The organism is Roseburia sp. AM51-8, from assembly GCF_003478275.1.
GTDB classification, from domain to species: domain Bacteria; phylum Bacillota; class Clostridia; order Lachnospirales; family Lachnospiraceae; genus Pararoseburia; species Pararoseburia lenta.
Window position 1 is genome coordinate 519,043 of the sequence record NZ_QUEY01000002.1, and the last position, 57,671, is coordinate 576,713.

A 57,671-nucleotide genomic window follows, 5' to 3' on the forward strand; every position below is an offset into this window, starting at 1 on the left:
TCAGTGGACGGACCCTTATGGATGAGGGGGATGTCCCTTACCGCAGTGAGAAACTATATCAGAAAAGTCTGGATGCTAAAGCAGACATTTATCTGCTCATGCTGGGTACCAATGATGCCAAGGATTACCAGTGGGATGAGGATGCTTATGCCAAAGAGATCAAGGATTTTGTGGAGGCATATCAGACCGCGGCACCGCAGGCAAAGATCTATCTCATGCAACCACCGCAGGCATTTTCTACGCAAAAAGACGGCAGTATCAAGTATGGCATACAGGATGCGGTCATCGGTGGGCAGATGTATGAGATCATCGCGGACACGGCAGAGCAGATGGGCGTCGGCTATATTGATCTTTATCAGTTGACCAAAGACCACAGCGAATGGCTGCCGGATGGGATCCACCCCAATGCCGAGGGCAATAAAGCCATTGCAGATTATATTTATGAGTGTATAGAAAAGCAGTAAAAGAGGCAAACAAATGAAACAGGGAATTATATTCGATATGGATGGAACACTCTGGGATTCTGCCGAACAGGTGGCAGCGTCCTGGACACTGGCTTTGCACCAGTGCGGCTATGCGGATGTCATTGTGACAAAAGAGGATATGTACCGCACCATGGGACGGACCATGGATAAGATCGCTGAGATGCTCTTTCCTTTTACCCAGGGAAAAGAGCGGGAAGACCTGCTTGCGACCTGTTGTGCCGTGGAAAATGATTATCTGCGTGAACACGGTGGAAAACTTTATCCGGGCTTGCGTCAGACTATGGAAACTTTGCAGAAAGCAGGCTATCATCTTTATATTGTAAGCAACTGTCAATCCGGTTATATCGAGGCATTTTTGGATTACTTTTCTTTTCATGACCTCTTTGAGGATATCTTGTGCTTTGGCGATAATGGCAAGCCAAAGGGAGAAAATATCCGTTTATTATATGAAAAAAATCATCTGGATACTGCGGTTTATGTGGGAGACATCCAGGGAGACTATGATGCGACCATGCAGGCGGGACTGCCTTTTATCCATGCAGCCTATGGATTTGGACAGATCGATCATCCGGTAGAAAAGATCGACGCATTGATGGATCTGCCGGAAGTTATGAAAAAGATAGGATAGGAGCAAATATGGAATTACAGGACAAATATAAAACATTACAGGACTATCTGCGGGACTTGGGAAGCGTTGCTGTGGCATTTTCCAGCGGTGTGGATTCGACCTTTTTACTTGCCGCAGCCGTCGATACTTTAGGAAAAGAAAATGTCATGGCAGTGACTGCATCCTCCTGCTCTTTCCCGAAGAGAGAGTTAAAAGAAGCGCAGGCATTTTGTAAGGAGAGAGGCATTCGCCATGTGATCACAGCATCTGAGGAATTAGACATTGACGGCTTCCGCCACAACCCAAAGAACCGCTGTTATCTTTGCAAGCATGAATTGTTTGAAAAGATCCTTGCTATTGCCGGGGAAAACCATCTGGCAGCCGTTGTGGAAGGCTCCAATATGGACGATAACGGAGACTATCGTCCGGGATTGCTTGCCGTGGCAGAACTGGGGATCAAGAGCCCACTTCGGGCAGCAGAACTGGATAAAGAGGATATCCGTGCCTTATCCAAGCAGATGGGTCTGCCGACCTGGGACAAGCAGTCATTTGCCTGCTTATCTTCCCGCTTTGTCTATGGGGAGACCATTAGTGAGGAGCGTCTTGGTATGGTAGATAAGGCGGAGCAGTTACTTCTTGATATGGGCTTTCATCAGGTGCGCGTGCGTATCCACGGAGAGGGGCAGGAGACCATGGCACGAATCGAGGTTCTGCCACAGGAGATCGCACTTCTGGTAGAAGATGCCAAGCGTGAAAAAATCTATTCCTATTTCAAGGAGGTCGGATTTGCCTACGTGACACTGGATCTGGGCGGCTACCATATGGGCAGCATGAATGTAGGCATTACAGAAAAAGAGAAGCAGATATAATTGTACAATATGCATAAAAATAAAAAATGTAATTTGTGATACATGTATAAAAGAGAGAAAAATATTTTGGGTATTACGAAGACAAAAAATTTATGCTACACTAAGCGCAATTAATGGTAGTTGCAGTGGGAACACGAGACGAAAGTTTCATGTTCCCATTTTTTTATGCACTATTATGCACTTATTAGAAAAGAGAAAAAGGAGAATTATTATGCCAAAGAATAAGTTTCAAGATGTAGTATTTACCGCCATTATGGCGACGATCATGGTCTACGGTATGGTTGTTTACAACGTAGCCCTCAATACCGGAGATGTCAGCGGGACAACCTTTGTTGCTGCTTTACATGAACTGCCGATCATGGTACCGATCGCTTTTATTTTAGAGTTTTTTGTTGTCGGAAAGATTGCCAGAGGTCTGGCATTTTCTGTGATGACACCACAGGATCGCCCACAGTTCATCACCTATGCGATCTCCATCTGCATCTGCTGTATCATGTGTCCGACCATGAGTCTGATCGCAACCTTCCTGTTCAAGGAGCCAAGTTTTGGTACCTGGATCAAGACATGGGCAATGAACTTTCCAATGGCGATCTGCTGGCAGATGTTCTACTGTGGACCATTGGTGCGTCTGATCTTCCGTCTGATCTTCGAGCGCAAGCAGGTTGAGGAAAAAGTAGAAGAAGTTATGGTAGAAGGGAATTAGAAAGAATTTCTAAAAAATTGATGTAAAAATAATACAAAAATCGTAGGAATTATACTTTTATCCATGAAAAAAATCGGTTATGATACAAATGGTTGTATATAGCCGATTTTTTGACTTTAAAATACATTAAGGGATAGATTATGGAAGCATTGGAAAAGACATGGCAGGAAGTCCTGTCTATGGAAAAAGATACTTATACTTTGGTTGATACCAGGGACGAACTGTCCTTTGCCTATGGCAATATACCGGGCAGTATCAATCTCTTGGAGGAAGCCCTTTTAGCAGAGGCTGATCAGTGGAAGGACAAGACGCTGGTCTTGTATTGTAAAAAGGGAGAACACAGTTTAGAGGTAGCAGGACATCTGCGCGAGGCGGGATGGCAGGAGGTCTATAGCCTAAAGGGAGGTTATCTTGGCTGGCTCATGCAGCGGATGCAGACGGAGGATGAGACAAGCCAGCCGGAGATCACGACCTTTGACATCGAGCAGAGTCTGCGTAAAAAGTTTAAAAAGACCATCTGGAGCAAGTTTACCAAGGCAGTCCGTGAGTATGAATTGGTGCAGGAGGGCGATAAGATCGCTGTCTGTATTTCCGGCGGTAAGGATTCCATGCTCATGGCAAAGTTGTTTCAGGAATTGCAGCGCCATCACAAGGTAAACTTTGATCTGGTATTTCTGGTCATGGATCCGGGATATAGCAAGGAAAACCGTGCTATTATCGAGAATAATGCCAAGAAACTGGGCATTCCGATCACGGTCTTTGGGTCAGATATTTTTGATGCGGTCTTTGAGATCGAGAAATCGCCATGTTATCTGTGCGCGCGTATGCGCAGAGGGCATCTCTACCACAAGGCACAGGAACTGGGCTGCAACAAGATCGCTCTGGGACATCATTATGATGATGTGATCGAGACTATCCTTATGGGAATGCTTTACGGGGCACAGATGCAGACCATGATGCCAAAACTGCACAGCACGAATTTTGAGGGTATGCAGTTGATACGTCCGCTTTATCTGGTGCGTGAGGATGACATCAAGAAATGGCGTGACTACAACCATCTGTATTTCCTGCAATGTGCCTGCAAATTTACAGAGACATGTTCTTCCTGTCAGGATAACGGACAGAACAATTCCAAGCGTCTGGAAGTCAAAAATCTGATCCGCGAGATGAAAAAGACCAATCCTTATGTGGAGGGTAATATCTTTAAGAGTGTGGAAAATGTAAACTTGAGCACGGTCATCGCCTACAAAAAAGACGGTGTAAAGCATCATTTTCTGGAAACTTATGATGATGCGCCAGTTGTAAAGAGGGAAGATAATGAAAGCGAATAAAAAAGAAGTTGATATGATCCATGGACCGCTTCTTGGCAAGATGATCGCCTTTACGATTCCTGTGATCTTATCGGGTGTGCTGCAGCTCCTATTTAATGCAGCGGATATTATTGTTGTCGGGCGTTTTGCTGGGAATGAGTCACTGGCAGCCGTAGGTTCGACCTCCTCTTTGATCAATCTTTTAGTCAATCTTTTTATGGGGCTGTCTGTCGGTGCCAATGTGACGGTCGCCTTTTACTTTGGCTGTGATCACAGGGAAAAGGTGCGGGATACCATCCATACGAGTATTACACTTAGTCTTGTGTGCGGCGTATTTTTAAGTATCTTTGGTATGCTGACATCCCATCAACTCCTGGTCTGGATGGGATCGCCGGATGATGTTATCGGTCTGGCAACGACCTATCTGCAGATTTATTTCTTAGGTATGCCGGCGCTGCTTACCTACAACTTTGGCGCTGCCATCCTGCGTGCGATCGGCAATACCAGGACGCCGCTGTATTTTTTGATGGCATCCGGCATTGTGAATGTGGTATTAAATCTGGTGCTTGTTATTGGATTTTCCATGGACGTTGCAGGCGTTGCAATCGCGACGGTCGTTTCCGAATACATTTCTGCGGCACTGGTGCTTTACTATCTGCATAAGCAGAGCGATGTCATGCATTTTTCTTTCAAATGTCTGGGGATCAAGACGGATGTTTTGGGACGAATCATCCGGATCGGACTTCCGGCGGGAATCCAGGGAACGGTATTTTCCCTGTCAAATGTTGTAATCCAGTCTGCCATCAATTCCTTTGGCAGTACGGTCATTGCGGGAAATTCCGCAGCCAGCAACATCGAGGGTTTTGTCTATATGGCAATGAATGCGGTATCGCAGACGGCAGTTACCTTTACCAGTCAGAACTTTGGCGCGGGCGACAAGGGACGTATCAAAAAGGTCATGTTCCTCTGTCTTGGTATCGTGGTTGCCGTAGGGCTTATCACTGGGGAGAGTGCTTATCTTTTCGGCAGACAACTTTTACATATTTATACCGATAGTCAGCCGGTCGTAGAGGCGGGACTGGTGCGTATGTCTTATATCTGTACCACTTATTTTTTGTGTGGTATGATGGATACCATGGTGGGATGTTTACGAGGCATCGGCAAATCCATTTTGCCTATGATCATGTCCATCGTTGGGGCTTGCGGGTTGCGTCTGGTCTGGATCGCAACGATCTTTCAGATACACCATACAGAGGGGATTTTATATATGGCGTATCCGATCACCTGGGCGATCACGCTCAGCGCACATATCATTACTTATGTGATCTGTTTTAAGCGGATACGGTATAAGAATTTCTAGGGGAAGACAGGCAGATAAGAGATAATTGGGAACGGTTTACAATGAAAAATAAAGCACAAAAGAATGGGTATAAACACACACTGCAAAAGCGGTTTCTGACACTTTTACTGGTCAGCATTATCTTGGCATCCGGCATGATCGGCGGTGCCGGGATCGCCAGTGCGCAGCGGGTCATCAATGAGGATTCTTCACAGATCATGAATCTGCTCTGCGAACAGAAGGCGAGCGAGATCAATCTGATGTTAAAAGAGATCGCCAGTTCGGTCGACATGGATTATTCTTATGTTTCCAGAAGGCTTTCACAGGATAGGTCTATGTGGAACGATACGGAATACATGGAAGATTATATGCAGCATGTGCATGACGAACTGGATAATACGGCACGCAACACCTCTGCCGCAGTTTCTATTTATATGCGACTGAATCCGGATATTTTCCAGACGACGCAGGGTGTATTTCTGGTAAAGAATGCCATCGGAAAGTTTACGGAACGGGCACCGACCGACATCCAGGCATACGATCCGACCGACCGTGAGCATGTGGGCTGGTACTATGAGCCGATCGAGCAGGGACAGGCGATCTGGATGGAGCCGTACTACAACCAGAATACCCGTGTCTATATGACATCCTATGTTATCCCTATTTACCGGGATGATACGCTGATCGGTGTGATCGGTATGGATATCAGCATGGAAAAATTACAGGATTCGGTCAAAAATCTTTCGGCTTATGATACCGGGTATGCCTTTTTGGTTTCCGATGACGGAGATTTGGTCTATCACAAGGACTATGAAAACGGGATCACGGTCGATCAGTTTGACGATAATCTGACGCAGGTTCACGACATCTTAGATACAGAGCGCATAGAGGGAAAGATCTATTCCTACACCTGGAAGGGAGCATCCAAGCGCCTGGTTTACAAAAAACTGACCAATAACATGTATCTGGTCTTATGTGCACCGGCATCGGAGATTGATGTTTCGCGCAATAGCCTTGCCATGCAGTGTCTGGTGATCCTCTTTGTCGTGCTTTTGATCGCGTCGATCGCGGGCATACATATGGTGCACCGCATCACAAAGCCTTTGCGTGGTCTGACAGAGGCTGCCAAACAGGTGGCAGGCGGCGATTGGAATGCCAAGATCGAGGCGGGCGGTCAGGATGAGGTCGGCGTGCTGGCAACGACCTTGCAGAATACTCTGGAGCAGTTGCGTCACAATGTGGAGGTTGCCAATTATATGGCAGATCGTGATACTTTGACGGGACTTTATAACCGCTATTATATGACGCAGTTCTGCGGCAAACATATGATGGAAGGAGAAAAAGAGGCAGGGGTCCTCTACTGTGACCTGAATGGGCTCAAATATATGAATGACCACTACGGACATGCAAGGGGCGATCAGATGATCATGGAGGCGGCAGATCAGATCCGCCAGTGTTTCCCGATCGACATGTGCTGTCGTATGGGCGGGGATGAGTTTGTAGTCTGTGTATTCGGACGCAGTGAAAAGGATTTTCGCAAGCAGGTGGAAGAATTGCGCAGCAAGATGTGCTTGGGTCAACTGGCATCAGCATCTATCGGCTGGTGCTGGTGTGAGGAGATAGAGGATTTTGATGCCATGATGACAGAGGCTGAAAATGCCATGTATCAGGAAAAACAAAAGTTTTATGAGCAGCATCCAAAGCAGAAGCGATAGGAGGAAAAGGAAATGGAAAAATTTGATCTGTTGACATTGGGAGAGGTCTTGCTTCGCCTTTCACCAAAGGAAAATAAAAGAATCGTAAGAAGCACAGAATTTGAAAGTCACGTGGGCGGCGCGGAATTAAATGTCGCATCCGGGGTTTCCCTCTTGGGACTGCATACCGGTATTATTTCTAAACTGCCGGCAAATGCGATCGGGGAACTGGCAAGAAGTAAGGTGCGTTCCATGAATGTCAGCGATGACTATCTGGTATGGGATCACACGGAGGATGCAAGACTTGGTGCTTATTTTTATGAGAGTGCTACCTTCCCTAGAAAACCGCAGGTGGTCTATGACCGAAAGCACAGTTCCATCACCAGGATCTCGATCGACGAGTTCCCGGAGGATATGTATAAGTCTACCCGGTGTTTCCATGTATCCGGCATCACCTTAGCACTTTGTCCGGAAGCAAGGACTTGTGCCATCGAAATGATCAAGCGTTTCAAGGAGGCAGGGGCCCTGATCTCCTTTGATGTCAACTTCCGACTCAACTTATGGACAGGAGCCGAGGCAAAGGCATGTATTGAGCAGATCCTGCCATATGTGGATATCTTTTTCTGCTCTGAGGATACGGCGCGCCTGACCTTTTTAAAGGAAGGATCCCTAGAAGACATCATGCGCTCCTTTACCGCTGAGTATCCGATCCAGATCGTGGCATCCACCAGCGTGTGGTACACAGTCCAAAGCAGCACAGTTTTGGCTCTGTGATCTACGAGGCAAAGAGTGATACCTTCTATACCGAGCAGCCTTATGAGAAGATCGATGTAGTTGACCGCATCGGCAGTGGGGATGCTTATTGTGGCGGTATGCTATATGGCCTGCTTTCTTCCGATATGGATTGCAGGAAGGCACTTGCTTTTGGTAATGCCTGCAGTGCTATCAAAAATACCATTCCGGGAGATCTGCCGTCATCTGATCTGCATGAGGTGGAATATGTCATTGCAGACCACAACGCAAAAGGTCCTGTTTCGGAAATGAACAGATAAGAATATTTGAACAGACAAGGCTTTCGTACATGGGTGCGGAAGCCTTTTTCTTTCGCAAAAAATAAATAGTGTCCTCTTGACATATACCCCATAGGGGTATATAATCCAGACCGTAGGGACGTTCCTTTTGCCACATGGAGTGTCCCTACGGTCTGCTACAATCCGAAGAAAGGAGAAAGAGATGGAAGAAAAGATGGAAAATACCTGTCCGCACTGCAGTTCTTGTAATAAAAAAGTGCGCGATGAGAAAGAATATAAAGATATGATGAACCGTTTGAGCCGTATTGAAGGTCAGGTGCGAGGGGTCAAAGGCATGGTGGAAAACGATGCCTATTGCGTGGATATTTTGACCCAGGTCAGCGCGATCACATCTGCTCTCAATAGTTTTAATAAAGTTTTGCTTGCCAACCATATCAAGACCTGTGTGGCAAATGATATCCGGGAAGGCAAGAATGAAAAGGTGGACGAACTGGTCGTTACCTTACAGAAATTGATGAAATAAGGAGGACAGACATGCAAAAATATGACGTAACGGGAATGTCCTGCGCGGCATGTTCGGCGCGCGTAGAAAAGGTCGTGCGAAATGTGGACGGCGTGACGGATGTAGCGGTCAACCTGTTGACCAATTCCATGAATGTGGAAGGACATGCGGATAGCGGAGCCATTATCGCAGCAGTCATAGAAGCCGGTTATGGTGCATCCTTAAAAGAAGATGGACAGGGAGGACAGGCGCAGGCTAAGAGTGGAGCAAGTGAAGCCGACCAGTTGGCGAGCACACAAAAGAAAGCCTTTCGTACTTTGCGCAACCGCCTGATCGCATCCCTTTGCTTTTTATTGCCGCTCATGTATGTTTCTATGGGACATATGATGTGGGGCTGGCCTTTGCCATCCTTTATGGCAGGCAATCATGTGGCAATGGGCTTGTATCAGTTGCTTTTGACGGTGGCGGTCATGGTCATCAATCAAAAGTTCTTCATCAGCGGCTTTACCAGCGCATGGCACAAGTCTCCCAATATGGATACCCTGGTAGCCATGGGAGCGGGCGCATCTTTTGGCTATAGTGTCTACGCCCTTTTCGCTATGACTGGGGCACAGATGGCAGGCGATATGGACGGCGTTATGAAGTATCTGGATTCTTTCTATTTTGAATCTGCAGCCATGATCCTGACCTTGATCACGGTCGGAAAGATGCTGGAGGCATATTCCAAGGGAAGGACGACCGATGCTCTGCGTGGGCTGATGGAACTGGCACCAAAACAGGCAACGATCCTTGTGGATGGTGCAGAGAAAAAGGTGCCGATCGATCAGGTCAAGGTGGATGATGTCTTTGTGGTACGTCCGGGCGAGAGCATTCCGGTGGATGGCGTGATCCTTTCGGGACAAAGCGCCATTGATGAATCCGCGATCTCCGGTGAGAGTATCCCGGTAGACAAAGAGGTAGGCGATGAAGTGACGGCTGCGACCATCAATGCTTCCGGTTTTATTACCGCAAAGGCTACGCGTGTCGGCTCGGATACCACACTTGCCAAGATCATTCACATGGTCAGTGATGCATCGGCAACCAAGGCACCGATCGCCAAGGTGGCAGACAAGATATCCGGTATTTTTGTCCCGGCAGTCTTAGGTATCGCTCTGGTGGCATTTTTGATCTGGCTTGCTGTCGGACAGACCTTTGGTTTTGCACTTTCCCGTGCCATTGCCGTACTGGTGATCTCCTGCCCGTGTGCGCTTGGACTGGCAACGCCGGTAGCGATCATGGTCGGCAACGGTGTCGGTGCCAAGAAGGGCATCCTCTTTAAGAATGCAACTTCTCTGGAACAGGCAGGTAAGACGACAACAGTTGTCTTAGATAAGACAGGTACGATCACTAAGGGTCAACCAAAGGTGACTGATATCGTACCGCAGGAAGGCATTTCGGCAGAGGAATTACTGCACTGGCGGCATCCTTGGAAAGCAAGAGCGAACATCCGCTTGCCAAAGCAGTGATCGCCTACGGAGAGGCACAAAACATTGTCTCGGATCCGGTAGAGGGATTTGAGAGCATGGCAGGCAATGGTCTGTCGGGGCTGTGGCGTGGCAAACGCATTTACGGTGGCAAGGAAGAATTTATCGCACCGCTTGCCAAGGACTCTTTTTCTGCTTTTGCAAAGAGCCATGAGATCGAACTTTTGGCAAAGCAGGGAAAGACACCGCTCTTTTTCTCCAGCCAGGATCAATTTTACGGTATGATCTGTGTGGCAGATGAGATGAAAGAGGACAGTCCGCAGGCGATCGCAGAACTGAAAAATATGGGTGTGCATGTCGTCATGCTGACGGGCGACAGGGTAGAGACAGCCCAGGCGATCGGAGCGCGTGCAGGAGTAGACGAGGTCATCGCGGGGGTTCTGCCGGATGGCAAAGAAGAAGTGGTCCGCCGCTTCTCTCAAGATGGTCACGTCATGATGGTAGGCGATGGTATCAATGATGCCCCTGCTCTGACGCGAGCGGATGTTGGTGTTGCCATTGGCGCAGGTACGGATATTGCCATAGATGCCGCTGATGTGGTGCTGGTCAACAGCCGTCTTACGGATGTGGCAGCCGCCATCCGCTTGAGCCGTAGAACGCTTCGGAATATCCACGAAAACCTCTTTTGGGCATTTTTCTACAATGCCATTGGTATTCCGCTGGCAGCCGGACTCTGGTATCCGTTTACCGGATGGGAGTTAAACCCGATGTTTGGTGCGGCGGCAATGAGCCTTTCCAGTTTCTGCGTCGTGACCAACGCCCTGCGTTTGAATTTTGTCGATATTTACAGTACCAAGCGGGATAAAAAAGTCAAAGGACAAAAAGCAAAATCGCACGTTACAGAAGCGCAAGATACTGTTATAATAGAAGACAAGACAAAGGCGGATCAAAAAGAAAAGATAGATAAGGAGAATTCTGACATGGAAGAAACATTAAAAGTTAAGGGAATGATGTGTGCACATTGCGAGGCACACGTAAAGGAAGCACTGGAGAAGATCGACGGTGTGACCGAGGCAAAGGCAGATCATGAGGCATGCGAGGTCGTGGTCAAGATGAGCGCACCGGTAGCCGAGGATGTGCTTGCTGCCGCAGTAAAAGATGCCGGATATGAATTTGAAGGAATAAAATAAAAAAATGCCGCAGTCTTTGATCGGACTGCGGTTTTTTCATAAATTTTTACCGGAAAATATAGAAAGGAAAGATGTAAAAGATGATAAACGAAACTTACAAGGCGATGTTGGGCGGCAAATCCATCATCCGTGAATTGAGTGAATACGCGACAAAAAGGGGAGAGAAGATCGGGTATGACAATGTTTTTGACTACAGTCTGGGCAATCCCAGCGTGCCTTGTGCCGAGGATTATACCAAGGCGATCATTGACATGCATGAGACCATGAATCCCATGGAACTGCACGGTTACAGCCCGTCTACCACCATTCCTTCGGTGCGCAAAGCGGTCGCAGAGAGCCTGAACCGGCGCTTTGGCATGCAGTACGGCATGGAACATATCTTTATGACGAGTGGTGCAGCAGGCGCATTGGCGCATGCCCTGCGTGCGGTTACCAAACCGGGCGACACGGTGCTGACCTTTGCACCATTTTTCCCGGAATATACACCTTATGTTGAAGGAACCGGGGCAAAGTTAGAGGTTGTGCCGGCACATACCAAGGATTTCCAGATCAATTTTGAGGCTTTTGAGGAAATGCTGACAGGGGACGTGATGGCGGTGCTCATCAATACACCAAACAATCCGTCCGGTATCGTCTATTCGGAGGAGACCATAGAGCATTTGGCAGATCTTTTGCGTCAAAAGGAAAAGGCATTCGGACATGAGATCTTTTTGGTCAGCGATGAACCATACCGCGAGATTGCCTTTGATGGAAAAAGCGTGCCGTATCCGAGCCGCTATTATGACAACACGCTCTCCTGCTATTCTTTTTCCAAGAGTCTGAGTCTTCCGGGCGAGCGTATTGGCTATGTGGCAGTCAATCCAAAGTCGGTGGATGCAGATCTTTTAGTGCCGATCATGGCGCAGATCAGCCGTGGAACCGGACACAACTGTCCGTCATCTTCGGTGCAACTGGCTGTGGCACGCGTGTTGGATGAGACAAGTGATCTTTCCGTTTATGAGACCAATATGAATCTTTTGTATGATACCTTGGTAGACCTGGGCTTTACGGTGGTGCGTCCGGGAGGTACCTTTTATATTTTCCCAAAGGCACTCGAGGAAGATGCTAATGTCTTTTGCCAGAAGGCAAAGGAATACGATCTGATCCTGGTGCCGTCTGATAATTTTGGTGTGCCGGGGTATTTCCGTATGGCTTACTGCATTGATACGGAAAAGGTCAAGAGGAGCATTCCGGTATTGCGCAGATTTGTAGAGGAGCAATATCCGGATCGTTAGAAGGAATTTTGCAATTATATGGTTTATGGTGGATAGACAAAAGATAGGAGCAGGCAGATGCAGGATACGACAATCAGTTTGTGCATGATCGTAAAAAATGAAGAAAAGGTGCTGGCAAGGTGTCTGGATTCCGTCGCAGATCTTGTGGATGAGATCATTATTGTAGACACAGGATCGACGGATGCGACAAAGGAGATCGCCGCACGCTATACCGAGCAGATCTACGATTTTGTCTGGCAGGATGATTTTGCGGCAGCCCGTAATTTTTCCTTTTCTAGGGCAAGCATGGATTACATCTATGCGCCGGATGCGGACGAGGTCTTAGACGAGGAAAACCGGCAGGCTTTTCTGAAACTGAAAGCGGCACTCCTGCCGGAAGTTGAGATCGTGCAGATGAAGTATCATACGGTGACGGACTATAATACAGTCTTGAATGCCAAGATGGAATACCGTCCGAAACTCTTCAAACGCCTGCGGACATTTACATGGATCGATCCGGTGCATGAGACGGTGCGTCTGGATCCGGTCGTTTTTGACAGTGATATCGTGATCAGTCATATGCCGGAAAATCTACACAGTAAGCGGGATTTTTCTATTTTTACCAAGGCAATCGCAGGGGATGGCGGGCTGTCGGATAAGTTGCAGCGGATGTATGCCATGGAGTTGTATAAGACCGGGGATATTCTTGATCTTATGGATGCATGTCCTTATTTTTTAAGGATCTATGAGACAGAGAGTCAGGCAGATAAACGCTCGCGCGCTGCTGTTATCCTGCTTCGGACATATCGCAGGCTGGGAGGGGAGCGGGACTTTTTCAAGATCGCCATCAAAGAGATGACAGATAAGCCATCCAGTGAGATCTGCGCAGAATTGGGTGATTACTATAGCGATGCCGGTGATGCGAAAGAGGCGGCTCTCTGGTACTACAATGCAGCCTATGAATCCGAGGCAATCCTGGATGTGCATGCGGGCAGTGACCGTGCACTGGAGGGACTGGTAGCGTCATACGAGGAAGTGCTTGCGCAGGAACTTTCCGAGGAGGAGCGGGACTATTTCATGGAAGCCCTCTTGCAGGCGAAGCGGGCGCTGGAAGAAATAGAGGAATAAATGGACACCGGAGATGATCCGGTGTCTTTTCTTATACAAAAATATTGTAATTCGTGACATAAGGTGGTAGTATAAAAGTATGGTAAATTTTTAACAATCTTGTGAGGAGGTTACGGAAATGGATTTTTCGCAGGAATATCAGAGCAAACTAAAAACGGCAGATGAGGCTGTTAAAGTTGTGCAGTCGGGGGACTGGGTAGATTATGGTTGGTGTACGGGAACACCGGATGCCCTGGATCGGGCATTGGCAAGACGTACGGATGAATTGCGTGATGTCAAGGTGCGCGGTGGTATCTTATTAAAGCCACTGGCTATCTTTGAACGAGAGGATGCAGGGGAGCATTTTTGCTGGAACTCATGGCATATGGGAGGTTTGGAGAGAAACTCATTGCCAGAGGCTGCGCATACTATAGCCCGCTTCGCTATTCTGACTGCCACGTTATTATAGAGAGAACATTCAGCCGGATGACGTTGCTATGTTTGTTGTTGCACCAATGGATAAGCATGGTTACTTCAATTTCGGACCGAATGCATCCCATTTGATGGCGATTTGCGAAACGGCAAAACATATCATCGTTGAGGTCAATGAGAACATGCCTCGTTGTCTTGGCGGCATGGAAGAAGGCATACATATTTCCCAGGTGGATGCGATCGTGGAAGGAGAAAACCCTGCAATCGGTGAACTCGGCGGTGGTGGTCCTGCAACCGATATTGATAAGGCAGTGGCAAAATTGATCGTGGATGAGATCCCGAACGGCGCTTGTCTACAACTTGGTATCGGTGGTATGCCGAACGCGGTTGGATCCCTGATCGCCGAATCGGATCTGAAGGATCTGGGCGTGCATACAGAAATGTATGTGGATGCTTTTGTCGATATTGCGCGTGCGGGCAAGATCAATGGATCCAAGAAGAATATTGACCGCTTCCGTCAGACATACGCATTTGGTGCCGGCACGAAAAAAATGTATGATTATCTGGACGAAAATCCGGAATTGATGAGCGCACCGGTAGATTATACGAACGATGTGAGAAACATTGCTAAACTGGATAATTTTATTTCAATCAACAATGCAGTTGATTTTGATCTGTTCGGACAGATCAACGCAGAGTCTGCGGGAACCAAGCATATCAGCGGTGCAGGCGGACAACTGGACTCGTTATGGGTGCATATATGTCACATGGCGGTAAGAGTATCGTATGCTGTTCTTCCACCTTTACCAGAAAGGACGGCACCGTGGAATCCCGTATTCAGCCGACATTGGCACCGGGATCCATCGTTACAGATACCAGAGCCAACACGCACTATCTGGTAACCGAATATGGCAAGGTCTGCCTCAAGGGATTGTCGACATGGGAACGAACGGAGAAGATCATTTCCATTGCACATCCGGATTTCAGAGACTGGTTGATCGAAGAAGCCGACAAGATGCATATCTGGAGAAGAAGTAACAAGTAGAGACAATAATGGGACACCTCTTTTGCTAAGATGGAATCACAGGAAATGGATGACATCTGGTGAAAGGGGTGTTTTTTATGCAGAAAAATTTTATGATCGGCATATCCAGCCGTGCCTTGTTCGATTTGGAAGAGGAAAATGCGATCTTTGAAAGTCAGGGGGTGGAGGCTTATGTGGATTATCAGATCGCACATGAAAAAGAAGTTTTAGCACCGGGAGCGGCTTTTTCCTTAATTCAGGCTTTTCTTGCCTTGAACCGGGAGAGGGACAGCCGGCAGATCGAAGTAGTCATTATGTCTAAAAATAGTGCGGACGCGGCACTCCGCATTTTTCACTCGATCGAATATTATGGGCTGGATATCACGCGGGCAGCCTTGACCGGTGGGGGTGCCATTGCGCCCTATCTGCGTGCCTATGGCGTGGATTTGTATTTATCCTTTAATGCAGAGGAGGTCAAGAATGCCCTGCAATCAGGGATAGCCGCCGGTGTCTTACTGCCCAGAGGAGCGATGGAAAATGGGGGGCATGCTGTTTCGACAAGGACTTTCCCGGGAACCTATCGGCAAGCCTATATGCGGGGGCAGATCAGGCAGCCCTTGGAAATCCGCATAGCCTTTGATGGGGATGCAGTCTTATTTTCCGGGGAAGCAGAGCGTACGTTTCAAGAACAGGGAGTGGAGGCTTTTTGTGCACAGGAAAGAGAACTGGCAGATGTCCCGCTGCGTCCGGGACCTTTTGCCCATGTTTTGCAGTTGATCTCAGAATTGCAGCAGAGGACAGAAGAAATGCGGGAAGGCTGGAAAGAGGATGCCGGAATACCGCGGATCTGCACAGCCCTTGTCACGGCGCGGAGTGCTCCGGCACATGAACGTGTGATCCGTACCTTACGGGCATGGGGGATTCGGATCGACCAGGCCTTTTTTCTGGGAGGAATGGATAAGAGCCGGGTCTTGGAGGCATTTGGGGCACACATCTTTTTTGATGATAATGAGGAGAATGTGGAGAATGCTTCCGCGGTCGTGCTTTCCGCCAGAGTTCCCTGGGTGGAGGAGACGATGGAGCAGCAGGTAGGATAAAAGATGTGAAAGAAAAACAGCAGATCGACCCCGGCATATGCTATACTGTTAGGGTATGAGATCTTGGAATGAGAGAAGAGGGAGAGATATGATCTGGAATTGTTTTATGGTTGGTCTTGGAGGATTTGTAGGAAGTATTTTGCGCTATCTGGTTGGTCTGCTGCCGCTGGATACAGGAAATGGCTTTCCGATAAAGACATTTTTGATCAATCTTATCGGTGCTTTTCTGCTGGGCTTTCTTTCGGTATGCTTGGGAAAGCGTGTCGATCTGCCACCCCAGGTAGCATTGTTTTTAAAGGTAGGTTTGTGTGGTGGATTTACGACGTTTTCCACCTTTGCTTATGAGTCATCCTCTTTGGTACAGGATGGGCATATGGGCGTGGCGCTTATTTATATGATAGGTAGTTTAGTATTAGGAGTTTTGGCTGCATTGCTGGGACAGTGGATCGCGGGGTAAAAAGATGACAGAGAAAAAACAGGCAGGCTACAACAAGAAAATGCAAAAGAATGATACGAGAGAGAGACAGGAGTGCCCTTATCATAAGAAATGTGGCGGTTGTGAGTATAGCGGCATACCATATGAGGAACAATTACAAAAAAAGGAAAAACGCGTAGCAAAGTTACTGCGGGAATTTGGTAAGGTCGAACCGATCGTCGGTATGTCTTATCCATATTATTATCGCAATAAAGTGCATGCGGTGTATGCGCAAAAGAAAAATGGCGAGGTTATCTGTGGTACATATGAAAAAGATAGTCATCGCGTTGTAGATATCGAATCCTGTTTGTTAGAGAATAAGGGATCAACTGCTATTATTCGTGATATTCGAGGACTTTTGCGGTCGTTTAAGATAAAGCCATATAACGAAGATACGGGTTATGGCTTATTGCGTCACGTACTGGTACGTCATGCACATGCGACCGGGGAAGTGATGGTGGTTTTAGTATTGGCATCACCAGTTATGCCATCAAAGAACAACTTTGTTAAGGCTTTACGAAAAATGCATCCGGAAATTACGACCGTTGTTTTAAATATCAATGGGCGTAATACAAGTATGGTGCTTGGCGAACAGGAGAAGGTGCTTTATGGTAAGGGGTATATTGTAGATGAACTTTTGGGCATGCGTTTCCGTATTTCTGCAAAGTCCTTTTATCAGGTAAATCCAATACAGACCAAGCATCTGTATCAGGGTGCAATTTCTATGGCTGGTCTCAGGGGAAAAGAACGTGTGCTAGATGCCTATTGCGGAACGGGAACCATTGGAATGATTGCATCACGTGATGCGAAAGAAGTGATTGGTGTGGAGTTGAACCGGGATGCCGTGCGTGATGCCATTACCAATGCCAAGACCAATCAGGTAAAGAATATCTGCTTTGTCTGTCAGGATGCCACGGAATATATCTGTAAGGCGGCTGAAAAAAAGGAGAACTTTGATGTGGTTCTGATGGATCCGCCGCGTGCAGGAAGTACAAAAGAATTTGTAGATGCCGTGATTTCTCTGGCACCAGAGCGTGTGGTTTACGTTTCATGCAACCCAGAGACGTTGGCAAGAGACTTGAAATGGTTTTGTAGAGCATATCGGGTGGAGACGATACGCCCATATGACATGTTCCCGTTGACTGGACATGTTGAAACAGTCTGCCTTCTGTCGAGAAAAGCCCAATAAATCAAAGGTTTCTGCGATTCTGGAAGAAAAATAGATGTGTGTTTCTGTTTCCGCAGAGTGAGGATATAAGCCGAGGTTTACCTCAGGGGATAGGCTTTGGGGAACGGGAGATATACATTTTGGCGAAAGGATACTTTTTGGCAAAAGAAATGAAGAGCAGATTAATAAAATTATTTGGTAATATAGCATAGGAGGAAATAGAGTGACTACTGAGTTATTGGAGATAATGAAAGCAGATATAAAACGATGCGAAGATGCTCAAGAATCAAGCAATGGTACGCATAGCTTATATCAGGCACTAATTGCAAAATACGACGGTATATTTGAAGATTTTGGGAAGGATATACCGACATCAGGGAAAGCATGTGCTGTTGGTAGTGCGCTGAATTACAGACCAGAATTAAATGCTATCAAAGAAAAATTGGAATTGATTATTGCGACAGATAAAGAAAAAGATCCTTTATTTGATTTTAAATCTATGTATGAAGAAGATTTGGAATCTTTAAAACAAGCTATATCTGATTCTGCAAATGAGGTGACACCTGAAATCGCTAAACAGCAATTGTATAAAGATGTAACTGCAAAGTATGAAGCATATGTACCAAAGCTTAATGTAGGATTATATGGATATGAGGAAGCGATTGGAATTTACGATGAAGTGGCCGGACAAGAACTGTTTTATGACTTAAGACAAATTTATAATAAAATGCTGACTTTTAAAGCATTGGGATATCCGGCACTTATAGAAACAATTCCTCAGAGTGTCCCAATGGTGCAGATAACAAATACAAATGAAAACAAAGTTGACATCAATATTACCTTTAGTGATGTAAGAAAAGAAATTGAGAATATGTCGGCGTTGCCGGATGCTGAAATAGAGGAAATCTTGAATAAAATTAACCAATTAGAAAAAATCGTTAAATCTTCAGACCGCAAATCAAAAAAGTGGGAAAATGCAAAAGGAATTGTTAAATGGATTGCTGATAAAGGCGTTGATGTAGGAATTGCGTTGTTGCCACTGTTATTGCAGATTAAGTAGGAATACATAGGAACATAGTGTGAGGAATGTTGTAAACGGGGATAAAACCATTACCCAACCTTGAAAATCTATTGCATACTTTCGCTATGCAGTATAAAATCAAGGTTCAGAGGAATATTGAAACCGTTTGTCTGTTTTCAAAGAAACCTTGATTTTCTGCGGTTTGTGGGATATTAAGGAGCGAAAATGGATGTGTATTTTGTAGCCTTATGAATGAACCATTTGAATATCGTAGCAGAGGGGTGCTTTGAGACTCTGCTGAATAATAGGCTTTTGCTAAAAGGTATCACTTTTGTGAAAATGTATGATACCTCCCGGCAGGAGCCTTTTTGTATAAAGATAACTTGACTTATAAATCTTACCGATGTAATATTTACACAAGTGCAGCAGGATTGCGGACGAAATTTTTTTGTTGCGAAATCTTACGCATGTAATAAAAAGAGAGGAGGAATGTATAGTACGATATACCCATCAAAGAGAAATTTTTTTATTTCAAAATCTTACGAATGTAATATTTTGAAGATGTAGTGTACATTGAAAATAGAATATGACCATATCAGCAAAGCAAAATGAATGGAGGTCAATATGAAGAAAGGAAAAAGCAGAAACAGGCGAAAGAAAACAAGAAGCAGGCTCCTATGGATTGCAATTGCTGTTATAGGAATAGCTGCGGTAATTTCTGCAGTATGCGTGGCAGGAATGTTGGCAATAAAGGAAAGTGCCTGGAGGACACCGGAAGAACTTCTGGTGGAGTACATGGATCATATTCCAAAAAAGGAGTATGAAGAAATGTATGCGATGCTACATATTGAGGCATCGGGAAATGTCAGTCAGGAGGATTTTGTAACTCGAAATTCAGCTATTTATGAAAGTATAGAAGTCCAGAATATGGCTGTCAAGATTATTGCATATGATGAGGAGCAAATGACGGTAACCTACCAGACTTCTTTTGATACAGTTGCAGGAACTATCAGCTTTGAGAATGAAGCACTCTTCCTAAAGGACGAAGAAGGATATAAGTTGGTTTGGGATGATTCCATGATTTTTCCAAATCTGACTTCTACAGATAAAGTAAGAGTTTCCACTACACAGGCAGAACGGGGAGAAATTCTGGATAGGAACGGACGTGTTCTTGCAGGAAAAGGTACAGCATCTTCGGTTGGAATTGTTCCAGGCAAGTTGGAAAACAAAGAGGAAGCAATCGCACAGATTGCAGAACTGTTGGAAACGACACCGGAAGCGATAGAAAAGAAGCTGTCGGCACAGTGGGTAAAGGATGATTCCTTTGTACCGATGAAAACCATTCCGAGGGTTGAAGAAATCGAGTTGATGAAGATTGAACCGGACGAAGAGGTGCTGAAAGAAAAGGAAAGACATGAAAAGTTGCTGGAAATTTCTGGAGTGATAATATCTGATGTTGAAGTGCGCGAATACCCATTAGGGGAAGCCGCTTCACATTTGGTCGGGTATGTTCAAAGCGTTACTGCGGAAGATTTAGAGAAACATGCAGGAGAAGGCTATACAGCCAATAGTGTAATCGGCAGAAGCGGAATGGAGGGATTATTTGAGAGTGAACTGAAAGGCCAGAACGGTTGCAGGATTTACATTGTAAATTCGGAAGGCAAAGAGAAGGAGGAACTGGCTTGGATGCTGGTGCAACATGGGCAGGACATTCAGCTTACGATAGATGCTGATTTGCAGGTTTCCTTGTATGAACAGTTTAAGGAAGATAAAAGCTGCTCGGTAGCCATGAATCCTTATACCGGAGAGGTATTGGCCTTGGTCAGCACACCGTCCTATGACAATAACGATTTTATTATGGGATTGTCCAGTGAACAGTGGACTGCGCTTAACGAGGATGAGAATAAGCCAATGTATAATCGGTTCCGGCAAGTGTGGTGTCCGGGGTCTACATTCAAGCCAATTACCGCTGCGGTCGGCTTGGAATCAGGAGCAATCGATCCAATGGAAGATTACGGGAATGTAGGCTTAAGCTGGCAAAAGGATGCATCGTGGGGTTCTTATTATGTAACAACACTCCATGCATATGAACCAGTCATTTTAGAGAATGCTTTGATTTATTCCGATAATATTTATTTCGCAAAGGCAGCATTAAAGATTGGCTCAGAAGAAATGGAGAGTTCTTTGACTGGACTTGGTTTTAATGAGGAACTGCCATTTGAGATTAAGATGGCAGAGTCGCAGTATTCCAATACAGAGGGAATTGAAACTGAAATACAGTTAGCTGACAGCGGTTACGGACAAGGACAGGTTTTAGTGAATCCGTTACATATGGCTTGTATCTATTCGGCTTTCTGTAATGAGGGAAATGTCATAAAACCGTATTTGGTATATCAGAAAGACGCAGTAGCTGAGTATTGGATTCCAGGAGCCTTTTCTAATGAGACAGCAAGTCGTGTATTGGAAGGAATAAAGAAGGTTGTGAATGATTCTAATGGAACTGGATATGCGGCCCATCGGGATGACATTCTTTTAGCAGGAAAAACAGGTACGGCAGAAATCAAGGCATTGAAGGATGATACTTCGGGTACGGAATTAGGATGGTTTGCAATTTTTACAGCAGAAGATACGGTAGAACATCCTATATTGATTATTAGCATGGTAGAAGATGTGAAAGGAAGAGGAGGAAGTGGACATGTTGTTAAGAAAGACAAGCTGGTTCTGGAAGAGTGGTTTGGCAGCAATTAGTTTTGTATTAATACTTAGTATTTCGGGGTGCAGTGATGCACCTCCGGAAGAAAATACAGTTTTGGAAACGGTAATAGATGTTCAGGATATTCAGGAAAAATCGGAGGAGGATGCAGATGAAATTATAAGCGTCTGCATTGATCTTTATGAGAAAGCAGAAGAAGAAAATAAATTAGCGGATTTGGAAACAATCCGTAGTATTGTAAATCGTCTTGGAGAAAATGGTTATACGGCAGTTGACAATAAGAATCAAATTGATATGACACATGCAGAACAGGTAAAACGATTCTGCAAAATGGTGGATGCAAAGGAAAAGGCAGAAATAACAATTATAGATATTGATGATTTGGGTGGTTTTATCAAATACGATTTGCAAACTAAGGATGGAAATGTAGATGTAATCAGAAGTTATTATGAGTATAAGGATGGGGCAATACAAAGAAATCATATAGGAACTTACCAAGCGGAAGATTGGAATTACACGGAAGAAGGGTATTTGATGTTTTCTGGAATTTATTTTTCGGAAGAACTGTATGCACTTACTTTGAGTGGAATGGAAGAGCACACAGCATTGCGAGTGGAGCCTTTAGATGAGAGATGCAGGGAACTGTCTCGGAAATATCTTCTTCCAATAAGCTTTGAACGGAATAATATGTTTATTGTTGATTGGAGCGAAGATGATTTTGGAGAATTAAATTTTTATGATATGTATGACATTCTTTATCGAAAAGAAAATGGCGAATATGTTCCTTGTGCTGCAGATGACAACCTAGGAGTCGGCGCAGTTTATCGGATTCCAAAGGATGAATTTGAAAGTGTTATTATGAAATATTTTAATATTGATAGTGAAACGTTACAATCAAAAACAGTTTATTATTCTAAAGATTCGACTTATGAATATAAGCCGAGAGGGTTTGAAGAGGTGGAGTACCCGGAATATCCATATTCAGAAGTAGTCGGGTTCACGGAGAACAGTGATGGAACAATTACACTTACTGCCAATGTGGTATTTCCTTATTCAGGCAATTCAAAGGTATATGTTCACGAGGTTGTGGTCCGTGCTTTAGAGGATGGAGGGGTACAATATGTATCCAATCGAATCATACCCTCTGAAGAAAATTGTGAAGAAACATGGCACATGCCTCGCTTGACAGCGGAGGAATGGGAAGAACTGTATGGAGGCGAATGATGGAAGATGTAAAATGGTTGTCGGAAAAATGGGGACTCCCGATTTTGATATTGCTAGTTACAGTAATAGCAGGAATAATCTGTTTGGGAAAGCTGCATACGGAAGAAAAGAAAGTGGCAGAGGAAGTATGGGAGCCTCCGGTGGAAATCGAGGACAGTGAAACGGTAACTTCCGTAGATTCAGCATATTGGTTTATTTCACAATCCAGTGATTGTCTTATCTCGGAAGAGGAAAAGGAGCAGCAGAATATGGTTTTGTCGGCAGCAGAATCGGTCAAGAAACTGGGACAGCAGTAATGTAGAGGATATTCTGATGCCTTGTATGTATGAAGATATTTTTCGGATTTCTACGGGCGAAAATCTGAAAACTGGGGATTGGAAGAATCTGGCAGAGGAATATGAAAGGATAATGACCACTTACTTTCCGGTATCGGTAGAACAGTTGAGAGAGTATTGTGGGTATGATGAGGGCAGCAACAGCTATGAATATGACATGATTTCTGCCAGCCCATATCCACCGTTTGGAGAAGTGGTTGATTATACGGAAAACTCTGATGGAACGATTACTCTGATTGTAGATGGAGTATGGGCAGATTATAATTCCGACTGCGCATTTACAAATCGATTGTGGTTCAGCCATTTGAAGATGGAACTTTTAGATATTTAGCCAATTCTATTGAACAAAAAGAATTGGAATTGCCAGTCATAGCAAGAATGAATCCTTAATGTGGCTGGAAGAAAAGGACGATATTTATGAAAAAGCGTATTTGGTTCATTGTACTGATCAGTTGCCTGTTATGTGTATGCATAAGGAAAGATATGACATCAGATAGTCAGTTGATGGATAGTAGAGATGTTGATTCTACGGAAGAAAACGAGAATGCAAAAGAAGATGTTGCAGAACAGTGGGAAAAAGGTTATGACCTTCCAATAGATGAGCCGGAAAGAAAAGAAGCAGAGGATGAGTGTAAAATGATTCTGGAGCTTATTTCTGATATTTATACTCAGGCAGATAAAGGGGAGGCAGTTAATACGGTTCTGGATGATAAGACAATCTATAAAATGCAGGATCGGATAAAAGAAAAAGGGTATCTGGTTACAACGATGAAAGCATATGCAGCAATGGAAAATTATAAAAAAGTCGAAGATTTTCTTAAAAACTGTCAGGAAGAGAAAGCTGGTTCGGTTGTGCTTTACGAGTTGCATTCAGATGGTGGCATTGGCAGAGATAAATTTATTTTTGATGGAAAGGACATGTATTTAATAGGTGCGTGTGCTACATGGAACACCAATGATACATATGGATTGTCCTATATTTCTTATGCAAGGATAAAGGAGTGGAAATATACGGATAAAGGATGGTTTTGTTATGAATTATGTGTTCCGGAACCGCCGGAGGTTACAGAGATTGTTGACGGAAGCTGTCTGGTAAGAATAAAGCCATTATCTAAGGAACAACGGGAAATGTCAGAACGATGCGTACAAGGTCTGGGGTATCAGGGAAATAATCTTTTATGCTCGAATTGGGATGCTGACCATATGGAAAAACTGGATTATAACGGGATATATGAATATCTGTATGCAATGAAATACCAGGAAAAGTTTAATTCTGAGAATTATCCAAATGGAATACCAAAAGAGGAATTTGAAAATTTAATTATGGAGTATCTTCCGGTGACGTCAGAGCAGATACGGGAATATGCAGTATTTGATGAGGAAAACCAAACGTATTATTGGGCGCGACTTGGATGCTTTAATTATGCACCGACTTTCTTTGGAACTTCTCTGCCGGAGGTTATCGACATCAAAGAAAATGAAGATGGGACAATCACATTAACAGTTGAGGCGGTTTGCGACATGGTCATTTGTGATGATGCAGTCATAACCCATGAACTTACGGTAAAGTTTGCAGAGGACGGCAGCTTTCAGTATTTAGGGAATGAAATTCTGAATGACGGAATTATGCACATACCAGACTACCAATACCGAATTAAAGAATGATTTGATAATAGTTGTGTTTTGTGGTAATCTTACAGATGTAAGAAAAGGAAGGAGGACACATGAAGAAATTAAAACTAGTTGGAATATTGGCAGCAGTTGTATTAATAGGCGGTGTGATTTCAATTCCGCTTATAAATAACCACACTGCTTATAAAGTGGAAAAGGAATTATGTGAAACACCACTGCCAGAGAAAACGGAATTGATAGAGTCAATATCACGGGCAGGGAAGCTGACAGGTAACGGAAATGGAATGCAGTATTTCGGAGCAATTTTAATTCGAAGTGATTTGTCTTTGGAAGAATTGGATGCTTACTATTCAGGGTACAGAAGTAATGAGTGGGAATATCTTGTAGATATCCAAGAAGGACAAGAGATTGAAGTGGTCGATCATAGTACATTGCAATTTGCGGAGCAGATAGAGAGTAAAGGATATTACATTGTGTATTCGTGGGGAGATGGGAATTCTTTGCTGAAAGAGATAGATATTCGTGGACACTAAAAAGGAGCAAGATGAATTATGAAATATATTTCCAAAATCAGTAAAATCAGTAGCTTCATATTTTACATATTTCTATTGTGCCAATTATGGCATTTATGCCAATATGGAAGGATGGTGTAAAAATGATTATAAAGTCTATTATGACCGATGAAGATAGAAAAGCATTAGAGTATATGCTTTCGTTAGAATATGCTATGCCATATCAATTACTTAAGACAAAAAATAATAGAAGGAAAATTATTTATATAATGACACCAGTATTATTTTTGTTATCAATCGGCTGCTATTTTGTAAAGAGTTATCCGATGTTTTATGTGGACATGGGGATTTCTATTATTGCATTGATTTGGATTATTTGGTTTCAATCTAAGGGAAAAAAATTTGAAAATAATGTCCATGAATTTGTATGGAATAAATCAAGATATAACAAAGTGGAAATTGATGTTCAGGGAATAAAATTAGAAGATAAAAAGATCTGTGAACTTAAAGAAATAGATAGAGTCTTTTTATACAAAGATTTTTTCTTACTCATAACGAATGAAAAGAAGTTACTTGTACTAAAAACAGTAGGTGTAGAGACAGAAGAACTTATTAAGATTATTAAAGAAGCTGATATCTTATTTGAAAAAAGAGAAGAACCATTTAATATTTATGAATATTGCAAAAAGCAGTAATTAAAAAAAAGAAAAAACGAGTAAAAGTTAATTCTACAGTTAACCTTTACTCGTTTTTGTTATTTCTGTGATACCCAGATATTCATGTCTGACAAGATAGACATGGTTATTTCAGTTGCTTTGCCTCCGGTAGCATCGCTGTTTGCACCAATGTTGGTAGCAAAAAAGTATGTATTATCTGCGGTTTCTACAAAACCAACAAACCATCCATTCACATCCTGGCCATCCACACGGCCAGTTCCTGTCTTTCCATAGAGTGTTCCGGCATCAGAAGAGGAAAGGAGGATGGCGTCTTTTACAGCATTGATGTTTTCAGGAGAGAACTCAAAGCTGTTGTTATGTAGTTTCGTTAAAAGTTCGACCTGCTCTATTGGAGAAATTTTTAAGGATGATTCCATCCAATAAGTGGAGAAATCACCATTCATGTTTTCATTTCCATATCCAATTTCCTGAATATAGTTATAGACGGAAGAACTCCCAAGCTGTTCATCCACTGTCTGGAAGTACCAGTTAACGGAGGAGTTCATCGCAGACTGTAAGGTCTGATCCGCATTCCATGCTTCAAATGGATAGCTTTCTCCATTCCATGCAATAAATGAGTTTTCTGGTGTAATGACACCTTCTTCCAAGCCGAACAAGGCATCATATATTTTGTAGGTGGAGTTTGGTGCTACTCGCAGGGTAGCATGCTCTTTGTCATATATGCTCCATGCATCATTTCCCAAATCGTATAAAACAAAACTGCCTTCGTATTCTCCGAAGTATGTGGAGCGGTCTACATAGGAAACATTCTCAGAAGAGGAGTCCCATTGGTAGTAGTTTTCGTCGGCTGCGTATGTAGAAATAAAAGGAGCAAAACCTAACAGGAGAACAGCAGTCAGTACAAATGCCGTCATACCTTTTAGCCTTTTTGTAAATGTTGGCTTCTCATAAGATGCAATATTGATGATTCTTCGTTTCATCTGTTTCATGTTTCCACCAAGGCCGGCAGCAAATGGAAAAGGAGTAAGCGATACTTTTTCCGCAAAGTTAATCAGTGTATTGCCATATTCCTCGTAAGCATCCTCTTCAAGCATCTTTAAAACAGAGGTGTCACAGGCAACCTCTTTGTCATTACGCATTTCTTTCAAAGCGTACCAAACGAGAGGATTGAACCAATATACCACTCCAGCAAGGTTCATCAGATAACTGGCAATAGCATCATGGTGCTTGTAATGCTGCAGTTCATGTAACAGCATATACCGCATATCGGATTCGTTATAATCAGAGATCAGATGAACCGGAAGATAAATACACGGTTTCAAAAGTCCAACAATAATCGGAGATTTCAAAAATGCGGTACTGTAGACAGGAATATCTCTGTGAATCCCCATCTCTTCTAAGCAGTGATGATATAGTATGCGGACTTCCTTGTTCTGAAGGGGAAGTGCAGATTTCTCCAAGTTGCGTAAACGGAGAGAGGATTTGATTACCAAAATAATCATTGCAAGAATACCTACAATCCATATCCCTAATAATATGTATCCGGCAATGGATGGTGTCTCGCTATTTACAGAAAGTGCGAAATCATTCATCCAGTCTGTATTTCCGGTCGGATGAATTCCCACAGCTTCTCCCATAGCGGTTGAGGTACCAGAAGCAGGAGAGCTTCTTAAGCTACCAAGCCACGAGAAGATTTGTGGAAATCCGATGGGACGGAACGGTATAAAGGGAACTGCCAGCAACCCAAGAAGCAGGAACCACAGATTATACTGCATCCGGCTGGACAGGTTGTTTTTGAATATCCGCTTGGCTATCAAAAGAATTCCGATGATACCGCTGATAAATACATTGCATATTAAAAAGCGTATCATAAAATTAGCCACGTTAATTTCCTCCTTTTTTTGACCTCTTGGAAAGAAGGGAACGTAGGGTGTCTATTTCTGTTTCAGACAGTCTGTCATTCTCGATGTATGCAGACAGCATGGCAGTGATATCTCCATCATAGTAGCGTTCCAGAAAAGAATTGCTTTCCTGGCCGATGTATTCGCTTTCTTTCACGACTGGGGTGTAAACAAACACTCGGCTCTGTTTTTCATAAGTCAGAGCGCCTTTGGTCACAAGGCGTTTGATTAAAGTCTGTATCGTTTTCGGACTCCAGCTTGTGGTCTGTAATAATTTATCTGTTATTTCATTTGTACTGATCGGCGCATGTTTCCATACGATTTTCATAACTTCAAATTCAGCTTCAGAAATCTGTGGTAAATCACTCATTTCAAATCCCTCCTTAAATCTTACAGATGTAATAAATACATTATAGACGTTATTTATGTGGTTGTCAATTTAAGAAAAAGATTTGAAAATGGCATTGAAAGAAAAGTTGCAGCATGATACTATAACCGTATAGACGGATGGGTAAATTTATAAATACGGATATGTACGGAATGTTGATGGAGGAAAAAGTCATGATTATCAGTGAAAGAATTTTTTGTGTGATGGAGCAGAAGAACATAACGCAGTTGGAACTCTCAAGAAGAACCGGGATTGCAACGAGCAACATCAGTGACTGGAAGAAGAAAAAGACAAATCCCAAAGCAGACTGTCTGTTGTCTATATGTGATGCATTGGAGATTACTCCCGAACAGCTTTTGACAGGAAAAGGCATTGATCCGGAATATAAGGATGAAGATGCGAATTATGAAGTAACCAGGTCGGATATTAAGATTTTAAAGCAGATTCACAGCCTTGGAGATGAGCAATATAAAAGACTTATGGCGTATATGAAAGCCTTGCAGAAGTTGGAACAGATGGAGAACATGGTGGAGGAATAGAGATGGCAAATAAAATAGTTAGGGAAATTATTCACGCAAAAGGAATTGATATTGGGATTTACACGAAAGATTTTGAAAATGAATATATTTCGTTGACAGATATTGCGAAATATAGAAATGATAATGATCCCAGATTTGTCATTCAGAACTGGATGCGAAACAGAAATACAGTTGAGTTTTTGGCTATTTGGGAAGAACTTCATAATCCAGATTTTAACCGTGTGCAATTCGAGGCGGTTAGAAGTGAGGCAGGATTAAACAGGTTTGTTATGACGCCAACCAAATGGATTGAACAGACCAATGCTATTGGAATAGTGTCAAAAGCAGGCAGATATGGTGGAGGAACTTATGCACATAGCGATATTGCTATGGCATTTGCTACATGGATTTCTCCGGAATTTCAACTGTATATTATGAAAGATTACCGCAGGTAAAACAAGATGAAAATAGTCGACTTTCATTGGACTGGAACTTGAACAGGGCTTTATCAAAGGTGAACTACCGTATTCACACGGATGCGGTGAAGGAAAATTTGATTCCACCAGAGTTGACACCAGAACAGATTGCTTATACATATGCCAGTGAAGCAGATCTTTTAAATGTTGCTTTATTTGGTCAGACTGCAAAGCAATGGAAAAATAATAATCCGGGTAAAAAAGGGAATGTGCGTGATGATGCAAATTTAAATCAGTTATTGGTATTGGCAAATATGGAAAGTTATAATGCTATTTTAATTGAGCAAGGGAAACCTCAATCAGAAAGACTTATATTGCTTAGAAATTTGGCAATCAGGCAGATGGATACATTAGCCAGTATCAATCTGTCGGCAGTTTCGACACTTCCTGGAGGTGATATGTAAATTGAAGAAAGAGAAAATCAAAGTATATTTATACACCCGTGTCTCGACAACCATGCAGATAGATGGCTAGAGGTCATAAGTGTGATTACAGAAGACAAGTGCATGAAGAGATGTTGGACGCTGCTGTTGCAGAGGTAATCAGCAAGTTGGTTAGTAATCCTAAGTTCTCAGATTTGATTCGTAGCAAGATAAATATGGAAGTAGATACCAGTACACTGGATCAGGAGATAGCAAATTATGAGAAGCAATTAAGACAACTATATCATAACAAAGAATCTATCTTGTCTGATATTGATTCTCTTGATTATGAGGATAAACATTATCAGCGAAGAAAAACAGATTTGGAGAACCGTTTGTACATAACCTATGATAAAATAGAGGAAGCAGAGGAACTGCTTGTATCCGCAAAAGCCAAGAGACGTTCTCTGCTGGCAGATAAGATTACCGGGGATAATATCTACAAGGCACTTATTTTTTTCGATAAGTTGTATGCTCAAATGAACGAAGCAGAGAAGAGAGAGTTCCTGTCGCAGTTAGTGGATAATCTACAGATTTATGAAGAACGGAAAGAAAATGGTCAGTGGCTAAAATCCATAGAGTTTAAGTTGCCGATTATAGAAAATGAGTTTACACTAAGTTTGGACAACGATACACAAAATGAGACGGTCTGCCTTCTGTCAAGAAGAGCCCAATAAATCAAAGGTTTCTGCGATTTTGGAAAAAGGGATGTGTGTTCCTGTTTTCGCAGAGTGATGATATAAGTGGAGGTTTACCTCAGAGGATAGGCTTTGGGGAAGGGGAGATATAAAAGTATACTTTTAAGAATAAGCAATTTGGTACATTATGAGGAGTGCTACAAGATGAAGGAGGGATACATATATTCGATTTAAGAAAAAATCCAGGATTAAAAGCTAATGTAATTTCAATGTATAAAAGTCATTTTCGAAGCGAAGGTTTTTATAGACCTAGGATTGCAGAGGATGTGACAATCTCTGGAAAATTAAAAGAACATACAGTTGATATTTATTTTGAATTCATTCAGATGAATAATTTAGAGCGTACAGTGATTAAAGTAATAGAAGGTACAAAAGTAACAGAGAATGATATGTGGGAATTTGCAAATGTCTTGAAAGATTTACATTTTTTTGCAAAAGGTATTATTTACTATGATGATAGAGTATCTAGTGGGGCAAAGAAAGTGGCTGAATTGACACACATTGATTTAAAGAAATTTGATTTATTAGATGAAGTAAGAAAATCTGCTTTAAGTGCTATAAAAGTAATGCTGCCAGATGAAGAGGTAATAGGGGATCCATTTTGGGTCGTTATGGAAACAGAGCAAGATAGTGATAAGAATACAGGAAATTACGAGATGGTCAATGATAGTATTTTATTGTTTTTATCAAAGAAGCAGGCTATTAATTATTGCAGTAAAATACAAAATAGTGCTAAGGTTTTTGGTATTTCTCAAAACCATCTCAAAGTGTTAGTTTCTCTTCAAGAAAAAGGGATGTGTCCAGGTTTTAGTATAGTTTTTCCTGAATTTGAGCAAGTCCAGGAAAAGTCTATCTTATATTATCAAATTCCATATAAAAGATTTAAAAAAATTTATTTGAGGGGAAACAATAATGAATAATGTATCAAAAGAGAAAGGAGAGAAGTTTGAGTCTATTGTTGAAAAAATTTATATTCAAATTTCTAATAATGAGCGAATAAAAACTAAAGTTGAGAAACATGTTCCAATAATAGGAGCTGATGGTGCAAGCCATGAGATAGACATACTCTATTCATACGAACATTTTGGAGTGAACTACAAGGTGGCAATTGAGTGTAAAAACTGGAAAAATCCAATAAATGTTGGTGAACTAAGAAATTTTTCTTATAAATTAGAGCATATAGGGAACATAAATGGAATTTTTATTTCGGCAGAAAGTGAGTTTCAGGATGGAGCAAAAAAAGTATCTAGTTATAATGGAATCAAACTTATAAAATATGATGAACTTTATAAGTTTATTAATGGTGAAAATAGTAAATACTTGGTTCCCGACTATAAAACTATCGGTGATCCATTTTGGATGTTTATGAATTTGGACGGAAAAAATTCCATAGAGCAAAATTTGTTTCTTAAAGAGGGAATTTTACTTTTTGAAAGCAAATATTTTGCCGAGCAATTCCAAAATCTTTACTTATTGAATTGCGATAATAATGTAAAACTAGTAGGAGTATCACAACAGCATTTAAAAGAAATCGTATATTTAAAAGATCAGTATAAGGTTCCTGTGAGATTATTTAACCAGTTTACAAGTGATTTAAATAAGTGGCCATATCATTTTTGGGATTTAGATGCTGCAGATATTGAAATGTATATTAGGTAATGTAATGGTTATAATGCTCGCCATAATCGTGCGGATCAAAAAGAGTGATTATAGCAAGGAAATATGGCACGATCGTATGATGCAATATTATACCAGCATAATAATTGTATTTTGCAAGTTGAAAAATAAGCTTACCGATAATGAATTTTAAATGGTGGGGTAAACTCTATCCCCTCTAAGTGGAGGATAAAACTTTTCGCAAAAGGTGACGGTTTCACTATTTAGTACAGAAAGTAACTTTCAGTGCACTGCGAGGTGGCGGTATTGCTGTCGAGAAAAGATATATAAGGGGATAAAAGAAACGCGTTTCGAGATTTTTTCGGTAGAAGGAAAAAGTTTGACTGTTAGAGAGGTAGAGGGGAACGTTGACGTGAGATTGAATGTGAGGAGAGCAAGATGAATTTATCGGACGTAATTAGGAGTGCACAGCAGTTTGCACCACAATTTGCATCTACATATTGCATTGTTAATGGTGAATTTATGACGTTGGAAGCATTAGAAAAGATGGGATGCGATGAATTCTTGTATAGATCTAAAATAAACATGCCAGCGAAATTGTATAAATATTTTCCAAACAAAGAAATTATCGATAAAGATGGAAATAACGTAAATTATTCATTACTCGCATTAAAGAATAATACAGTGTATATGCAATCTCCAAGTCTTTTTGATGATGTTTATGATTCAGAAATTAATATTGACTATTATGAATATCAAAAGTATCGTCTTATGGAATATTGTAGAAGATGTGGAGTAATGGTTGATGAGCGTGAAACAGTAGAAGAAATAGGAAATGAATTATTAACAGCAATCATAAAATCAATAGAAAACAACAAGAATTGCAATCATATTTTTATGGTGTCTCCGACTTCTGACATAGAATCATTGTCTAATGAGATTTTTATAAATAAACTTAGGCTAGGATTAGCAGCAAATCAAGATTTAGGACAAATTGTTTCGAAAATTATAACAGAAGAATATCAAAAGTATAGTGAGGAATTGAAGAATACATTTAGAATCTCATGTTTTACAACGACACCATACTCACAACTAATGTGGGGAGGTGCATATGCAGATGGTCATAAAGGATTCTGTGTTGAATATTCTATATGTCCAAAGGATGAAAAATATAAAGAGTTGTACAATAATTTATTTCCGGTAGTATATTGTAAAATACGTCCTAACATTACAAAAGAACTGGTTGGGTGGCAAGATAGAGATATGACAAAGGAGTATGTATGGTATATATATTATTATGGTGTATTAAGGAAAAGTATAGATTGGGCATTTCAAAATGAGTGGAGATTATTGCTTCCGTTAAGTGAGAAACATGGTGACAATTGCAACGTAGAATTTTTCCCGATAACGAGAGTGTATTTAGGTAATCGAATGCAAAAGGAAAAACGAAAGGAAATCATTGATTTTTGTAATAATAATAGCATCCCATATATTGGAGTCAAAAAAAATTCCAATATATATGAAATGCAAGAGTGTGGGATGAAATGTGAAGATTGTTACAAATATATTAGCTTAGAATGATTTTTACTATAAGCGATAAGGAGATGATTGTATGACACGTTTTGATAGATATGTAAAAAATTGATATTAGTAAGTGAGGTGTTGGCAAATGTTATTTATATGTTACCCCAAATGTTCAACCTGTCAGAAGGCTAAAAAGTGGCTGGATGAGCATTATATTGTTTATACAGAACGTCATATAGTGGAGAAGAATCCTACCTACGACGAATTGAAAGAATGGTATGGAAAGAGCGGACTTCCACTTAAGAAGTTCTTTAATACCAGTGGACTTCTTTATAAAGAAATGCAGCTTAAGGACAAGCTTCCTACAATGAGTGAAGAGGAACAATTACAGTTACTTGCTACAAATGGAATGTTGGTAAAGCGCCCACTTGTTGTAAATGGAGATACTGTTCTTGTTGGTTTCAAGGAAGCAGAATGGACTGAAAAATTGAATTGATAAGTATTAACAATTCGATTATATATGGGGAAAAGGAACTGAGAATCTCGTTCGGCGAAGAATATCATATTGTCAGAGAGTTCCCAGAGTATTTCCTAGATTATAGAGAAATAAAACTTTGATGAAGATGTTTAATATGATTGGGATTGGCGAAAGAGCCGGCAGTGGTATTCCGGATATTTATCAGATTTGGAAAAATGAAGGCTGAGCGATGCCTGTTGTTGAGGAAAAATATAATCCAGATAGGACGTGTTTGACGCTTACGTTTGCAAAGAAACAAGTGAAAAAAACAAGCGATAAAAAACAAGCGAAAAAAACAAGACCAGAAAAACACTGGAAAAACAGGATGCAATAAGAGAATATTTACAACAAAATGGTTCGTCAAAAACGAGTGCTATGTTGTGGCTGAAGGGGCAAATAAAAATAGAAAATATCATTTGTTTGATGAAAGCGGGCTGGTGCGCAAGTGATACAAATAACCAAAGTGAGGAACTTACAGCATGAATGAGACCAGAGACATATTAACGCTGGCAGTGGAAATCGGTGACGCCATGCTTCAAAATGGTGGTGAGATCTACCGCGTAGAAGATACCGTTATGAAGATCATGGCGGCTTATCAGTTAGAGGATTATGATGTATATGTGCTATCTAATGGTATTTTTGCCAGTGCCAATGAGGGAAAGGAAGATGCCTGTAGCATGATTCGGCATGTGCCCCTAGGCAGTGTAAATCTGCTCAAGATATCAAAACTCAACCAGTTAGCCAGAGACATTTGTGATAAGAAATGTACGATATCTGAGGCTTGGGATCGTATGGATGCCATTATACATCACAAGAAGGATCCACTCTGGATTCGTGTCCTATGTACCGGTATCGGATCCGGTGGTTTTGCCATTTTGTTCGGAGCGAATTTTTTGGATGGATCCATTGCATTTGGCATTGGTCTTTTATTACAACTTTTGATGTTATGGTTTGAAAAACACCATGTTGGGCGCTTTGCCAATCTGCTAATCTGTAGTATGTTTGTAACAGCCCTGAGCCTGCTTCCTATGTGTATGGGACTTCCGGTTTCGCAGGACAAGATAGTGATCGGCTGTATCATGCCACTTGTACCGGGCATTGCCTTTACGACCTCCATCCGTGATTTCTATAATAGTGATTATCTGTCAGGTGTGATCCATCTCTTGGACGCGCTTTTGACTGCACTCTTTATTTCGGTTGGCGTTGGCCTGACAATCTATATTTTTCAGAGTTTGGGAGGTGCTATGTCATGATTGGGACGATTTTTTTGCATTTTATCATTGCTATGATTGCGACGTTAGCCTTTGCTGTTCTGTTTCAAGCACCTAAATCAGAATGGGGTTTATGTGGGTTGACAGGTGGTGTGGGCTGGTTTGTCTATGAATATCTGCATTCACAGCAGGGCTGGCATCTGATGTTGGCAACGATTGTGGCAACACTGGCCTTGACCTTGCTTTCACGCTTTTTCGCGGTACTTCGCAAGCATCCGGCAACGGTCTATCTGTTGTCAGGGATATTCCCGCTGGTGCCGGGAGCCGGGATTTACTATGCAGCCTTTTATCTAATCAGCGGTAATATGGAAATGTTTTCGATCAAAGGAACTGAGACAGTTGAGACGGCAGGGGCGATTGTTATCGGTATCATCCTTGCGATGGGACTTCCGCAGGCATGGCTCAACCATCTGAAAAAGAAGGAAAAGAAAGCAATATAAAGCATAAGAAAAGCGCCGGAGATCAAAAGTCTCCGGCGTTTTCCCATGTTGCGCCACCATCAGTAGAAATATATTTTACACCCGTGGTATCACCAGCTTCCGGTCTTGCTAAAACGACCAACTGATCTTTATCTTTTCTTGGCATATCAAAGTAGAATTCGCCGGTTGTAGCACCTGGAAATTCTATTTTTGTAAAAGTTTTCCCTCCATCTGTTGTTCGATAAAGGTTGGACCAATCTTGCCCCGCACATGTCAGACCAATGATGCCATTATTCTCATCATAGAATACGAGACCTTCGCTGACACCGATATTTCCGACAAAGGGATCTTCGGTGATCATCTCCCATGTGTTTCCGCCGTCTGTTGTTTTCTGCAAGCCATAAAAACGGCTTCCTGCAGCAGCATCTAAAATCTTAAATTTCCAACCCATTTGTTCTGTGAGATAAAAATATTGTATACCATCTTCGTCGGTATAACATTTGCCAATTTCTGAGGAGTTTTTAGTAGAAGCATCCGTTTGCTCCTGTTCTTTTTGTTCCTGCAAAGAAGTGTATTTAGGGTTAGCCATATAACGTACTGGTGTAACCGTATCAAGCTCTGGCATGTGTAAGGATACTTCATATCCTTTTACAGACCCACCAGCATTTAGCTTTTGGATTTCGGAACGATCTCCGGAAACCGCAACGAGACCATCTTTTATTTCAAAAGAACGATTTCCTAAATATAGTAATTGGTAGGTGGAGCCATCATAAGTTTGTTCCCACTCTGCCACCTGTTCTTTCCAGTTGGCCAGTGCAAGCACATCAATCATAGGAGACAGTAAGGAGTCTGTATCAAAATCTGCCGATGCATACCCATCCATATTAACATAAATTTTTTTGCTTTTTTTGGCATTGTAACTGATTAAATAGGTGCGCGTCTGATTGTTCTCATCTTTTCCATATAAGAAACCTCGATTGCACTTATTTTTCCAGTACCGTCAAAATCTACAGTAAATTGTTCTGCAATATAGAGTTTTTCCGGAAGGTTTAATGCGGCATTCAAGTCATCCAGAATGCCTTCGATACCCGTGTCAAAAATGTTCGTATGCGTCAAAGCAACTTCACGTGTGTGTATCAAATCTTGAATTTTCCACGACAGAGCACCATGATAAGGGATTGCAGAATAAATGATACTGCTGGAAAAGAGAACACATGCTGCAATGACAGAAGTTAATTTAACAATAAATGCAGTTTTGTTTTTCATAGTCGCAGGTTCTGTTGTTTGTCGCAGAATGAGTGCGCCACTGAAGACGAGCAAACCGAAAAACATCCATAATAGATGACGTCTGGTACCGCCATATTTGCAAAGAACACTTAGGTGGTACGAATCAAAAATAAAGGACAGAATCATAACAATTTCTGCTATTTGGCGCTTGTTTTTCATAAAAAGCTCCTTTTACGGATGACAATTAAAAAAGGATACCCTGATCATTATAGTGCATCAGGGTATCACCTTTTGTGTTTGTTCTAGTTTACATGAATATGTTCTTTTGATTTCTCAGCAATTTCAGCTTGATTTTTTCAACGAATTCGTCTAATGGAAGGACTGTCGTTTCTTTTTCACCATGAAGACGGAAGGAAACGGTACGGTCATCCTTTTCATTAAATCCGACAACCAGCAGATAAGGTACTTTTTGTACCTGACCTTCACGCATGCGGTAGCCGAGTTTTTCGGCACGGTCGTCAAGTTCTACGCGGACATTTGCATCTTCCAGGGCATCTACGATTTCCTGCGCATAAGCATTCAGACCGTCGTCATCTGTCTTGACCGGCATAACGCGAACCTGAACAGGAGCAAGCCAGGTAGGAAGATTTCCCTTGGTCTCTTCCAGGATATAAGCCATAAAGCGATCCAAAGATCCAAGGATGGCACGGTGCAATACGACCGGTGTCTGCTTTTCGCCGTTGCTGTCAATATAATAGAGGTTGAACTTGGCTGGCAGACAGAAGTCCAACTGACAGGTAGAGAGTGTGATCTCATTACCGATCGCCGGCTGTACGTTTACGTCAAGTTTCGGACCATAGAAAGCAGCCTCGCCGATCTCCTCGGTGTATTCGATGCCGATACTGTTTAATACATCACGCAGTGCATCTTCTGCTGTATTCCACATTTCATCATCATCATGATACTTTTCTTTATTCGCCGGATCACGAAGGGAAAGTACACAACGATAATTGGTAATTCCAAAATCCTTATAGGTATCAAAGATCAGATTTACAACGCTGGTAAATTCTTCCTTGATCTGTTCCGGTGTCACGAAGAGGTGGGCATCATTCTGACAGAAATGTCTGCCACGCTCGATACCCTTTAAGGTTCCGCTGGACTCATAACGGAAGTCGTGTGCAATCTCACCGATACGGATTGGCAGGTCTTTGTAAGAATGTCTTCTGTTTGCGTAAATCATCATATGATGTGGGCAGTTCATAGGGCGAAGTACAAAGGATTCCCCTTCCATTTCCATTGGTGGGAACATGTTTTCCTTGTAATGATCCCAGTGACCGGATGTCTTGTAAAGATTGACCGTGCCGACACATGGAGTCATAACATGGAGATAACCGAGTTTTCTCTCTTTATGCTTGATATAGTTTTCTAATTCCTGCCAGATGGTGTATCCCTTTGGCAGGAACATTGGAAGACCACGACCAACCAGGTCATCTACCATAAAGAGATTCATATCTTTTCCGATCTTTCTGTGATCTCTTTCTTTTGCCTCTTCCAATAACTGTAAATGTGCATCTAACTCTTCTGGTGTTGGGAAACAAACACCGTAGATACGCTGCAGCATTTTGTTTTTGCTGTCGCCCTTCCAATATGCACCGGAGTGGCGGATTAATTTGAAATATTTGCAAAGTTTTACATTGTCTACGTGAGGTCCACGGCAGAGATCAGTAAAATCGCCCTGATCGTAAACCGTGATATTGCCATCCTCAAGATCCTCGATCAGGTCTAACTTGTAAGGGTCATCCTTAAACATTTCCAAGGCTTCTTCCTTGGAAACTTCGCGGCGGATGATCTTTTTGCCGGATTTGATGACTTTCTTCATTTCCTTTGTGATTGCTTCGATGTCTTCATCACGGATAACGTCATCGCCCAGGTCGATATCATAATAGAAACCTTCTGCGACAACTGGTCCAACCCAGAATTTAGCCTGTGGGTAAAGATGCTTGATTGCCTGTGCCATCACATGGGCACATGAGTGGTTCAGCGTATTCAGACGCTCGTCTTCTTTGAAATTTACCATTTTCATTCTCCTTTTCATTTTTAGTATGAAAAAAGCACCCATAGACTGATACATCATCTAAGGGTGCTTGCACACGGTTCCACCTTAATTTTTACTCTTGCAGCCTGTAACGGGGCTATCCGGTAACGCTTCGGAATCATCCTTCTACGTACAGCTTCGAAGTGGTCTTCATGTAATCCGTTTCTAAGGAACTTCCAGCAAATGTTCCTCTCTCTGTGAGAACCTGATTGCATTACTCTCTTCATCATTGCTTTTATGGGTACTATTCATTTCTAAATCTGCTTCATTATAGTATAATAATGGCGGAAATTCAATGGATTTTGAAAAAGTGGAAAAATTTCCTAAATTTTTAAATTTTTTTGTAACAAAATAGGGAAAACATTGTCTAACCTACGAAAAAAGGAAAGGAAGGTGAGAAAGACTGGATACCGAGAAGCTATATCGAACGTATTTTATGAAGGTATATTCGTACGTGATGAATATCGTAAAAAATCCTGCTGCAGCAGAAGAAATCACGCAAAATACCTTTGTGAAAGCAATGACTACAAAAAGTGAATACGAAGGGTCATCCAGCCCATACACCTGGTTGTGCGCGATTGCGAAAAATCAGTGTTATGATTACTTCCGTAAAAATGGCAGAATTGCAGATGCTGTGGAACCAGAGAGGGAGGCAGTGTGTGCTTCGGATGTGACGGAGGATTTTGTCGTACGTGAAACTTCGTTGTCTATTCATCGGATTTTGCATGATATGGAAGAACCATATAAAGAAGTGTTTGAACTTCGTGTTTTTGGAGAATTGTCATTTGCGGAAATTGCTTCGATATTTCGAAAAACAGATAGTTGGGCGCGTGTGACGTATCACCGTGCAAGAATAAAAATAAAAGAGAGGTTAGAAGAGAATGAGTAATATAGAACAGAAATTACCGTGTGAGGTAGTGCAGGATATTTTGCCACTCTATCATGATGGTGTGTGTAGTGGTGCAAGTCGCAAAATGGTGGAAAATCATTTGCAGGAATGCCGTACGTGTAAAACACTGTTGCAGGAAATGGATGAGACGGAAATGGATATGGCACTTGCTGATGAGACAAAAGAAGTGCTGGAACACCATGCAAAAAGGGAGCGTACGTTGGCATATAAGACAGCAGTAGTTATTGCAGGACTCTTATTGTTACCAATTGTCATTGCGCTTCTCATGACACTTCCGGGCTATTCTGATTTAAAGACGGATGCGGCAATTATGGCATCTATGCTATTAGTGGCAGGTTTTACAGTAGTTCCACTGTTATCGCGAGGAAAGAAGCTGGCAAAGACCATTGTGGCATCGACAGCTGCATTGATTCTTTTGATTTTTATTGTGGAAATGTTTTTTGACCATGGCAACTGGATTACGTTTGGCGAGATTGCCTGCTCAACGATGTTTGGTCTTTCTTTGGTTTTTGCGCCATTTGTGGTAAAACAGTTAGACTTGCCGGAAACGCTGGTGAACCAGAAAGCACTTCTGACGGTGGCATGGGATACGATTTGGTTTTATCTGATGATGGTTATGTTTGCTATCGATAATCCAATTTATACGCAGGATCTTTTCCTTCCGGGTACATTTTTTGTTGCTCTTGGCTGGGCAATCTTTTGCGATTATCGTTATTTACCGGGGAATGGTTGGATGAAGACAGCAGTTTTATCATTGTTGGTTGGTATCTGGGGAACCATTGGAAATGCTCTCGGCTGGGTATCGGTTTCTGTGATGACAAAGGCGGGAGAGACACCGCTGGATCTCAGAGGCTGGATCCTTGCGATCACCCTTGGGCTGGCAATCGTCCTCTTTGTCATTGGACTGCTCCGGCAAAAGGGACAGTCTAAGAGAATCAAAGCCTAAAGTCATGCATTGCTATTTGCCCTGGGTCTGCGTATAATAAAGACAGTCACAAAGGAAAACGAGAGGAGAATCAGGACATGATAGATCAAAATTGTGCATACTGCGTAGAGGGAGAACTGGTTGATGCTTTTGGTATCAAGATCTGCGAACTGCCGACTTCCAAGGTATATTTATTTAAGGAGCAGAGCCATCCGGGCAGAGTGATCGTGGCACACAAGAAGCATGTGAGCGAGTTGATCGAACTGAGCCCGGAAGAAAGAGCGGCTTACATGGAGGATATTGCAAAGGTGGCAAATGCCATGCATGAGATCTTCCATCCGAATAAGGTCAACTATGGCGCTTACGGAGATACCGGACACCATTTACATTTTCATCTGGTTCCAAAGTATGAAAATGAATATGAGTGGGGCGGCGTTTTTGCCATGAATCCACAGGTCAAGACTTTAAGCGATGCAGAATATACCGAAATGGTAGAAAAATATCGTAAGGCACTTGCATAATTGCCTAAATATTTGATAAAAAAATCAAAAATTTAATAGTGAGGAGAGTCCTTCTGGTTTATAATGAGTATAAATTGCACAAGTCAGTATGTGCTCAGACAAACAGGGAGGACTTTTTTATGGAATTGATGGAATATGAAAAGAAACATACAGAGGCGGTCAAAGGCTCACTTGCCGAGTGTACCGTACTCTTGAAAAAAGATGGTAAATTTCCACTGGAGGCGGCAGGCAAGATCGCAGCCTTTGGTAGTGGTGTGCGCCTGACAGTTAAGGGTGGAACCGGATCCGGCGAAGTCAATTCACACTATTCTGTGAATATCGAAGAGGGCTTAGAGCAGGCAGGCTTTGAGATCACGACCAAGGCGTGGCTGGACGCATATGATGCCAAGCGCGCAGAGGCAAAGACGGATTTTATCAAGCGTATGAAGGCAGAAGCCAAGGCGAACCATCAGAATGTCATGGTCTATGCCATGGGAAAATCCATGCCGGAACCAAATTACCAGATCCCTTTGGAGGGGCAGGGCGACGTGGCAATCTATGTATTGTCCCGTATTTCCGGTGAGGGAAATGACCGTCCGGTAGAAGAGGGAGAGATCAAATTATCCGCTACGGAAAAGAGAGATATCTTAGCCCTCAATGAAAAGTATGATAAATTCATGCTGGTACTCAATGTCGGTGGCGTAGTCGATCTGTCCGATGTGACGGAGGTCAAGAATATCTTAGTCCTTTCACAACTTGGCGTAGATACCGGAACAGCCCTGGTAGACATCCTGCTTGGCAGACAGAATCCATCCGGTAAACTGGCAACGACCTGGGCGGCATGGGATCAGTATGCGCCGATGGATGACTTTGAGGACATCAATGATACCAGATATCAGGAAGGCATCTATGTTGGCTACCGCTATTTTGATTCCTTCCACAAAAAGGCACTCTTTCCATTTGGTTATGGCTTGTCCTATACAGAATTTGCACACAAACTGTCCGGTGTCAGCGCAGACGGCGAAAAGATCACGGTGCGCGCACAGGTGACCAATACAGGTCAGCGGGCAGGTAAGCAGGTGGTGCAGGTCTATGTATCGGCTCCAAGCGTAAAACTGGATAAGGCATATCAGGATCTCTGCGGATTTGCCAAGACTAAGGAACTGGCATCGGGAGAGAGCCAGGAAGTAGCCATTACCTTTGCCCTTTCTGATTTTGCTTCCTATGATGAGGCATCTGCTTCTTATATTCTGGAAGCCGGCAACTATATCGTGCGCATGGGCGTAAGCAGCCAGGATACGGCTCCGGTCGCTCTGCTTCGTCTGCAAGAAGACGTTACGACTCTGGTGGCAAAGAATGTCTTGGGAGATCCGGGATTTACAGACCTGCGTGCAGAGGCTGGCCAGACAGAAAATATTCCGGCAGATATCTGTGTCATCACTTTAAGCGCAGATGATTTTACGACAGAGCAGGTAGATTACCAGCCAAAATATGAGATCTTGCCGGAAGTGGAGGCGCTGTCTATCGATGAGGCAGCCTGATGAACATCGGCGGACATGATCCAAACAAGGGTGGACTGGTATCCATCATCGGCAGCGCCGGATCACAGGTCTGCGGTGCAGCAGGTGAGACAACGACTCATGTCAAAGATTTCCCATCCCTTGTTATGGCAGACGGTCCTGCGGGCCTTCGTCTGGCGAGAGAATACTATCGCGATGAGAAGGGCTTGCATGCAGTAGGGCAGGCAGGTATTCCGGAAAGTTTTATGGACTACATGCCAAAGCCGATGCTCTTTTTCTCAAAACTGATCATGGGCGGAAATAAGGGACCGAAGGCTGGAACGGAAGTAAAGACCCAGTATTGCACAGCCATCCCGATCGGTACAGCCATTGCCCAGTCTTTCAATACAGATCTGGCAGAAAAATATGGCGATATCGTGGGCTATGAAATGGAAATGTTCGGCGTACATCTGTGGCTGGCTCCGGCACTCAACATCCACAGATCTATCCGCTGTGGACGAAACTTTGAGTATTATTCAGAAGATCCGCTGGTTTCCGGTTTGATGGCGGCAGGGATCACAAATGGCGTGCAGAAGCATCCGGGATGCGGAACGACCATCAAGCATTATGCTGCCAATAACAAGGAGTTGAACCGCTATGCCAACAACAGCCATGTGTCTGAGCGTGCCATGCGTGAGATCTATACCAAGGGCTTTGGTATCTGCGTAAAGAAGTCACAGCCGCATGCCGTGATGACTTCCTACAACCTCTTAAATGGCGTACATACCGCAGAAAACCGCGGCTTAATCGAGGACATCTTACGCTGTGAATATGGCTATGAAGGCATTGTTATGACAGACTGGGTTGTACCAATGACCGCAGACAAGCGTTCTGCTAACCGCAATTCTCTGGCAAGATTTGTAGCCGCTGCCGGTGGCGACCTCTTTATGCCGGGCGGAAAGAGCGATTACGAAGATCTGAAAAAGGGCATTCAGGAAGGTGACGTATCCGAGGAACAGGTACGGATCAATGCGACCAGAGTGCTTAAGATGGCAAGAAAATTAGTAGAAAAATAAGCATAAAAATAGAAGGGAGCCTGTGACTGGAGAATCAGTCACAGGCTCCCTTTTTGTATGAAATGCATTTTATTGGATCTCTCCATTTTTATGCCGTTCAAAGAATTTCTTTGTCTCGGCAACAACCACACCGTTTAAGGCAAAGAGTGCGATCATGTTTGGCAGTGCCATCAGACCGTTAAAGATATCTGCGATCGTCCAGACAGCGCTGACGGTCATGTATGGTCCGATAAAGACGGCAAAGATATAAAGCCAGCGGAATATCTTGATGGCTTTCTGATTGCCCTTTGTCAGATATTCCAGACAACGCTCACTGTAATAGTCCCAGCCAAGAATGGTCGTAAAGGCAAAGAATACCAGACAGAGCATAAGGATAAAGGAAGATACCTCTGCCGGGAAAGGCAGCCCCTGTTGGAATGCATAGGTCGTCACGGCAACACCTTCCAGACCGTCTACCTGCCAGGCACCGGTCAGTACGATGGAAAGACCGGTCAGGGTACAGATCACGATGGTATCGATAAAGGTTCCGGTCATGCTGACAAGTCCCTGACGTACCGGCTCTTTTGTCTTTGCGGCAGCAGCGGCGATCGGTGCGCTACCAAGTCCTGCTTCATTGGAAAAGATACCGCGGGCAACACCCTTTTGCATAGCGACTAACATGGAACCGACGGCACCACCTGTGATCGCTTTTGGTGTAAAGGCTGCAACCACGATCGTCTTAAAAGCAGCCGGAACGGCAGTAATATTGCAGATCACAAGGCTCAGAACAAATACGATATAAATAACTGCCATAAAAGGAACGATGATCTGGCTGACACTTGCGATTCTCTTGACACCACCGATCAGTACGGCAGCCACACAAAAGGCAAGTACCAAAGAGGCGATAACGACCGCCCAGGAATAATCGCCTAAGAAAGGTAAAAGTTTTACCGTGTGGGCATCTGCCGGATCAAAGAAATTATGTACAGCGGAGGAGATACCGTTGACCTGACTGAAGGTTCCGATACCAAAAAGTCCTACGCACACGCCAAAGAAGGCAAATAACTTGGCGAGCCAGGTCCATTTTTTTCCCATGCCCTGCTCGATATAATAAAAAGGTCCGCCAAGGCTGTGCCCGTCCGGGGCAACGACACGATATTTCACGGCAAGTAATCCCTCTGCATATTTGGTCGCCATACCAAAGAAGGCGGTAACGACCATCCAGAACAAGGCGCCGGGACCACCGGTGCCGACTGCCGTAGCAACACCGACGATATTTCCGGTACCGATCGTAGCACTTAAGGCAGTGCAAAGTGCAGAGAAACTGGAAATTTCTCCATGACCTTCGTCCTCATTTTTGACCATCCATTTGAGTGCCAGAGGAAGTTTTCGGATCTGCAAGAAGCCCAGTCTTGCGGTCAAAAGCAGACCACCGGCAAGGATCAGCACCATGAGTGGGACACCCCACACAAAGTCATCGATTGTTGTTAAAACATCATTGATAAAGTTCCACATGTTTTTCATACCTCTTTCGTTTTAGTAAGGGATGCAAAATTCTTGTGGAGAGATTGGAAAGAAAATAGAAAGATAGATATCTTCTCTGTCCATTTGCCTGAGAGATTCCTGCGTGCATGCACGCATCTTGCACCTTCGGCCCCCGGCTCGTCGTGTCCGGGTGTCTCCAGAGAGTCGATCCATTTGCAGTTGCACCGGCACGGTCGGCACCTGAGAGTGTTACTCCTTCGGTAGACAAAAACGTCGTTTTCCTGCAAACTTCATCTCGAAAATTGCTCCAATCACTACTATATAGGTTCTTCCTATGGATTTCAATAGTTTGCATACAATTTTGAGATAAAGTGAAAAAGTATGAAGTTAGCAAAGACTAACAAAAAGGCTTGACAGTAGAAAAAAGCAGGAGTATATATAAGACGTAGATACGATGGGGGTATATAAAAGAAAGGAGATCATAGAAATTATGATACAGACAACTTTAAAGATCGATGGGATGATGTGCGGTATGTGCGAGGCGCATATGAATGATGTCGTGCGCAAGAATTGCCAGATTAAAAAGGTCACCTCCTCTGCAAAAGATGGCGAGACCGTAGTTATCAGCGAGAATGAACTGGATATCCCATGGCTGAAAAAGGAGATCAAAGCCATTGGTTATGAACTGGTTTCTTACGAGAGCAAGCCATACGAAAAGAAGGGACTGTTTGGCTTCCTAAAGTAAAGAAAATTTAAGAAAATCTTTATAGAATTTTTATTGCGAAATCAGGTGTCATGTTTTATTCTGATGGTAAGAAATGGCAGTAAGGAGCGTGGCACTTTATGACAATATTCCCTGAGGACAAAGAGACAGAGACCGAGATCAGAGGTCTTTGTGCGGCGGAAGTAGAGGAAAGGATTCGACAGGGAAAGGACAATCGTGCGGATGTGGGTACGGGTCTGACGACCGCAGAGATCATACGCTCGAACACATTTACTTACTTTAACTTTATCTTTCTCGTTATCACGATTCTCTTATGTCTGGTGGGATCTTTCCGCAATCTGACATTTTTACCGATCATCATTGCAAATACCCTGATTGGGATCATACAGGAGATCCGCGCCAAGCGAACGCTGGAAAAGATGAGCATTTTAAATGCGCCGCATGCGATCGTGGTGCGTGATGGCAGTCAAAAGCAGGTCGCCTCGGAAGAACTGGTCGAAGATGATGTGATCCTGCTGCGGGCAGGCGACCAGATCTGCGGGGATGCCAGTGTCCTATTCGGAGAGGTCATGGTCAATGAATCGCTTTTGACAGGCGAATCCGATGAGATCAACAAGACGCAGGGTGACGAACTTTTATCCGGCAGTTTTGTGGTGTCCGGTCAGTGCTATGCCCGACTGACCCATGTGGGCATGGATTCTTATATATCCAAGTTATCGCTGGAAGCCAAGTCCATGGAACGCACAGAGCAATCCGAAATGATCCGGTCGATCAACCAACTGGTCAAGTGGGTTGGAATCGCCATCATACCGATCGGTATTGTCTTATTCTCGCAGAGTTATTTCTTCAATGGGGAAACGATCGCCCGCAGTGTGACGGCGACCGTGGCAGCCGTCATTGGCATGATACCGGAAGGACTCTACCTTCTGGCAACGATCGCACTGGCGCTGGGAACCATCCGGCTGGCAACGAAAAAGGTGCTTTTGCATGATATGAAAAGCATTGAGACCTTATCGCGGGTCGATGTTCTTTGCGTAGATAAGACAGGGACGATCACGGAGCCGGGTATGCAGGTTTCCCATATTTTATGGCGCAGACAGGTCATGGAAGAAAATGGGGCAGAAGACGAAAAAGGGCTGTGGGATCGTGAGGCTCTACAGGGGATGCTGGCGGATTATGTCTATGCCTCCACGGATAACAATGCAACGATGGATGCGCTGCGGGCAGCCTTAGATAAGATGCCGGAAGCCAAAGCGGGCAGGCGTAGACCGTCTCATATCCAAGCCTTTTCGTCTGCAAATAAATACGGCAGTATGACCTTTTCGGACGGCACCTATTTTCTTGGCGCGCCGGAATTTATTATGAAGGATTCCTATGATGCGATCGCAGAGGAAATCGCGTCTTATGTGCAAAAGGGCTACCGTCTGCTTTTATTTGCCAAGCAGGAAGCGGACGGCATTTTACCACTGGGCTATGTGACCTTATCCAATCCGATCCGTGCCAATGCAAAGGAGACTTTTTCTTATTTTAAAGAGCAGGATGTGGCGATCCGAGTGATCTCCGGAGACAATCCCCAGACGGTATCTGAGGTTGCAAAGCGTGCCGGGATCGAGGGCGCAGAGAATCACGTCGATGCGACGACACTGGATAGTAAGGCAAAGATAAGGGATGCCGTAGAACGCTACACCGTCTTTGGCAGGGTGACGCCAAAGCAGAAGCAGTTGATCGTCAAAGCCTTGCAGGAGGCAGGACATACCGTTGCCATGACAGGCGATGGTGTCAACGACATCCTGGCAATGAAGGATGCGGATTGCAGTGTGGCAATGGCATCCGGCAGCGAGGCGTGTGCGCAGGCGGCACAGGTCGTCCTCCTCGATTCGGATTTTGCAAAAATGCCAGAGGTTGTATATGAGGGCAGACAGGTCGTCAATAATGTAGGTCGTTCTGCCAGCCTCTTTTTGGTAAAGAATATATTCTCCCTTCTGATGTCGGTATTTTCGGCGCTTTTTATGATCACTTATCCACTGGAGCCGTCCCAGATCTCCTTGATCAGTATGTTTACGATCGGTATTCCGGGATTTTTGCTGGCATTGGAGCCAAACCGCGAGCGGATCAAGGGACATTTTATGCGAGGGGTCCTAGTGCGGGCACTTCCGGCAGGGCTGACGGATGTTCTGGCAGTCGGTGCGCTGGTGATCTGCGGGCAGGTCTTTTCCCTTCCGCCGGAAGATGTTGCGACAGCGGCGACCCTGCTTTTGTGTGTGGTCGGCTTTATGATCCTGATCAAGATATCCAAACCGATGAGTGGCATCAAATATGCCATTGTGATCGGCAATATCGCAGGACTGATCTTTGCAGGGATCTTTTGCCATCAGTTGTTTGCCTTAAGCGCTATGTCAAAAGTCTGCGTCCTTCTGATGGTCGTCTTTGCTTTTGCGGCAGAGTCCCTTTTGCGTTATCTGTCCCTCTTGGTTGAAAAAATTGACTGTAAATTTTAGGTGTTATATAATATATGTTCATTCAATGGAACATAATAAAATGTAAGTGCCCGTCAAGGGCAGGAAAGGCAGGAATTTATTATGGTGAAAAAGATTGCAAATAATGATATGACAGAGGTTTTAGCAGAAAAGGTCGCACTGGTCGACTTCTCGGCAACATGGTGTGGTCCGTGTCAGATGCTGGCACCGGTTGTGGATGCTTTGGCAGAGGAACTGGAAGGACAGGTGGCTGTCTATAATGTAGATGTAGATGCCAACTCGGATCTTGCTATGCAGTATAGAGTGATGAGCGTTCCGTCTTTGCTCCTTTTCAAGGATGGACAGGTGGCAGGACAGACTGTAGGCTACCAGAGTGCGGATGAGATCAAGGCATTTATTGCAAACAACTAGGAGGTATGACCCTTATGATGGATAAATTAAAAAGTATTAAGATTGATGTGACCTTAGCAGCAGTGCTGAGTGTGGTACTGGGGGTACTGCTCGTGATATGGCCGGCAACCGTGATCACGGTCTTGGCACGTGTGATCGCTATTATCCTTATGGTATCGGGGATCGTTTCTCTGATACCGCGCCTGATGGATGAGGTCAAGTCTTATACCTCAATCATTGTTTCTCTACTTATTACACTAATCGGTCTTTGGATGTTCTTAAGCCCGCAGGCAGTCGCATCCATCATCCCGATCGCGATCGGTGTCCTTTTGGTGGTACATGGTGTGCAGGATCTTTCCCTCGCCCTTGAGGGCAAAAAGACCAAGGCACACAACTGGTGGAGTATTCCTTTGATGGCGATCTTAAATATCGTCTTAGGTGTGCTTTGCATCTGTAATGCTTTTGGTCTGGTAAAATTAGGCATGATCCTGATCGGTATCATGCTGATCTACGATGGCTTATCCGATATGTTCATCGTACATAAGGTCAACAAGGCATCCAAGGAGTTTGTGGACTCTACCATCCTTCACGAAGAAAATCTGGATGACTACATGTAAGATAGGAAAGTTGGCGAAGCATTTATGAGACAGATGGAGTTTAAGATGGAGAGACAGAATCTGGTTGAAGTAGGACAAACTCTCTCGGTAACAGAAAGCAAACTCCCGAATTCCTACTACTATACGCTGGAGCATGCCTATGCCATGTCCGGCAACTATACGACCTTGGAACGTTTGAAATCGCGTCAGGGCAAGGTCGTGGATATCAAGGAAACGCCAAAAGGTTTTTTTGTAACCATGGAATTTGACGAATAAAGAGGTAAGATAATGCGATATGTTCCAGCGGGGCAGCTGCAGCCGGGTATGGTCCTGGGGCAGGGGCTTCATGATGCATCGGGGCGGATGCTTTTGGCTCCGAATACATCACTGACAAATGAAAATATTACATACATAAAGTTTTTGGGAACCGCTGGGGTCTATATCGATGATGAGATCACAAGAGATATTCAGGTAACGGACGTGGTGCGTCCGGAGGTCAAGAGCGAAGCGGTATCCATGATCCAGCAGTTTTTTTGCCGTTCGGCAGAGAATGTGGAACTGGATGCAGAGGAGCGCCTGGTACGCCTGGTGGTTGAGAATGTCGTAAATGATGTGCTTTCCAACGAAGCCGTCATGTATAATATGGTCGATATCAAGACCTATAATGATTATACCTATTTTCACTCCATGAATACCGGGGTGATGGCTGGTATTTTAGGTGTGAAGATGGAACTGCCGGAAGATGATCTAAATGACTTGGTGACGGCGGCGTTTTTGCATGATGTCGGAAAGGTCTTAGTCCTGCCGGATCTTGTCAATGCGACACGCAAACTGACACCGGCAGAGGAAGAAGAAATGAAGAAGCACGCCTGGGCGGGCTACGAGTATCTGCGCAAAGAATATTCTTTTGGCGACCAGGTCAATGAGACAGTCTATCAGCACCATGAGTGGTACAATGGCGGTGGCTATCCCAACCACTTAAAAGGCAGGGAACTGTTGCGCAATGCAAGGATATTAAAGGCGGCAGATGTCTATGATACCATGACCTCACAGCGGCCGGGACGTAAGTCCTACCAGCCGGCAGAGGTGATCGAATATATCATGTCGCGCACCGGCATGGAGTTTGATCCTAAGGTCGTGGAGACTATGAACGCAGGCTTTTGTATCTATCCGGTGGGGAGTGAAGTCGTCCTGTCGGATGGCAGGCATGCGATCGTTGTGGAAAATCATCCGGGATTTGTGCAAAGACCGACCGTCCGCCTCTTGGAGGATGGCAAGGAAATCAATCTGCGCGGAGATAGGAACGCATACAACATTACCATTGTAAAACTAATGATCTAGGAGAGCATATGGCAAATCAGGGCAAGAATGGGATCGATGTGATTCTTGCGGAAAGTCTGAAAGAATTAAGTAAGACAAGACCCATCGAAAAAATTACAATCAAGGAAATAACGGATAAGGCGGGCGTGATCCGTCCGACTTTTTATAACCATTTTCAGGATAAGTATGAATTGTTGGAGTGGATCGTGCGCGAAGATCTGATGGAATCGGCAATGCCGCTTTTCGATAACGGACTTTTGCGGGAGGGGATTACTTATCTCTTTACTGCCATGGAAAAGGAGCGGGATTTCTATGAGAAGGCAGTCCGCTTAGAGGGGCAGAATTCTTTCGTGGGGATGATGGAAGATGCTGTGCAGGAGTTGATCTTACAGCGGATGAACAAGGATAAACTGCGGGAAAAGATTACCTATCCTGGCTGAGCCCGGAGAGAGTCGCGGCTTATTACGCCCACATGGCATGCAATGTTGCCGTGCAGTGGATCGAGGGCGGCATGCAGGTGCCGATAGCAGAATTGGTCGAAGTTTATGTGATTATGGCGCAGAAATCCATGATCGAAATCATCAGTTGATATATACATATCAGTTAAAATGTATAGTGCTTTATTACAGTGGTCTGTGTTTGCATATGTAATGGAGCAAACAAGTCTCTTATACTAAAATAGCGGTTTCGGCAGAGACCATAGTTTGATTCTAAGTTATCGGTAGGAGGATTCCATGAGTTGGATTGAAAATATATTGATCATTGCAGGTATCAGTCTTGATATTTTTGCCGCAATGGAGATCGAGGGGGCTATGCTTGCAGATGTCAAGCGTAAGTCGTTGATGATCGCAAGTACGATCGTGACCGTATTACAGTTGATCTTTTTCTTTGGCGGCTATTTTGTCTGCTATGAGTTGGAAAAACATCAGATCATTCAGAATGCAGAGGAAATCGGATATATCGTGGCAACCGTTGTGTTTGCCCTTCTGGGAATCCGCCTGATCGTCAAGGCGATCAAACGTGAATTTGTCCAAGAAAAGCGCAGGGATGATATCCGTGTGCGTGACTATATCAAGATCATCGCCATTACCAGTTTTTATACCCTGTGTGCCGGTTGTGCCTGCGGCTTTGTCGGTACATCCATTGCAATGATGGGGCTTGTTATTCTGGTATGTTCGATCTTAGTCGTTGTTTCCGGTATCTACACGGGATATCATTTCGGTTTTGAGTCCAAGACCGGTGCTTATGCTGCAGGAGCACTTTTGCTCTGGGTCGCAGGAGGCGAGATCTTACTGCGCAATGTGATGCATATGATCTAATAAAATAAGCCTGTATATATCAAATAAAACTTTGGTATATACAGGCTTTTTGTGTCTTAATTTTTGTTTATCTCAAAATTTTCCGGGGTTTTTACGGGACCGTCTGTGCTGTCTTCGGACAAAAGCCCCCGCAAATGCCGCAGGATACTTGGTGCCAGCATGAGGTTCCTGGATTCGACCTGCTCGATCAGATAAGAGATCTTGTCTGTCTTTCCGAGTGCCAGATAACAGTCGCCCAGCATGTTGTAATTCTGGCTGATGTCGGTGCCGATGGCAACGCCAAATTCTAAGACGCTGATGGCATCTGCCAAAAGACCCTGTTCGATCAGGGCAGCACCATAATCCTTGAGGGTAATGGTCAAAAGATCAAAATCCTCGCCGATGGACTGCATGGTCGTCAAGTTAGCAACGCCGTAGGCTTCCTTCAATTCGGTGTTAGTCTTACCGGTCAGATTTAAGAGGCGTTTTTTAGATAAATCTCTCAGGCTATTTTCCAGAGAACAAATCGCGGGATCTTTTGAGAAACCCAGTGGAAATTTATCCAGAGGATGGTAATATATTTAATATTGTCAAGATTGGCAGTGGGAGCCGCGTTGGCAGTCGCCTCTCTTTCCCAGAAAGATTGTGTGACTTCATCCTGCTTCTTGTTGAGGCTTTTATAACGGATGGCAAGAAAGATGCCAATGCCGAGAAATATGGCTAAAAAAGGGAACTGCATACCCTGTCCTTTCTGAAACAAAGTCGTATTTACGATATGTTTCTTAAAATAAATGAAAACTAAGCGAGGTGTTTGAAATGACATACTATAAGCAGTCAAAAAAAAGAAGGATCGCATCTGCTGTGATCATTTTGGTGATCATCGGATGTATGCTTGCTACGATGCTTCTTGCCTGTCTTCTTTAAAAATATACTAAAACTGCCGGACCACGTCAACGATATTCGTCTCTTTGAATATTGAAAAGCGGGGGCAAGGTAGTATAAAATGAACTCTGAACCGATAGAATAGAGATAATAATGATGAGAGGTTATTATGAAAAATAGAATGAGAATGTTAGTTGCGGCATTTGGGATCGTATGCGGTATAGGTCTTGCTTTCCCGGTGCAGCAGGTTGCAGCAGAAGAGAATACCGATGATACAACACAGGACAGTGCAGTTATCCCGGAGCATATTTCCATTGGCGGAACGGATGTGTCCGGTATGAGCCTGGACGAGGCAAATGCGGTTGTGCAGCAGTATGTCGACCAGTATCAGGATGTGACTTTCACACTGACCGCAGATGATAAGAGCATTGAGGCGGATGGCGATGACATCGGTCTTTGTGCCAAGAATGCAGATGTGACAGAGCGTGCCCTTAATTATGGAAAAGAAGGCAATCTGATCGAACGCTTCAAGGCAAATGCGGATATGCAGGCTGGAAAGGAAAAGGACTTTTCTATTTCCCTGACTTCCGATACGGCAACGGTTGAGGCTTTCTTAAATGAAAACAAATCAGACCTTGTTACAGAGGCAGTGGACAATACGGTAAAACGTGTGGATGGCAAGTTTGAGTATGTGGAAGGATCTGAGGGCGTGACCCTTATGACCGGAAAATCTGCGGTCAAGATCGCTGATTTCATTTCTACAGACTGGGATGGCAAAGATGCTTCCATCGAACTTTTGACAGAAAAAGATGAGCCGAGAGGCACCAAGGAAGAACTGGAAAGCATTCAGGATGTACTTGGATCTTATCATACAGACTTTGGTACGGTGGTAAACGGACGTACCAACAATATCAAGACCGGCGCAAGCAAGTTGGATGGTCTTGTGGTATATCCGGGAGAGACTATCTCCGTTTCCGAAGCCATCGGACCGACAACCGCAGAGAACGGCTATTATCCGGCTGGCTCTTATGAGAACGGAACGACGGTTGAGACCTATGGCGGTGGTATCTGCCAGGTATCGACGACGCTTTACAATGCAGTTATCCGTGCAGAACTTGAGATCGTGACCAGAGCCGCACACTCCATGATCGTTTCCTATGTAGAACCGTCCATGGATGCAGCGATCGCAGATGGCATCAAGGATCTGCAATTTAAGAACAATCAGGAAACTCCGATCTATATCGAGGGTTACACCAGTGGCGGTATCATTTACTTCAATATTTATGGTAAAGAAACCAGACCTTCCAACCGTCGTGTGGATTTTGTCAGTGAAGTGACAAGCCAGACAGAGCCGGAGAAGGAATATGTTGCCGTTGGCGATCAGCCGGTAGGCTACATCGAGACAACGACCAAGCCGCACATTGGCTATACGGCAAGACTTTGGAAGATCGTTTATGAAAATGATGTGGAAGTCAGCCGCAAGGTATTTAACAACAGCAAATATAATCCTTCCAAGGAAGTGATCTCTGTAGGCGTTGGCGGTGCTACGCCGGAAGCGGCAGCAGCCATCAATGCGGCGATCGCAACCAAGGATGATGCAACGATCCGTTCTACGATCGCAAGTTATACACCGGAAGCCCAGGCGGCAGCAGCCCAGGCGGCAGCAGCCAGGCAGCGGCCGATGCAGCAGCGGCACAGGCAGCAGCAGCCCAGGCGGCAGCAGCCCAGCAGCAGGCACAGACGACAACACCGGATGCGACCGGAACAACGGCGCAGTAGGATTGCGGGCAATTACACAAAAAGAGATAGCATAGAAAAGGCTGCTTGGGTTCAAGCAGCCTTATGGTACATATATAGTAGATAGGACAAAGAGGACAGATGAAGATTGGCAAAGTTCCGGAGAACGTATTAAAACGATCCGTTATGAAACAACTGCATTACAAGCGCGACGAAGTCATTTTGGGACCGGGGATCGGTGAGGACTGCGCCGCATTGGCACTCGCGGAGGATGAGATCCTTGTCATGTCGACGGATCCGATCACTGGTACAGCCAAGGATATCGGTAAACTTGCCATCCAGATCACGGCAAATGATCTGGCAAGTGCGGGAGCTGAGCCGATCGGTGTTATGCTGACCATACTCTTGCCGGATGGGACGAGGGAGATTGCCCTCAAACGCATCATGGAGCAGATGGAATGTGCATGCAGGGAAGCCAAAATGCAGATTCTAGGCGGACATACGGAAGTCACCGCGGTGGTAAACCAACCGGTGGTCAATGTCGCGGGTGTCGCCAAGGCGAAGAAAGGAAGTCTGATCTCTACCGCAGGAGCCAGGGCGGGCATGGATATTGTCGTCAGTAAATGGGTCGGTATTGAGGGGACGATGATCTTTGCCAAGGAAAAGGAAGCCGAGTTAAAAGAACATTTCCCGGCAGACTTTGTGGATACTGCCATTGGCTTTGACCGCTACTTATCGGTTGTGCCGGAGGCTGCAGTCGCCACCCAGTCCAGCGTCGCGGCAATGCATGATGTTACGGAGGGAGGACTTTTCGGTGCTCTCTGGGAGATGGCAGAAGCATCCGGCGTTGGACTGGAAATCGATTTAAAGAAGATACCAATACGTCAGGAAACGGTTGAGATCTGCGAATACTTTGATGTCAATCCTTATGGCTTGATCTCAAGCGGCATGATGCTGATGGCATCAGCAGACGGAAATGCCCTGGTACTGGCATTACAGGAGGCGGGGATCCCGGCGACCGTGATCGGCAAGGCGACCGAGGGCAATGACCGCGTGATCATCCGGGATGAGGAACGCAGATTTTTGGAACCGCCAAAGACGGATGAATTGTATAAAGTCTTATAGGAAGATGGGAAAATGAGGAGAGATAGTATGAGAGAGAAGATTTTAAGTTATATCGAAACCAATAGCAGAATAGATATGCATGATCTGGCGATCATGATGGGAACGGACGAAGCAACGATCATGAATGAGTTGGAGGAGATGGAGCAGGCACATATCATTTGTGGCTATCATACCCTGATCAACTGGGAAAAGGCTGGGATCGAAAAGGTGACAGCCATGATCGAGGTGCGTGTTACACCACAGCGTGGCATGGGATTTGACAAGGTGGCAGAGCGTATCTACAACTATCCGGAAGTCAATTCCGTTTATCTGATCTCCGGTGGCTTTGATTTTATGGTGACACTGGAAGGAAAGACCCTGCGCGAGGTTTCCGAGTTTGTATCCGATAAGTTATCCCCACTGGATTCTGTTCTCAGTACCAAGACCAACTTTATTTTGAAAAAATATAAGGATCATGGCACGATCATGGCAGAACAGCGCAAGGATGAGAGAGAGTTGGTGAGCCTATGAGAAACCCACTGTCAAAGACCATCGTAGAAATTGAGCCATCCGGCATCCGAAAGTTTTTTGATATTGTCAGTGAAATGCAGGATGCGATCTCACTGGGTGTTGGTGAGCCGGATTTTGATACACCATGGAGAGTTCGTGACGAGGCAATCTATTCTCTGGAACGCGGACGTACGTTTTATACCTCCAATGCAGGTCTCAAGGAATTAAAGGTAGAGATCGCGAATTATCTGCATCGCAGATTTGATCTGGAATATGATTATCGGGATGAGATCCTGGTGACGGTCGGCGGTAGTGAGGCAATCGATATTGCCCTGCGTACTATGTTAGATCCCGGGGATGAGGTCCTGATCCCACAGCCGAGTTATGTCTCTTATCTGCCATGTACGGTTTTGGCAGGAGGCGTTCCGGTAGTGATCAACCTGAAAGAGGAAAATCAGTTCCGTCTGACGGCAGAGGAATTGGAAGCAGCCATCACGGATAAGACCAAGATCCTGATCATGCCGTTTCCGAACAACCCGACCGGGGCTGTCATGGAAAGAAAGGATCTGGAAGCGATCGCGGATGTGGTAAAGAAACATGATCTTTATGTCTTAAGTGATGAGATCTATGCAGAACTTACCTATTTGGAAAAGCATGTGTCCATCGCATCTTTGCCGGGCATGAAGGAGAGGACTGTCCTTATCAACGGATTTTCCAAGTCCCATGCCATGACCGGATGGCGACTGGGCTATGCCTGTGCGCCAAAGATCATTATCAAGCAGATGTTAAAGATCCATCAGTATGCGATCATGTGTGCGCCGACGACCAGCCAGTATGCGGCAGTTGAGGCATTGCGTCATTGTGACGAGGACGTGGCACACATGCGGGAAGAATACAATGGGCGCAGACGCTATCTGATCCATCGTTTTGAGGAGATGCATCTGCAATGCTTTGAGCCTTTTGGTGCTTTTTACATTTTCCCATCTATTCAGGAATTTGGCATGACATCGGAAGAATTTGCGACAGAATTTTTGAATCGAAAAAAGGTTGCTGTTGTGCCGGGTACGGCATTTGGTGCTTGCGGAGAGGGATTTTTGCGAATTTCCTATGCCTACTCTTTGGATAATCTGAAAGTGGCATTGGATCGTCTGGAAGAATTTGTGACAGAATTAAGAGAAGAAAGAAAAGGTGCGTAAATGGCAGCGCTGAATATTATTTTACATGAACCGGAAATTCCGGGAAATACAGGAAATATCGGTCGTACCTGTGTGGCTACCGGGACAAGACTGCATTTGATTGAGCCGCTGGGCTTTCAGTTGAATG

At 44.0% G+C, this 57,671-nt stretch carries 54 protein-coding genes, 5 pseudogenes, 1 riboswitch and 1 other annotated feature (2 of these 61 only partly in view); of the genes and pseudogenes, 52 read left to right on the plus strand and 7 right to left on the minus strand.

Features of this window, described 5'->3' with window-relative positions:
• The 24 genes and pseudogenes from DW996_RS06300 to DW996_RS06410 all read left to right on the plus strand — a co-directional run.
• Positions 1–392, plus strand: a pseudogene (locus tag DW996_RS06300) (GDSL-type esterase/lipase family protein) (its annotated part extends 193 nt beyond the left edge of the window); the annotation flags it as partial.
• Positions 393–477: 85 nt separating this feature from the next.
• Complete coding sequence (locus DW996_RS06305; RefSeq protein ID WP_118535184.1) at positions 478–1,113, plus strand: HAD family hydrolase; 636 nt, start codon at positions 478–480, stop codon at positions 1,111–1,113.
• Positions 1,114–1,121: 8 nt separating this feature from the next.
• Positions 1,122–1,961: an ATP-dependent sacrificial sulfur transferase LarE gene (larE, locus tag DW996_RS06310; protein ID WP_118535185.1), complete on the plus strand. Its 840-nt coding sequence runs from the start codon at positions 1,122–1,124 to the stop codon at positions 1,959–1,961.
• A gap of 211 nt (positions 1,962–2,172) precedes the next feature.
• Positions 2,173–2,664 (plus strand): DUF2798 domain-containing protein, encoded by a 492-nt coding sequence (locus DW996_RS06315; protein ID WP_118280246.1) that lies wholly within the window; start codon positions 2,173–2,175, stop codon positions 2,662–2,664.
• 140 nt (positions 2,665–2,804) lie between these two features.
• Positions 2,805–3,995, plus strand: coding sequence for an ATP-binding protein (locus DW996_RS06320; RefSeq protein ID WP_118535186.1), 1,191 nt, complete (start codon positions 2,805–2,807; stop codon positions 3,993–3,995).
• Positions 3,982–5,334, plus strand: a complete 1,353-nt coding sequence (locus DW996_RS06325; RefSeq protein ID WP_118535187.1) for an MATE family efflux transporter — start codon at positions 3,982–3,984, stop codon at positions 5,332–5,334. Before DW996_RS06320 ends, DW996_RS06325 begins: the two co-directional genes overlap by 14 nt.
• A 41-nt stretch (positions 5,335–5,375) precedes the next feature.
• Positions 5,376–7,028, plus strand: a complete 1,653-nt coding sequence (locus tag DW996_RS06330) for a diguanylate cyclase domain-containing protein (RefSeq protein WP_118535188.1) — start codon at positions 5,376–5,378, stop codon at positions 7,026–7,028.
• 12 nt (positions 7,029–7,040) lie between these two features.
• Positions 7,041–8,059, plus strand: a pseudogene (locus DW996_RS06335) (sugar kinase).
• 181 nt (positions 8,060–8,240) lie between these two features.
• Positions 8,241–8,561, plus strand: a complete 321-nt coding sequence (locus DW996_RS06340; RefSeq protein WP_118280241.1) for a metal-sensing transcriptional repressor — start codon at positions 8,241–8,243, stop codon at positions 8,559–8,561.
• A gap of 11 nt (positions 8,562–8,572) precedes the next feature.
• Positions 8,573–11,193: pseudogene (locus tag DW996_RS14800) on the plus strand (heavy metal translocating P-type ATPase).
• An 80-nt stretch (positions 11,194–11,273) separates the two neighbouring features.
• Positions 11,274–12,467, plus strand: coding sequence for a pyridoxal phosphate-dependent aminotransferase (locus DW996_RS06350; RefSeq protein WP_118535189.1), 1,194 nt, complete (start codon positions 11,274–11,276; stop codon positions 12,465–12,467).
• Positions 12,468–12,524: 57 nt separating this feature from the next.
• Positions 12,525–13,574, plus strand: coding sequence for a glycosyltransferase family 2 protein (locus tag DW996_RS06355; protein WP_243098686.1), 1,050 nt, complete (start codon positions 12,525–12,527; stop codon positions 13,572–13,574).
• 118 nt (positions 13,575–13,692) lie between these two features.
• Positions 13,693–15,030, plus strand: a pseudogene (locus tag DW996_RS06360) (butyryl-CoA:acetate CoA-transferase).
• Between the two features lie 77 nt (positions 15,031–15,107).
• The gene (locus DW996_RS06365; RefSeq protein WP_118535190.1) at positions 15,108–16,106 is read left to right on the plus strand and encodes a 5'-nucleotidase; all 999 of its coding nucleotides are present in this window, start codon (positions 15,108–15,110) and stop codon (positions 16,104–16,106) included.
• Positions 16,107–16,194: 88 nt separating this feature from the next.
• Entirely contained in the window at positions 16,195–16,563 is a 369-nt protein-coding gene (gene crcB / locus DW996_RS06370; protein ID WP_207722455.1) for a fluoride efflux transporter CrcB, read from the plus strand.
• A 4-nt stretch (positions 16,564–16,567) separates the two neighbouring features.
• Positions 16,568–17,770 carry a 23S rRNA (uracil(1939)-C(5))-methyltransferase RlmD gene (rlmD, locus tag DW996_RS06375; RefSeq protein ID WP_118535191.1) on the plus strand — a complete coding sequence of 401 codons (1,203 nt, stop codon included), beginning with the start codon at positions 16,568–16,570 and terminating at the stop codon, positions 17,768–17,770.
• Between the two features lie 202 nt (positions 17,771–17,972).
• Positions 17,973–18,809, plus strand: a complete 837-nt coding sequence (locus tag DW996_RS06380) for a hypothetical protein (protein WP_118535192.1) — start codon at positions 17,973–17,975, stop codon at positions 18,807–18,809.
• 585 nt (positions 18,810–19,394) lie between these two features.
• Positions 19,395–21,518, plus strand: coding sequence for a penicillin-binding transpeptidase domain-containing protein (locus DW996_RS06385; RefSeq protein WP_118535193.1), 2,124 nt, complete (start codon positions 19,395–19,397; stop codon positions 21,516–21,518).
• Complete coding sequence (locus DW996_RS06390) at positions 21,466–22,707, plus strand: DUF6070 family protein (protein WP_118280233.1); 1,242 nt, start codon at positions 21,466–21,468, stop codon at positions 22,705–22,707. Before DW996_RS06385 ends, DW996_RS06390 begins: the two co-directional genes overlap by 53 nt.
• 83 nt (positions 22,708–22,790) lie before the next feature.
• On the plus strand, positions 22,791–23,003 hold the full coding sequence (locus DW996_RS13275; protein WP_243098687.1) for a hypothetical protein: 213 nt from the start codon (positions 22,791–22,793) through the stop codon (positions 23,001–23,003).
• A gap of 25 nt (positions 23,004–23,028) precedes the next feature.
• Positions 23,029–23,373: a DUF6070 family protein gene (locus DW996_RS13280; RefSeq protein WP_243098688.1), complete on the plus strand. Its 345-nt coding sequence runs from the start codon at positions 23,029–23,031 to the stop codon at positions 23,371–23,373.
• Positions 23,374–23,459: 86 nt separating this feature from the next.
• On the plus strand, positions 23,460–24,707 hold the full coding sequence (locus DW996_RS06400; protein WP_118535194.1) for a DUF6070 family protein: 1,248 nt from the start codon (positions 23,460–23,462) through the stop codon (positions 24,705–24,707).
• Between the two features lie 59 nt (positions 24,708–24,766).
• Positions 24,767–25,207 carry a hypothetical protein gene (locus tag DW996_RS06405; protein WP_117482135.1) on the plus strand — a complete coding sequence of 147 codons (441 nt, stop codon included), beginning with the start codon at positions 24,767–24,769 and terminating at the stop codon, positions 25,205–25,207.
• Positions 25,208–25,329: 122 nt separating this feature from the next.
• Complete coding sequence (locus DW996_RS06410; protein WP_118280230.1) at positions 25,330–25,881, plus strand: hypothetical protein; 552 nt, start codon at positions 25,330–25,332, stop codon at positions 25,879–25,881.
• A gap of 59 nt (positions 25,882–25,940) precedes the next feature.
• Here the strand turns inward: DW996_RS06410 and DW996_RS06415 are convergent, their stop codons facing one another.
• Positions 25,941–27,746 (minus strand): BlaR1 family beta-lactam sensor/signal transducer, encoded by a 1,806-nt coding sequence (locus DW996_RS06415; RefSeq protein ID WP_118535195.1) that lies wholly within the window; start codon positions 27,744–27,746, stop codon positions 25,941–25,943.
• Position 27,747: 1 nt separating this feature from the next.
• The gene (locus DW996_RS06420; RefSeq protein ID WP_107001152.1) at positions 27,748–28,134 is read right to left on the minus strand and encodes a BlaI/MecI/CopY family transcriptional regulator; all 387 of its coding nucleotides are present in this window, start codon (positions 28,132–28,134) and stop codon (positions 27,748–27,750) included.
• Positions 28,135–28,325: 191 nt separating this feature from the next.
• On the opposite strand from DW996_RS06420, the gene DW996_RS06425 reads away from it, so the two are divergent.
• From DW996_RS06425 to DW996_RS06465, 9 genes and pseudogenes are all read left to right on the plus strand, one after another.
• The gene (locus DW996_RS06425; protein ID WP_118535254.1) at positions 28,326–28,691 is read left to right on the plus strand and encodes a helix-turn-helix domain-containing protein; all 366 of its coding nucleotides are present in this window, start codon (positions 28,326–28,328) and stop codon (positions 28,689–28,691) included.
• A 2-nt stretch (positions 28,692–28,693) separates the two neighbouring features.
• A pseudogene (locus DW996_RS14805) lies at positions 28,694–29,550 on the plus strand (KilA-N domain-containing protein).
• 62 nt (positions 29,551–29,612) lie between these two features.
• Positions 29,613–30,245 carry a hypothetical protein gene (locus DW996_RS06435; protein WP_199642630.1) on the plus strand — a complete coding sequence of 211 codons (633 nt, stop codon included), beginning with the start codon at positions 29,613–29,615 and terminating at the stop codon, positions 30,243–30,245.
• A 155-nt stretch (positions 30,246–30,400) separates the two neighbouring features.
• Positions 30,401–31,186 carry a hypothetical protein gene (locus DW996_RS06440; RefSeq protein WP_118535196.1) on the plus strand — a complete coding sequence of 262 codons (786 nt, stop codon included), beginning with the start codon at positions 30,401–30,403 and terminating at the stop codon, positions 31,184–31,186.
• Positions 31,179–31,925, plus strand: a complete 747-nt coding sequence (locus tag DW996_RS06445; protein WP_118535197.1) for a restriction endonuclease — start codon at positions 31,179–31,181, stop codon at positions 31,923–31,925. Before DW996_RS06440 ends, DW996_RS06445 begins: the two co-directional genes overlap by 8 nt.
• A gap of 396 nt (positions 31,926–32,321) precedes the next feature.
• Entirely contained in the window at positions 32,322–33,464 is a 1,143-nt protein-coding gene (locus tag DW996_RS06450) for a DUF2971 domain-containing protein (protein WP_118535198.1), read from the plus strand.
• A gap of 88 nt (positions 33,465–33,552) precedes the next feature.
• Positions 33,553–33,903, plus strand: a complete 351-nt coding sequence (locus DW996_RS06455) for an arsenate reductase family protein (RefSeq protein ID WP_118535199.1) — start codon at positions 33,553–33,555, stop codon at positions 33,901–33,903.
• Between the two features lie 500 nt (positions 33,904–34,403).
• The gene (locus DW996_RS06460) at positions 34,404–35,177 is read left to right on the plus strand and encodes a threonine/serine ThrE exporter family protein (protein ID WP_118280228.1); all 774 of its coding nucleotides are present in this window, start codon (positions 34,404–34,406) and stop codon (positions 35,175–35,177) included.
• The gene (locus DW996_RS06465) at positions 35,174–35,635 is read left to right on the plus strand and encodes a threonine/serine exporter family protein (protein ID WP_178009836.1); all 462 of its coding nucleotides are present in this window, start codon (positions 35,174–35,176) and stop codon (positions 35,633–35,635) included. Before DW996_RS06460 ends, DW996_RS06465 begins: the two co-directional genes overlap by 4 nt.
• Positions 35,636–35,657: 22 nt before the next feature.
• Here the strand turns inward: DW996_RS06465 and DW996_RS06470 are convergent, their stop codons facing one another.
• The 3 genes from DW996_RS06470 to thrS form a co-directional block, all read right to left on the minus strand.
• Positions 35,658–36,497, minus strand: a complete 840-nt coding sequence (locus DW996_RS06470; RefSeq protein WP_118535200.1) for a WD40/YVTN/BNR-like repeat-containing protein — start codon at positions 36,495–36,497, stop codon at positions 35,658–35,660.
• 41 nt (positions 36,498–36,538) lie between these two features.
• Entirely contained in the window at positions 36,539–37,060 is a 522-nt protein-coding gene (locus tag DW996_RS06475; RefSeq protein ID WP_118535201.1) for a hypothetical protein, read from the minus strand.
• Positions 37,061–37,148: 88 nt separating this feature from the next.
• Positions 37,149–38,918 (minus strand): threonine--tRNA ligase, encoded by a 1,770-nt coding sequence (thrS, locus tag DW996_RS06480; RefSeq protein ID WP_243098689.1) that lies wholly within the window; start codon positions 38,916–38,918, stop codon positions 37,149–37,151.
• A 56-nt stretch (positions 38,919–38,974) separates the two neighbouring features.
• Positions 38,975–39,175 (minus strand) — a binding site (T-box leader).
• Positions 39,176–39,393: 218 nt separating this feature from the next.
• Here thrS and DW996_RS06485 point away from each other — a divergent pair.
• The 5 genes from DW996_RS06485 (at position 39,394) to DW996_RS13290 (ending at position 43,846) form a co-directional block, all read left to right on the plus strand.
• A complete protein-coding gene (locus tag DW996_RS06485) occupies positions 39,394–39,825 on the plus strand; it encodes an RNA polymerase sigma factor (RefSeq protein ID WP_243098699.1) in 432 nt (143 codons plus the stop codon).
• Positions 39,818–40,792, plus strand: a complete 975-nt coding sequence (locus DW996_RS06490) for a zf-HC2 domain-containing protein (protein ID WP_118535203.1) — start codon at positions 39,818–39,820, stop codon at positions 40,790–40,792. Before DW996_RS06485 ends, DW996_RS06490 begins: the two co-directional genes overlap by 8 nt.
• A gap of 77 nt (positions 40,793–40,869) precedes the next feature.
• A complete protein-coding gene (locus DW996_RS06495; RefSeq protein ID WP_118280224.1) occupies positions 40,870–41,292 on the plus strand; it encodes an HIT family protein in 423 nt (140 codons plus the stop codon).
• A gap of 119 nt (positions 41,293–41,411) precedes the next feature.
• Positions 41,412–42,812 carry a glycoside hydrolase family 3 C-terminal domain-containing protein gene (locus DW996_RS13285; RefSeq protein ID WP_243098690.1) on the plus strand — a complete coding sequence of 467 codons (1,401 nt, stop codon included), beginning with the start codon at positions 41,412–41,414 and terminating at the stop codon, positions 42,810–42,812.
• On the plus strand, positions 42,812–43,846 hold the full coding sequence (locus DW996_RS13290; protein WP_243098691.1) for a glycoside hydrolase family 3 protein: 1,035 nt from the start codon (positions 42,812–42,814) through the stop codon (positions 43,844–43,846). The genes DW996_RS13285 and DW996_RS13290 overlap by 1 nt, the downstream gene beginning before the upstream one ends.
• A 69-nt stretch (positions 43,847–43,915) precedes the next feature.
• Here DW996_RS13290 and DW996_RS06505 read toward each other — a convergent pair whose 3' ends face one another.
• Entirely contained in the window at positions 43,916–45,340 is a 1,425-nt protein-coding gene (locus tag DW996_RS06505) for an alanine/glycine:cation symporter family protein (RefSeq protein ID WP_118280222.1), read from the minus strand.
• A 75-nt stretch (positions 45,341–45,415) separates the two neighbouring features.
• A riboswitch (glycine riboswitch) is annotated at positions 45,416–45,520 on the minus strand.
• Positions 45,521–45,800: 280 nt separating this feature from the next.
• On the opposite strand from DW996_RS06505, the gene DW996_RS06510 reads away from it, so the two are divergent.
• The 8 genes from DW996_RS06510 (at position 45,801) to DW996_RS06545 (ending at position 52,136) form a co-directional block, all read left to right on the plus strand.
• Positions 45,801–46,055 carry a heavy-metal-associated domain-containing protein gene (locus DW996_RS06510; protein ID WP_118280684.1) on the plus strand — a complete coding sequence of 85 codons (255 nt, stop codon included), beginning with the start codon at positions 45,801–45,803 and terminating at the stop codon, positions 46,053–46,055.
• A gap of 98 nt (positions 46,056–46,153) precedes the next feature.
• On the plus strand, positions 46,154–48,532 hold the full coding sequence (locus DW996_RS06515) for a cation-translocating P-type ATPase (protein ID WP_118535204.1): 2,379 nt from the start codon (positions 46,154–46,156) through the stop codon (positions 48,530–48,532).
• Between the two features lie 78 nt (positions 48,533–48,610).
• Complete coding sequence (trxA, locus tag DW996_RS06520) at positions 48,611–48,922, plus strand: thioredoxin (protein WP_279220149.1); 312 nt, start codon at positions 48,611–48,613, stop codon at positions 48,920–48,922.
• A gap of 14 nt (positions 48,923–48,936) precedes the next feature.
• Entirely contained in the window at positions 48,937–49,518 is a 582-nt protein-coding gene (locus DW996_RS06525; protein WP_158572988.1) for an HdeD family acid-resistance protein, read from the plus strand.
• 24 nt (positions 49,519–49,542) lie between these two features.
• Positions 49,543–49,773 (plus strand): hypothetical protein, encoded by a 231-nt coding sequence (locus DW996_RS06530; RefSeq protein ID WP_178009532.1) that lies wholly within the window; start codon positions 49,543–49,545, stop codon positions 49,771–49,773.
• 12 nt (positions 49,774–49,785) lie between these two features.
• Positions 49,786–50,838, plus strand: coding sequence for an HD-GYP domain-containing protein (locus DW996_RS06535; RefSeq protein WP_118280218.1), 1,053 nt, complete (start codon positions 49,786–49,788; stop codon positions 50,836–50,838).
• Positions 50,839–50,846: 8 nt separating this feature from the next.
• Positions 50,847–51,257, plus strand: coding sequence for a TetR family transcriptional regulator (locus DW996_RS06540; protein ID WP_243098692.1), 411 nt, complete (start codon positions 50,847–50,849; stop codon positions 51,255–51,257).
• Positions 51,258–51,551: 294 nt separating this feature from the next.
• Entirely contained in the window at positions 51,552–52,136 is a 585-nt protein-coding gene (locus tag DW996_RS06545) for a manganese efflux pump (RefSeq protein WP_118280216.1), read from the plus strand.
• A 56-nt stretch (positions 52,137–52,192) separates the two neighbouring features.
• Here the strand turns inward: DW996_RS06545 and DW996_RS06550 are convergent, their stop codons facing one another.
• Entirely contained in the window at positions 52,193–52,564 is a 372-nt protein-coding gene (locus DW996_RS06550) for a hypothetical protein (protein ID WP_147403536.1), read from the minus strand.
• Positions 52,565–52,665: 101 nt separating this feature from the next.
• Between DW996_RS06550 and DW996_RS12990 the strand changes: the two genes are divergently transcribed.
• The 6 genes from DW996_RS12990 to trmL all read left to right on the plus strand — a co-directional run.
• Entirely contained in the window at positions 52,666–52,839 is a 174-nt protein-coding gene (locus DW996_RS12990) for a hypothetical protein (protein WP_158575243.1), read from the plus strand.
• Between the two features lie 327 nt (positions 52,840–53,166).
• Positions 53,167–54,861 (plus strand): VanW family protein, encoded by a 1,695-nt coding sequence (locus DW996_RS06560; protein ID WP_118535208.1) that lies wholly within the window; start codon positions 53,167–53,169, stop codon positions 54,859–54,861.
• Positions 54,862–54,875: 14 nt separating this feature from the next.
• Positions 54,876–55,859: an AIR synthase family protein gene (locus DW996_RS06565; RefSeq protein ID WP_118535209.1), complete on the plus strand. Its 984-nt coding sequence runs from the start codon at positions 54,876–54,878 to the stop codon at positions 55,857–55,859.
• Between the two features lie 27 nt (positions 55,860–55,886).
• A complete protein-coding gene (locus tag DW996_RS06570; protein WP_118535210.1) occupies positions 55,887–56,369 on the plus strand; it encodes an Lrp/AsnC family transcriptional regulator in 483 nt (160 codons plus the stop codon).
• Entirely contained in the window at positions 56,366–57,544 is a 1,179-nt protein-coding gene (locus DW996_RS06575; RefSeq protein WP_118535211.1) for an aminotransferase class I/II-fold pyridoxal phosphate-dependent enzyme, read from the plus strand. Before DW996_RS06570 ends, DW996_RS06575 begins: the two co-directional genes overlap by 4 nt.
• Positions 57,545–57,671, plus strand: partial view of a tRNA (uridine(34)/cytosine(34)/5-carboxymethylaminomethyluridine(34)-2'-O)-methyltransferase TrmL gene (gene trmL, locus DW996_RS06580; protein ID WP_118280210.1) — the 5' end (the start) only. The gene runs 371 nt beyond the window's last position; 127 of the gene's 498 nt are visible here — the first part of the coding sequence; the start codon lies at positions 57,545–57,547; its stop codon lies beyond the right edge, outside the window. It begins immediately after the preceding gene.

Bases quoted from the DNA above. Each gene is read 5' to 3' on its own strand.
- DW996_RS06450 (WP_118535198.1), top strand. From the start codon at position 32,322: ATGAATTTATCGGACGTAATTAGGAGTGCACAGCAGTTTGCACCACAA.
- DW996_RS06495 (WP_118280224.1), top strand. From the start codon at position 40,870: ATGATAGATCAAAATTGTGCATACTGCGTAGAGGGAGAACTGGTTGAT.
- DW996_RS06540 (WP_243098692.1), top strand. From the start codon at position 50,847: ATGGCAAATCAGGGCAAGAATGGGATCGATGTGATTCTTGCGGAAAGT.
- DW996_RS06510 (WP_118280684.1), top strand. From the start codon at position 45,801: ATGATACAGACAACTTTAAAGATCGATGGGATGATGTGCGGTATGTGC.
- DW996_RS06435 (WP_199642630.1), top strand. From the start codon at position 29,613: ATGGCTAGAGGTCATAAGTGTGATTACAGAAGACAAGTGCATGAAGAG.
- DW996_RS06350 (WP_118535189.1), top strand. From the start codon at position 11,274: ATGATAAACGAAACTTACAAGGCGATGTTGGGCGGCAAATCCATCATC.
- DW996_RS13280 (WP_243098688.1), top strand. From the start codon at position 23,029: ATGTATGAAGATATTTTTCGGATTTCTACGGGCGAAAATCTGAAAACT.
- DW996_RS13290 (WP_243098691.1), top strand. From the start codon at position 42,812: ATGAACATCGGCGGACATGATCCAAACAAGGGTGGACTGGTATCCATC.
- DW996_RS06355 (WP_243098686.1), top strand. From the start codon at position 12,525: ATGCAGGATACGACAATCAGTTTGTGCATGATCGTAAAAAATGAAGAA.
- DW996_RS06365 (WP_118535190.1), top strand. From the start codon at position 15,108: ATGCAGAAAAATTTTATGATCGGCATATCCAGCCGTGCCTTGTTCGAT.
- larE (WP_118535185.1), top strand. From the start codon at position 1,122: ATGGAATTACAGGACAAATATAAAACATTACAGGACTATCTGCGGGAC.
- DW996_RS06560 (WP_118535208.1), top strand. From the start codon at position 53,167: ATGAAAAATAGAATGAGAATGTTAGTTGCGGCATTTGGGATCGTATGC.
- DW996_RS06325 (WP_118535187.1), top strand. From the start codon at position 3,982: ATGAAAGCGAATAAAAAAGAAGTTGATATGATCCATGGACCGCTTCTT.
- DW996_RS06530 (WP_178009532.1), top strand. From the start codon at position 49,543: ATGAGACAGATGGAGTTTAAGATGGAGAGACAGAATCTGGTTGAAGTA.
- DW996_RS06305 (WP_118535184.1), top strand. From the start codon at position 478: ATGAAACAGGGAATTATATTCGATATGGATGGAACACTCTGGGATTCT.
- DW996_RS06485 (WP_243098699.1), top strand. From the start codon at position 39,394: ATGAATATCGTAAAAAATCCTGCTGCAGCAGAAGAAATCACGCAAAAT.
- DW996_RS06455 (WP_118535199.1), top strand. From the start codon at position 33,553: ATGTTATTTATATGTTACCCCAAATGTTCAACCTGTCAGAAGGCTAAA.
- DW996_RS06445 (WP_118535197.1), top strand. From the start codon at position 31,179: ATGAATAATGTATCAAAAGAGAAAGGAGAGAAGTTTGAGTCTATTGTT.
- DW996_RS06385 (WP_118535193.1), top strand. From the start codon at position 19,395: ATGAAGAAAGGAAAAAGCAGAAACAGGCGAAAGAAAACAAGAAGCAGG.
- DW996_RS06320 (WP_118535186.1), top strand. From the start codon at position 2,805: ATGGAAGCATTGGAAAAGACATGGCAGGAAGTCCTGTCTATGGAAAAA.
- DW996_RS06400 (WP_118535194.1), top strand. From the start codon at position 23,460: ATGAAAAAGCGTATTTGGTTCATTGTACTGATCAGTTGCCTGTTATGT.
- DW996_RS06465 (WP_178009836.1), top strand. From the start codon at position 35,174: ATGATTGGGACGATTTTTTTGCATTTTATCATTGCTATGATTGCGACG.
- DW996_RS06340 (WP_118280241.1), top strand. From the start codon at position 8,241: ATGGAAGAAAAGATGGAAAATACCTGTCCGCACTGCAGTTCTTGTAAT.
- DW996_RS06525 (WP_158572988.1), top strand. From the start codon at position 48,937: ATGATGGATAAATTAAAAAGTATTAAGATTGATGTGACCTTAGCAGCA.
- DW996_RS06545 (WP_118280216.1), top strand. From the start codon at position 51,552: ATGAGTTGGATTGAAAATATATTGATCATTGCAGGTATCAGTCTTGAT.
- DW996_RS06405 (WP_117482135.1), top strand. From the start codon at position 24,767: ATGAAGAAATTAAAACTAGTTGGAATATTGGCAGCAGTTGTATTAATA.
- DW996_RS06315 (WP_118280246.1), top strand. From the start codon at position 2,173: ATGCCAAAGAATAAGTTTCAAGATGTAGTATTTACCGCCATTATGGCG.
- DW996_RS06330 (WP_118535188.1), top strand. From the start codon at position 5,376: ATGAAAAATAAAGCACAAAAGAATGGGTATAAACACACACTGCAAAAG.
- DW996_RS06505 (WP_118280222.1), bottom strand. From the start codon at position 45,340: ATGTGGAACTTTATCAATGATGTTTTAACAACAATCGATGACTTTGTG.
- DW996_RS06425 (WP_118535254.1), top strand. From the start codon at position 28,326: ATGATTATCAGTGAAAGAATTTTTTGTGTGATGGAGCAGAAGAACATA.
- DW996_RS06460 (WP_118280228.1), top strand. From the start codon at position 34,404: ATGAATGAGACCAGAGACATATTAACGCTGGCAGTGGAAATCGGTGAC.
- rlmD (WP_118535191.1), top strand. From the start codon at position 16,568: ATGACAGAGAAAAAACAGGCAGGCTACAACAAGAAAATGCAAAAGAAT.
- DW996_RS06420 (WP_107001152.1), bottom strand. From the start codon at position 28,134: ATGAGTGATTTACCACAGATTTCTGAAGCTGAATTTGAAGTTATGAAA.
- DW996_RS06470 (WP_118535200.1), bottom strand. From the start codon at position 36,497: ATGGATGGGTATGCATCGGCAGATTTTGATACAGACTCCTTACTGTCT.
- DW996_RS06475 (WP_118535201.1), bottom strand. From the start codon at position 37,060: ATGAAAAACAAGCGCCAAATAGCAGAAATTGTTATGATTCTGTCCTTT.
- DW996_RS06535 (WP_118280218.1), top strand. From the start codon at position 49,786: ATGCGATATGTTCCAGCGGGGCAGCTGCAGCCGGGTATGGTCCTGGGG.
- DW996_RS06490 (WP_118535203.1), top strand. From the start codon at position 39,818: ATGAGTAATATAGAACAGAAATTACCGTGTGAGGTAGTGCAGGATATT.
- DW996_RS06570 (WP_118535210.1), top strand. From the start codon at position 55,887: ATGAGAGAGAAGATTTTAAGTTATATCGAAACCAATAGCAGAATAGAT.
- crcB (WP_207722455.1), top strand. From the start codon at position 16,195: ATGATCTGGAATTGTTTTATGGTTGGTCTTGGAGGATTTGTAGGAAGT.
- DW996_RS13285 (WP_243098690.1), top strand. From the start codon at position 41,412: ATGGAATTGATGGAATATGAAAAGAAACATACAGAGGCGGTCAAAGGC.
- DW996_RS06410 (WP_118280230.1), top strand. From the start codon at position 25,330: ATGATTATAAAGTCTATTATGACCGATGAAGATAGAAAAGCATTAGAG.
- DW996_RS06565 (WP_118535209.1), top strand. From the start codon at position 54,876: ATGAAGATTGGCAAAGTTCCGGAGAACGTATTAAAACGATCCGTTATG.
- DW996_RS06390 (WP_118280233.1), top strand. From the start codon at position 21,466: ATGTTGTTAAGAAAGACAAGCTGGTTCTGGAAGAGTGGTTTGGCAGCA.
- thrS (WP_243098689.1), bottom strand. From the start codon at position 38,918: ATGGTAAATTTCAAAGAAGACGAGCGTCTGAATACGCTGAACCACTCA.
- DW996_RS06515 (WP_118535204.1), top strand. From the start codon at position 46,154: ATGACAATATTCCCTGAGGACAAAGAGACAGAGACCGAGATCAGAGGT.
- DW996_RS06575 (WP_118535211.1), top strand. From the start codon at position 56,366: ATGAGAAACCCACTGTCAAAGACCATCGTAGAAATTGAGCCATCCGGC.